This window comes from Exiguobacterium acetylicum (genome assembly GCF_022170825.1).
In the GTDB taxonomy this organism is placed as follows: Bacteria; Bacillota; Bacilli; order Exiguobacteriales; family Exiguobacteriaceae; genus Exiguobacterium_A; species Exiguobacterium_A acetylicum_B.
Genome location: NZ_CP081878.1, coordinates 37,501 through 95,171, shown reverse-complemented (window position 1 = coordinate 95,171; position 57,671 = coordinate 37,501). Strand labels below are relative to the sequence as shown.

Here is a 57,671-nt window from a genome sequence, read left to right as displayed (position 1 = left end):
AGCGTCGTAGCTCCGATACACTGTAGCTCGCCTCGTGCGAGTGATGGTTTAAGGATGTTCGATGCATCGATCGCACCTTCTGCTCCACCTGCTCCAATCAATGTATGCAACTCATCGATGAAGAGAATGATGTTACCAGCTTGACGAATCTCATCCATGACCTTTTTCAAACGATCTTCGAACTCACCACGGTATTTCGTACCAGCGACGAGTGTCCCCATGTCGAGTACCATGACGCGTTTATTACGTAACGTCTCCGGTACTTCATTGTTGATGATTTGTTGAGCAAGACCTTCAACGACAGCCGTTTTACCGACCCCTGGTTCCCCGATCAAGACTGGATTATTTTTCGTCCGGCGGCTCAAGACTTCGATGACGCGTTGAATCTCTTTCGCACGACCAATGACTGGGTCAAGACGTGTTTCACGCGCCTGTTGCGTCAAATCACGAGCAAGACCATCAAGTGTTGGTGTTGCGACACCTGAACCTGCTTGCGATGCGTTTGCTGTTGTTTCGCTGTTCCCAAGCAGCTGGAGTACTTGCTGACGAGCTTTTGAAAGACTGATGCCTAAGTTATTCAAGACACGAGCAGCAACGCCTTCTCCTTCTCGAATCAAACCGAGTAAGAGGTGTTCTGTCCCGACGTAAGAGTGACCAAGTTTACGTGCCTCATCCATTGATAGCTCAATGACTTTTTTCGCACGTGGTGTATAGTGAATCGTCGTCGCACCATCTTGTCCTCGACCGATCAATGCTTCGACTTCCATCTGAATTTTATCTGAACTGAGACCGAGTGCTGTTAATGCTTTCGCAGCGATTCCGTCCCCTTCACGTACAAGTCCGAGTAAAATGTGTTCTGTTCCGATATTATGGTGCCCCAACCGTACTGCCTCTTCTTGAGCAAGTGCCAATACACGTTGTGCACGTTCTGTGAATCGTCCAAACATCATTATGCAAAACCTCCTTGTGTGTGATCCCTGTTTGTCTGTTCGGTTAACATCGTTCGGATCCGTTTCGCCCGTTCGATGTCCCGTTCTCTAGATGTTAATTGTTTCCCGAAATGCTTTTGTAGAAAACCTGTTTGTAACGAAACGAGCAGTTGATGAAAAAGATTTGGAGGAAGATTGACCTCTAGTCCCAGACTATCTGCTAAGCGAACATCCGATAGTCGTTCCGTCGCTTCTCGAGCTGTAATCAATCGAGCTGAGGTCAGGATACCGTAGGAACGATATAGTCTGTCCTCTAGTTCTTCTTGATACATCTCCAATAATCCTTTTCTTGCTGCTTGTTCTGCTTCAATTAATGCTTCGACCGCAAATTGATAGTCCGTGATCAGCATATCCTCACTTGCCCCAAGCGTCCGTTGGTTCGAAAGCTGGAACATGCGACCAGAAGCATCACTTCCCTCGCCGTAGCGCCCACGAATCGCGAATCCAAGTTGCCGTAAGTGTTTGATGTAGCCTTGAATCTGATTCGTCAGGACGAGTCCTGGTAAGTGCAACATTACGGAAGCACGGAGACCTGTTCCAACATTACTCGGACATGTCGTTAAATAACCAAGCGTATCATCAAAAGCAATCTTAAAGCGTTCGCTAATCAAACGATCGACTTGTTTTGCGATGCGAAATGCTTCTTCAAGCTGTAGCCCTGGCGAGAGCGTCTGAATGCGGAAATGATCCTCCTCATTCACCATGACACTAATCTGCTCATCTTCACTAATGAAAAGACCTGTTCGCGGATGACTCGCTAACGCTGGACTGATCAGATGCTTTTCTACTAAAGCGGTTCGCGTCAGTACATCCGCTTGATCAACACGACCAAACCGGAAGCCTTTCATTCCGTTGAGTTGGCGTTCTGTCTCTTCAATTAATGCATTTGCCTGTTGCTCTGACAACATCGTTGAGAACGGATAACGTGTCGTATTACGTGCTAATCGGATACGTGTCGAAACGACGATGTCGTCAAAGGGAGAAGATTGGTTCATCGATTCGCTTAAAGGGTGTTGGAGCAACTCTTCAAACATGACGCAAATCCTCCTCGACACTCTCAATCTGTTGTTTTATGACTTCTGCTTCTTCATAGTCTTCTGCTAAGATCTTGCGATTTAATTGTTCTTTAAGCCGACTGAGCTGCTGATTCAATCGTTTTTCAACGGATTCCTCATCAGGTCGTGAGCCATAATGTTGCGTATGACCGTGTTGGAATTGACGAACCATGCCGTCGACTTCGTCTTTAAAAAATGAATAACAAGTCGGGCAACCGACTTTACGAAGATGAAGCAATTGTTGACGGGTCATACCGCAAGACGGACATGCCGTCCCTTGATATTCACGTGCTAACTCCCGCACACAAACCGAGCATAAGAACTTCTCATCGGTTTCCGATTCTTGTGGAAGTTTGACACGGACGATTGCTTCTCGTTCGCCACATCGTTGACAACGCATAGTGCATTCCTCCAATGTCCGACGACTAGAGTCGCTTCATGGTTTGAAGAAGCGTCCGCATCAAGTGGGCACGCATCCGGTGTTGATCTTCGACCGCCATTGGCAAACTCTCTTTTTGCAACAGCGATTGAATCAAAATAGCTTCCCGCCGCGTCAGTAATTGTTCGTTCATCAAACGAATCAAATAATCTTCTGCAGCTTGTTCCGTCAAATGATCACCAATCCATGAACTGACTTCATCCAATAGATCGTGACTATCGAGCACAACGATTTTTTGGATCCGAATGTATCCACCGCCACCCCGTTTACTTTCAACAAAATAACCCTTTTCGACCGTAAAACGAGTATTAATGACATAGTTGATTTGTGATGGAACACAGTCAAAACGCTGTGCAATTTCTTGACGTTTGATTTCAATCGTCTTTTCGTCGTGTAAAATTTGCTTTAAATAGGCTTCGATGATATCTGTGATGTTTTGCATTGGCACCACCTCTCTGACCATCTTTGACTATTGTTTGATTTAATAGTAATCATCTAAAAAAAGAAATGCAACTGATAAGGCTTTTTAGAAAACACAAAAAGACCGACCTGCAATCTGCAGATCGGTCAAGTGCCTGGCAACGTCCTATCCTCACAGGGGGAAGCCCCCAACTACTTTCGGCGTTCAAGTGCTTAACTTCCGTGTTCGGCATGGGAACGGGTGTGACCACTTGGCTATCGTCACCAGACGATCGGGCTCGCGCCCTCAAAACTGAAGTCATCAACAAGCATCTGCTAGAACAAGGCCTCGACCGATTAGTATCACTCAGCTCCACATGTCGCCATGCTTCCACCCGTGACCTATCTACCTCATCGTCTCTGAGGGGTCTTTCTTGATTACTCAAAGGGAAATCTCATCTTGGAGGGGGCTTCATGCTTAGATGCTTTCAGCATTTATCCCGTCCGCACGTAGCTACCCAGCGATGCTCCTGGCGGAACAACTGGTACACCAGCGGTGCGTCCATCCCGGTCCTCTCGTACTAAGGACAGCTCTCCTCAAATTTCCTGCGCCCACGACGGATAGGGACCGAACTGTCTCACGACGTTCTGAACCCAGCTCGCGTACCGCTTTAATGGGCGAACAGCCCAACCCTTGGGACCTACTCCAGCCCCAGGATGCGATGAGCCGACATCGAGGTGCCAAACCTCCCCGTCGATGTGGACTCTTGGGGGAGATCAGCCTGTTATCCCCAGGGTAGCTTTTATCCGTTGAGCGATGGCCCTTCCATGCGGAACCACCGGATCACTAAGCCCGACTTTCGTCCCTGCTCGACTTGTAGGTCTCGCAGTCAAGCTCCCTTCTGCCTTTGCGCTCTACGAATGATTTCCAACCATTCTGAGGGAACCTTTGGGCGCCTCCGTTACTGTTTAGGAGGCGACCGCCCCAGTCAAACTACCCGCCTGACACGGTCCTCCAGCCGGATTACGGCTGCGAGTTAGAGACTCTATGCATGAAGGGCGGTATCCCAAGGGTGACTCCTCCGAAGCTGGCGCTCCGGGCTCGACGTCTCCCGCCTATCCTGTACATCATGCACAAAGCCTCAATATCAGGCTGTAGTAAAGCTCCATGGGGTCTTTCCGTCCTGTCGCGGGTAACCTGCATCTTCACAGGTACTATGATTTCACCGGGTCTCTCGTTGAGACAGTGCCCAAATCGTTACGCCTTTCGTGCGGGTCGGAACTTACCCGACAAGGAATTTCGCTACCTTAGGACCGTTATAGTTACGGCCGCCGTTTACTGGGGCTTCGGTTCAAAGCTTCGCTTGCGCTAACCCATCCCCTTAACCTTCCAGCACCGGGCAGGCGTCAGCCCCTATACGTCATCTTGCGATTTAGCAGAGACCTGTGTTTTTGCTAAACAGTCGTTTGGGCCTATTCACTGCGGCTCTACTCATGTAGAGCGTCCCTTCTCCCGAAGTTACGGGACCATTTTGCCGAGTTCCTTAACGAGAGTTATCCCGCGCGTCTTAGAATTCTCATCTCGCCTACCTGTGTCGGTTTACGGTACTGGCGCCTTCCCCCTCACTAGAGGCTTTTCTTGGCAGTGTGAAATCGTGACCTACGTCCCTACGGGACTCCGCATCGTTCCTTGACTTTGATGCCTGACGGATTTGCCAATCAGACGGTCTTGAAACTTGCACATGCACTTCCATCCGCATGCGTCACTATCCTCCTGCGTCCCCCCATTGTTCAAACGGTGGATCGGCGGTACAGGAATATCAACCTGTTATCCATCGCCTACGCCTTTCGGCCTCGGCTTAGGTCCAGACTAACCCTGAGCGGACGAGCCTTCCTCAGGAAACCTTGGGCTTTCGACGGAGGGGATTCTCACCCCTCTTTTCGCTACTCACACCGGCATTCTCACTTCCAAACGCTCCACTGCTCCTTCCGGTACAGCTTCACAGCGGTTTGGAACGCTCCCCTACCATTCCTTACGGAATCCGCAGCTTCGGTGGTATGTTTAGCCCCGTTACATTTTCGGCGCGGCGCCACTCGACTAGTGAGCTATTACGCACTCTTTGAATGGTGGCTGCTTCTAAGCCAACATCCTAGCTGTCTAGGCAGCGCCACATCCTTTTCCACTTAACATACACTTTGGGACCTTAGCTGGCGGTCTGGGCTGTTTCCCTCTTGACTACGGATCTTATCACTCGCAGTCTGACTCCCGAGTATAAGTTGCTGGCATTCGGAGTTTAACTGAATTCGGTAACCCTGTGGGGGCCCCTAGTCCAATCAGTGCTCTACCTCCAGAACTCTCAACCTCGAGGCTAGCCCTAAAGCTATTTCGGGGAGAACCAGCTATCTCCAGGTTCGATTGGCATTTCACCGCTACCCACACCTCATCCCCGCACTTTTCAACGTGCGTGGGTTCGGACCTCCAGTCAGTGTTACCTGACCTTCATCCTGGACATGGGTAGATCACCTGGTTTCGGGTCTACGACAACGCACTGAACGCCCTGTTCAGACTCGCTTTCGCTACGGCTCCGCCTCATCGGCTTAACCTCGCGCGTTATCGTAACTCGCCGGTTCATTCTACAAAAGGCACGCCATCACCCGTTAACGGGCTCTGACTACTTGTAGGCATACGGTTTCAGGATCTATTTCACTCCCCTTCCGGGGTGCTTTTCACCTTTCCCTCACGGTACTGGTTCACTATCGGTCACTAGGGAGTATTTAGCCTTGGGAGATGGTCCTCCCGGATTCCGACGGGGTTTCACGTGTCCCGCCGTACTCAGGATCCACTCTGGAGGGAAAACAGTTTCAGCTACAGGGCTGTCACCTTCTTCGGCCGACCTTTCCAGGTCCTTCACCTACTGTCTTCCTTTTTGACTCCGTATAGAGTGTCCTACAACCCCGAAGAGCATGCTCTTCGGTTTGGGCTGTTCCCGTTTCGCTCGCCGCTACTCAGGGAATCGCATTTGCTTTCTCTTCCTCCGGGTACTTAGATGTTTCAGTTCCCCGGGTCTGCCTCACGCTACGCTATGTATTCACGTAACATGTCCCATCCCATTACAGATGGTGGGTTCCCCCATTCGGAAATCTTCGGATCAAAGCATACTTACTGCTCCCCGAAGCATATCGCTGTTCGTCGCGTCCTTCATCGGCTCCTAGTGCCAAGGCATCCACCGTACGCCCTTCATACCTTGATCTAGCGTTGGTATTCTAAGAACACACGTCTAATGACATGGTTATAAAAAGTTTGATGTCTTGTTGATGTCTTCAGTTTTCAAGGTGCGAGTGTCTCTTTCGAGACGTGAGAGACGAGCTCTCAAAACTGAACGATGGGCATGTCCCGTAAGGGACGTTTTCCTTAGAAAGGAGGTGATCCAGCCGCACCTTCCGATACGGCTACCTTGTTACGACTTCACCCCAATCATCTACCCCACCTTCGACGGCTGGCTCCTTGCGGTTACCTCACCGGCTTCGGGTGTTGCAAACTCTCGTGGTGTGACGGGCGGTGTGTACAAGACCCGGGAACGTATTCACCGCAGTATGCTGACCTGCGATTACTAGCGATTCCGACTTCATGCAGGCGAGTTGCAGCCTGCAATCCGAACTGGGAACGGCTTTATGGGATTGGCTCCACCTCGCGGTCTCGCTGCCCTTTGTACCGTCCATTGTAGCACGTGTGTAGCCCAACTCATAAGGGGCATGATGATTTGACGTCATCCCCACCTTCCTCCGGTTTGTCACCGGCAGTCTCCCTAGAGTGCCCAACTAAATGCTGGCAACTAAGGATAGGGGTTGCGCTCGTTGCGGGACTTAACCCAACATCTCACGACACGAGCTGACGACAACCATGCACCACCTGTCACCATTGTCCCCGAAGGGAAAACTTGATCTCTCAAGCGGTCAATGGGATGTCAAGAGTTGGTAAGGTTCTTCGCGTTGCTTCGAATTAAACCACATGCTCCACCGCTTGTGCGGGTCCCCGTCAATTCCTTTGAGTTTCAGCCTTGCGGCCGTACTCCCCAGGCGGAGTGCTTAATGCGTTAGCTTCAGCACTGAGGGGCGGAAACCCCCCAACACCTAGCACTCATCGTTTACGGCGTGGACTACCAGGGTATCTAATCCTGTTTGCTCCCCACGCTTTCGCGCCTCAGCGTCAGTTACAGACCAAAGAGTCGCCTTCGCCACTGGTGTTCCTCCACATCTCTACGCATTTCACCGCTACACGTGGAATTCCACTCTTCTCTTCTGTACTCAAGCCTTCCAGTTTCCAATGGCCCTCCCCGGTTGAGCCGGGGGCTTTCACATCAGACTTAAAAGGCCGCCTGCGCGCGCTTTACGCCCAATAATTCCGGACAACGCTTGCCACCTACGTATTACCGCGGCTGCTGGCACGTAGTTAGCCGTGGCTTTCTCGTAAGGTACCGTCAAGGTACGAGCATTACCTCTCGTACGTGTTCTTCCCTTACAACAGAGTTTTACGATCCGAAAACCTTCATCACTCACGCGGCGTTGCTCCATCAGACTTTCGTCCATTGTGGAAGATTCCCTACTGCTGCCTCCCGTAGGAGTCTGGGCCGTGTCTCAGTCCCAGTGTGGCCGATCACCCTCTCAGGTCGGCTATGCATCGTCGCCTTGGTGGGCCGTTACCCCACCAACTAGCTAATGCACCGCAAGGCCATCTCAAGGTGACGCCGGAGCGCCTTTCATCAGCGGACCATGCGGTCCGTTGAACTATCCGGTATTAGCTCCGATTTCTCGGAGTTATCCCAATCCTTGAGGCAGGTTCCTTACGTGTTACTCACCCGTCCGCCGCTCATTCCACTGCCTTCCCTCCGAAGAGTTCCGTCAGCTTCCTGCGCTCGACTTGCATGTATTAGGCACGCCGCCAGCGTTCGTCCTGAGCCAGGATCAAACTCTCCATAAAGTGTTTGACTTGCTCGTTGTTGTGACCGAAGTCACGATTGACGAAGCTTGCGCTTCATTCGTTTTTGTATTCCGTAGAATACGATTTTTGCCTCATCGTTCAGTTTTCAAAGTTCGTCATAAAAATGGTGGAGCCTAGCGGGATCGAACCGCTGACCTCCTGCGTGCAAGGCAGGCGCTCTCCCAGCTGAGCTAAGGCCCCATTAAAGGGATGAAATTGAAGATGGTCGGGAAGACAGGATTCGAACCTGCGACCCCTTGGTCCCAAACCAAGTGCTCTACCAAGCTGAGCTACTTCCCGAAAATGCACCCTGAGAGATTCGAACTCCCGACCCCTTGATTCGTAGTCAAGTACTCTATCCAGCTGAGCTAAGGGTGCGGAATATAAGGATCAAACAGCAAACATCAAAATGAAAATGGTACCGAGGGCCGGAATCGAACCGGCACGGGGAAACCCCCGCAGGATTTTAAGTCCTGTGCGTCTACCAGTTCCGCCACCCCGGCAGGGATATAAAAGGTAGAACCTTCATTCATAATTGAATTCTGGTGATCATTGAAGATAAAGATGGTGCCGGCAACAGGAGTCGAACCCGCGACCTACTGATTACAAGTCAGTTGCTCTACCAGCTGAGCTACACCGGCAAGTGTAATAAAAATGGTGGAGGATGACGGGATCGAACCGCCGACCCCCTGCTTGTAAGGCAGGTGCTCTCCCAGCTGAGCTAATCCTCCATATGTACGCCTGGCAGCGTCCTATCCTCACAGGGGGAAGCCCCCAACTACTTTCGGCGTTCAAGTGCTTAACTTCCGTGTTCGGCATGGGAACGGGTGTGACCACTTGGCTATCGCCACCAGACATTTATTATCTTAACATTATGTTCGCATAACGTCAAGACTTTTTTTCGTTTTTTTGAAAGGCTCGCGCCCTCAAAACTGAAGTCATCAACAAGCATCTGCTAGAACAAGGCCTCGACCGATTAGTATCACTCAGCTCCACATGTCGCCATGCTTCCACCCGTGACCTATCTACCTCATCGTCTCTGAGGGGTCTTTCTTGATTACTCAAAGGGAAATCTCATCTTGGAGGGGGCTTCATGCTTAGATGCTTTCAGCATTTATCCCGTCCGCACGTAGCTACCCAGCGATGCTCCTGGCGGAACAACTGGTACACCAGCGGTGCGTCCATCCCGGTCCTCTCGTACTAAGGACAGCTCTCCTCAAATTTCCTGCGCCCACGACGGATAGGGACCGAACTGTCTCACGACGTTCTGAACCCAGCTCGCGTACCGCTTTAATGGGCGAACAGCCCAACCCTTGGGACCTACTCCAGCCCCAGGATGCGATGAGCCGACATCGAGGTGCCAAACCTCCCCGTCGATGTGGACTCTTGGGGGAGATCAGCCTGTTATCCCCAGGGTAGCTTTTATCCGTTGAGCGATGGCCCTTCCATGCGGAACCACCGGATCACTAAGCCCGACTTTCGTCCCTGCTCGACTTGTAGGTCTCGCAGTCAAGCTCCCTTCTGCCTTTGCGCTCTACGAATGATTTCCAACCATTCTGAGGGAACCTTTGGGCGCCTCCGTTACTGTTTAGGAGGCGACCGCCCCAGTCAAACTACCCGCCTGACACGGTCCTCCAGCCGGATTACGGCTGCGAGTTAGAGACTCTATGCATGAAGGGCGGTATCCCAAGGGTGACTCCTCCGAAGCTGGCGCTCCGGGCTCGACGTCTCCCGCCTATCCTGTACATCATGCACAAAGCCTCAATATCAGGCTGTAGTAAAGCTCCATGGGGTCTTTCCGTCCTGTCGCGGGTAACCTGCATCTTCACAGGTACTATGATTTCACCGGGTCTCTCGTTGAGACAGTGCCCAAATCGTTACGCCTTTCGTGCGGGTCGGAACTTACCCGACAAGGAATTTCGCTACCTTAGGACCGTTATAGTTACGGCCGCCGTTTACTGGGGCTTCGGTTCAAAGCTTCGCTTGCGCTAACCCATCCCCTTAACCTTCCAGCACCGGGCAGGCGTCAGCCCCTATACGTCATCTTGCGATTTAGCAGAGACCTGTGTTTTTGCTAAACAGTCGTTTGGGCCTATTCACTGCGGCTCTACTCATGTAGAGCGTCCCTTCTCCCGAAGTTACGGGACCATTTTGCCGAGTTCCTTAACGAGAGTTATCCCGCGCGTCTTAGAATTCTCATCTCGCCTACCTGTGTCGGTTTACGGTACTGGCGCCTTCCCCCTCACTAGAGGCTTTTCTTGGCAGTGTGAAATCGTGACCTACGTCCCTACGGGACTCCGCATCGTTCCTTGACTTTGATGCCTGACGGATTTGCCAATCAGACGGTCTTGAAACTTGCACATGCACTTCCATCCGCATGCGTCACTATCCTCCTGCGTCCCCCCATTGTTCAAACGGTGGATCGGCGGTACAGGAATATCAACCTGTTATCCATCGCCTACGCCTTTCGGCCTCGGCTTAGGTCCAGACTAACCCTGAGCGGACGAGCCTTCCTCAGGAAACCTTGGGCTTTCGACGGAGGGGATTCTCACCCCTCTTTTCGCTACTCACACCGGCATTCTCACTTCCAAACGCTCCACTGCTCCTTCCGGTACAGCTTCACAGCGGTTTGGAACGCTCCCCTACCATTCCTTACGGAATCCGCAGCTTCGGTGGTATGTTTAGCCCCGTTACATTTTCGGCGCGGCGCCACTCGACTAGTGAGCTATTACGCACTCTTTGAATGGTGGCTGCTTCTAAGCCAACATCCTAGCTGTCTAGGCAGCGCCACATCCTTTTCCACTTAACATACACTTTGGGACCTTAGCTGGCGGTCTGGGCTGTTTCCCTCTTGACTACGGATCTTATCACTCGCAGTCTGACTCCCGAGTATAAGTTGCTGGCATTCGGAGTTTAACTGAATTCGGTAACCCTGTGGGGGCCCCTAGTCCAATCAGTGCTCTACCTCCAGAACTCTCAACCTCGAGGCTAGCCCTAAAGCTATTTCGGGGAGAACCAGCTATCTCCAGGTTCGATTGGCATTTCACCGCTACCCACACCTCATCCCCGCACTTTTCAACGTGCGTGGGTTCGGACCTCCAGTCAGTGTTACCTGACCTTCATCCTGGACATGGGTAGATCACCTGGTTTCGGGTCTACGACAACGCACTGAACGCCCTGTTCAGACTCGCTTTCGCTACGGCTCCGCCTCATCGGCTTAACCTCGCGCGTTATCGTAACTCGCCGGTTCATTCTACAAAAGGCACGCCATCACCCGTTAACGGGCTCTGACTACTTGTAGGCATACGGTTTCAGGATCTATTTCACTCCCCTTCCGGGGTGCTTTTCACCTTTCCCTCACGGTACTGGTTCACTATCGGTCACTAGGGAGTATTTAGCCTTGGGAGATGGTCCTCCCGGATTCCGACGGGGTTTCACGTGTCCCGCCGTACTCAGGATCCACTCTGGAGGGAAAACAGTTTCAGCTACAGGGCTGTCACCTTCTTCGGCGGACCTTTCCAGGTCCTTCACCTACTGTCTTCCTTTTTGACTCCGTATAGAGTGTCCTACAACCCCGAAGAGCATGCTCTCCGGTTTGGGCTGTTCCCGTTTCGCTCGCCGCTACTCAGGGAATCGCATTTGCTTTCTCTTCCTCCGGGTACTTAGATGTTTCAGTTCCCCGGGTCTGCCTCACGCTACGCTATGTATTCACGTAACATGTCCCATCCCATTACAGATGGTGGGTTCCCCCATTCGGAAATCTTCGGATCAAAGCATACTTACTGCTCCCCGAAGCATATCGCTGTTCGTCGCGTCCTTCATCGGCTCCTAGTGCCAAGGCATCCACCGTACGCCCTTCATACCTTGATCTAGCGTTGGTATTCTAAGAACACACGTCTTAAATGACATGGTTAATTAAAAGTTTGATGTCTTGTTGATGTCTTCAGTTTTCAAGGTGCGAGTGTCTCTTTCGAGACGTGAGAGACGAGCTCTCAAAACTGAACGATGGGCATGTCCCGTAAGGGACGTTTTCCTTAGAAAGGAGGTGATCCAGCCGCACCTTCCGATACGGCTACCTTGTTACGACTTCACCCCAATCATCTACCCCACCTTCGACGGCTGGCTCCTTGCGGTTACCTCACCGGCTTCGGGTGTTGCAAACTCTCGTGGTGTGACGGGCGGTGTGTACAAGACCCGGGAACGTATTCACCGCAGTATGCTGACCTGCGATTACTAGCGATTCCGACTTCATGCAGGCGAGTTGCAGCCTGCAATCCGAACTGGGAACGGCTTTATGGGATTGGCTCCACCTCGCGGTCTCGCTGCCCTTTGTACCGTCCATTGTAGCACGTGTGTAGCCCAACTCATAAGGGGCATGATGATTTGACGTCATCCCCACCTTCCTCCGGTTTGTCACCGGCAGTCTCCCTAGAGTGCCCAACTAAATGCTGGCAACTAAGGATAGGGGTTGCGCTCGTTGCGGGACTTAACCCAACATCTCACGACACGAGCTGACGACAACCATGCACCACCTGTCACCATTGTCCCCGAAGGGAAAACTTGATCTCTCAAGCGGTCAATGGGATGTCAAGAGTTGGTAAGGTTCTTCGCGTTGCTTCGAATTAAACCACATGCTCCACCGCTTGTGCGGGTCCCCGTCAATTCCTTTGAGTTTCAGCCTTGCGGCCGTACTCCCCAGGCGGAGTGCTTAATGCGTTAGCTTCAGCACTGAGGGGCGGAAACCCCCCAACACCTAGCACTCATCGTTTACGGCGTGGACTACCAGGGTATCTAATCCTGTTTGCTCCCCACGCTTTCGCGCCTCAGCGTCAGTTACAGACCAAAGAGTCGCCTTCGCCACTGGTGTTCCTCCACATCTCTACGCATTTCACCGCTACACGTGGAATTCCACTCTTCTCTTCTGTACTCAAGCCTTCCAGTTTCCAATGGCCCTCCCCGGTTGAGCCGGGGGCTTTCACATCAGACTTAAAAGGCCGCCTGCGCGCGCTTTACGCCCAATAATTCCGGACAACGCTTGCCACCTACGTATTACCGCGGCTGCTGGCACGTAGTTAGCCGTGGCTTTCTCGTAAGGTACCGTCAAGGTACGAGCATTACCTCTCGTACGTGTTCTTCCCTTACAACAGAGTTTTACGATCCGAAAACCTTCATCACTCACGCGGCGTTGCTCCATCAGACTTTCGTCCATTGTGGAAGATTCCCTACTGCTGCCTCCCGTAGGAGTCTGGGCCGTGTCTCAGTCCCAGTGTGGCCGATCACCCTCTCAGGTCGGCTATGCATCGTCGCCTTGGTGGGCCGTTACCCCACCAACTAGCTAATGCACCGCAAGGCCATCTCAAGGTGACGCCGGAGCGCCTTTCATCAGCGGACCATGCGGTCCGTTGAACTATCCGGTATTAGCTCCGATTTCTCGGAGTTATCCCAATCCTTGAGGCAGGTTCCTTACGTGTTACTCACCCGTCCGCCGCTCATTCCACTGCCTTCCCTCCGAAGAGTTCCGTCAGTTTCCTGCGCTCGACTTGCATGTATTAGGCACGCCGCCAGCGTTCGTCCTGAGCCAGGATCAAACTCTCCATGAAGTGTTTGACTTGCTCGTTGTGTGACCGAAGTCACGATTGACGAAGCTTGCGCTTCATTCGTTTTTGTATTCCGTAGAATACGATTTTTGCCTCATCGTTCAGTTTTCAAAGTTCGTCGTGTCGTTTTCAGCGACTTTAATATCTTACCAAGTTATCAACTCGATTGTCAACAACTTTTTTGATATTTATTTTTGTGTGTCACGACCATTCGCGGCACAAGAAGTAATATACCATGGCTTTTCGAATCGTACAAGCGTTTTATTAGAAAAACATTTAAAAACTTTTATTTACCCGTTTTTCAACTTGATTATGCTTACGTTCTCTTCAAAAAGAACGCCCCGTTCCTTCTATACAGTATAGAAAGAACGGAGCTTCATTCATTAATTTTGTTGGTGACGCATCGTTGGGAAGAGTAACACATCACGAATCGATGGTGCGTTCGTCAATAACATGACGAGACGATCGATCCCGATTCCAAGACCACCTGTTGGCGGCATACCATATTCGAGTGCTTCAATGAAGTCTGTATCCATTTCATGCGCTTCATCGTTACCGGCTTCTTTCTCGACAAGTTGCGCTTCGAACCGTTCACGTTGATCGATTGGATCGTTCAACTCCGTGAAGGCATTCGCATGTTCACGACGGACGATGAATAATTCAAAGCGATCCGTAAAGCGTGGATCTTCAGGATTTTTCTTCGCTAATGGTGATACTTCAACAGGATGACCATAGACGAATGTTGGTTGAACTAATGTTTCTTCTACTTTTTGCTCGAAGAATTCATTTAGAATGTGTCCTGTCGTCATATGCGACTGGACCTCAACACCATGCTCACGCGCGAGTTCAAGAGCACGTTCATTTGAAATCTGTTCAAAGAAGTCGACACCTGTTGCTTCTTTAACGAGATCAACCATGTGCGCACGTTTCCAACCCACAGATAGATCAATGATGTCTTCTCCATAAGTGACTTGAGTCGTACCGAGTACTTCTTGCGCAACATGAGCAATCAGGTTCTCTGTTAAATTCATGATGTCTTTATAGTCCGCATACGCTTCATAGAGTTCGATCATCGTAAATTCTGGGTTATGACGCGTTGAGATTCCTTCATTACGGAACACGCGACCGATTTCGTAGACTTTCTCAAGTCCACCGACGATCAAACGTTTCAAATGGAGTTCAATCGCAATCCGCATGTAAAGCGTCATGTCGAGTGCATTATGATGCGTGATGAACGGACGAGCCGACGCTCCACCCGCGATCGTATGCAACATTGGTGTTTCGACTTCCAAGTATCCTAAGTTATCAAGATATTGACGAATACCGCGAATGACTTTACTACGTGCGATGAATGTCTCACGTGATTCTTGGTTTGTAATGAGGTCGAGGTAACGCTGACGATAACGTTGTTCGATATCTTTTAATCCGTGATATTTATCTGGAAGTGGACGTAGTGCTTTTGTTAATAACGTAAATGCTGTGACGTGAACAGAGAGTTCACCAACATTTGTCTTAAACACGTATCCTTGAATTCCGACGATGTCACCTAAGTCACATGTCTTATAAATTTCATAGGCATCTTCCCCAACATCATCTTTACGGACATACAACTGAATTTGACCTTGAACATCCTGAACGTTCGTAAAGCCAACCTTCCCTTTACGACGCGTCGTCATGACACGACCTGCGATCGCTACTTCCGGTTTCAGTTCAGCCAATTCTTCTTTTGTATGTTCACCAAATGATGCACGAATGCTCGCGGTATCCGTCGAACGTTCAAAACGTGCGCCGAATGGATCGAGACCTTGTTCACGCATGGCGTTCATCTTACCGAGACGCACCTGCATTTGATCGTTCATTTCCATATCCTGACTCACTGTCTTCACTCCTTTTAATAATGGTTCACGACGATTCCCTCGAATAAAAAGCTGCCGGAATGACCGACAGCCCTTTAGAAAACCGATACGCTCATCTTCAATGCAACTAGCGTACCACAAAACAACTCTGTCCGACTATACTTTACCTGTTAGGCATATGCTACGTCTTCTTCGAGCGTTTGTAAGTACTGCTGTAAGAGTTCAACGAGTCCGTCGTGCGTCTCGATATTGAATAACGCGTTGCGCACACGACCGTTTCCTTTCATCCCTTTCAAGTACCACGCGACATGTGTCCGCATTTCGCGTACTGCGAGTTCTTCTCCTTTTAAAGCGACTAAACGCGTAGCATGTAAAAGACAAATATCAATCTTCTCGCGTGCTGTTGGTTCTGGCGGAAGCGTTCCTGATTCAAGGTACTGGATTGTCTGATACAGCATCCATGGATTACCGAGTGCTGCCCGTCCGATCATAACACCGTCGACACCAATCTCATCAATCATTCGTTTGGCATCTTGTGGGGTTTGAACATCCCCGTTTCCGATGATTGGAATATTGACCGCTTTTTTTGCTTCACCGATGATGTTCCAGTCTGCGACACCTTCATATTTTTGCGAACGTGTCCGTCCGTGAATGGCAACTGCCTTCGCGCCACCTGCTTCTGCTGCTTTGACGTTATCCACACAATAGATGTGATGACTGTCCCACCCGGTCCGCATCTTGACTGTTACTGGTTTATCGATTGCTTGCGTCACCGCATGGACCATCTCATAGACCTTACCTGGATCAAGTAGCCATTTTGCTCCGGCATCACTCTTCGTGACTTTCGGGACCGGACATCCCATATTGATATCAATGATATCGGCATTCGTGTTCGCCTCGACATATTGCGCGGCTTGAACAAGCGTCTCTTTTGAACCACCATAGATTTGAAGACTGAGTGGTTTTTCGCGTTCATCGACATAGAGCATCTGAAGCGTCCGTTCGTTCTCGTACAAGATTCCCTTATCGCTGACCATCTCGGCACAGACAAGTCCTGCACCGAATTCTTTTGCGATCAAACGAAACGCCGGATTACAGACGCCTGCCATCGGTGCCAAGATGACCTGATTTTTTAATTTGATATCACCAATGTTCCATTCCATTACTGTTCCTCCGCTTCTAAAAGACCACCTAACCGTCGCACACCGTTTCGTTCCGACTCTGGTAACTGCTCATACAGCTGCTCGACACTTTGTCCAAGACCAGGAACGATTTGTTCTGCAGCAAGTTCACGTAATGGCGCGAGGACGAACGCCCGCTCTTGCATCCGTGGATGCGGAACGGTTAATCCTTCTAAATCAATTTGTTCTTCCGCATACAGCAAAATATCTAAGTCGAGCGTCCGCGGTCCATTTTTAAATAGGCGCTTGCGTCCTTCAAGCTGTTCGATTTCCTGCAATCGTCCGAGCAATACATCGGCATCGTCCGTCGTTTGAATCGCGACGACCATGTTATAGAATAAATCCTGATCGAGATAACCGACCGGTACTGTTTCATAAATCGATGAAGCTTGAACATCGTGCACAGACGGTAATGCTCTCAGATGCGCAACCGCCGCTCTTAAATGAGCCGCTTTATCACCAATGTTTGAACCAAGTGCAATATACGCGTACTTCATACATAATCCTCCCGGAGTCGATTGATCTCGACCGCCACATGTTCATAGTGCCCGGCAATCGGTGGATCCGGTTTGATGACTTTAATTGATGCTTCTTCAATCCGTTCGTCTAATGCAAAGACGGCTTTAGCAATACGATCCGCCAAGGCTTCGACGAGTTGGAGCGGTTCTCCTTCGACGACACGTTTCGTCGCTTCATACAATTCAGCGTAATTGACGCTTTTCGTCAAATCATCTGTTCGACCGGCTTCTGCCAATGCAAGTCCGATCGATAAGTCGACATTAAAGCGTTGACCCAGTTTTGTCTCTTCTGCGAATACACCGTGGTATCCATAAAAACGCATCCCGGTGACATGAATTCGATCCATCGTTATTCCCCCTTCGTCGCTGCCAACATGATGTCCATCATCTGCGCTGCCCGTTTGACTTCTTTCACGTCATGCACACGCATCCAGTCGCATCCTTGTTGAATGCCATAACAGACCGTCGCGATCGTTCCTTCTAGTCGTTCTTCCGTCGGTAGTCCAAGTGCAAGTCCGATCATCGATTTACGGGATGTGCCGAGTAAAACCGGATAACCAAAGTCCGTTACGATCGACAGGTGACGCATCAAATACAAGTTCTCTTCGTGCGTCTTCATGAAACCAATTCCCGGATCGAGCCAAATATGTTCTTCCGCGACATTTGCCTGTTTCGCCAATCGGATCGACTCCTCAAGGTCAGCTCGGACTTCCGCGAGCATATCCGGTCCATGCGCCGTCTCCCGGTTATGCATCAAAATGATTGGAACACGATGTCGCGCTGCCACGTCGACCATCGAACGATCACCCCACTTCGAGCCCCAGACATCATTGATGATATCTGCTCCTGCTTCAATAGCGGCTTCCGCGACGACGGGTTTATACGTATCAATCGAAACGAGCACATTCAATTCCCGTTTGATGCGCTTGATCACTGGTATGACACGTGCGAGTTCTTCTTCGACCGATACGAACGCCGCACCCGGACGCGTCGATTCTCCACCGACATCGATCGCATCCGCTCCATCCGCGACTAACTGGCGTGCTTGGCGCACCGCTTGCTCGACGTCAACATATTGTCCACCATCAGAGAAGGAGTCCGGTGTTACATTTAAAATACCCATGATGTAGGTCATTGTTGTTTCCTCCTTGTTGTCACATGTTCAACGGATTGATCAAACAGTTCCATGATCTGCGCATATCCTGTTCCATTTATTCCGGGGAAGGGGCGCCCATCGAGTGACGAGATCGCGACCGCTTCCTGAACAGAGTTCGTATAGATGATCTCATCTGCTTCTTCGAGTTGCGGTAAATAAGCTAGACGTTCCTCGACCGGTAGATGTTGCATCAAAAACTGACGCGTAATCCCGTTCAGTGCTCCGGTCTCAAGCGGTGACGTATACCATGTGCTCCCGTAACGCCAAAAGATATTGGATGTAATCCCCTCGCACACATGACCTTCTTTCGTTAAGAACAGCCCTTCCGCTTCTGGATTGAACAGTTGACGTTTCGCTACTAAATTATTCATGTAATGATGTGACTTCAGACGATATGTCGTCTCCGGCGTACTCCGTGGCAAACGAATCGTTTCGAGTGCACGTTCTGCCCGCTTTCGTGGAGCGATCGGTTTTGCATAGATTAAGACAGTCGGCGTGTCGTAAGGATCAATTGATAACCCAATCTCACGCGGACCAGCCGAGACGTTCAAGCGAATGTATAAATCGTTCGCATCATATGCTTCATATAAATCTTGGATCGCTTGCCGCAACGCTTCCCGGTCATATGCTAGTTGGATCCCGAGCGCAATACAACTCATCCGTAAGCGTTCGATATGATCATCGAATAAAAACGGATGTCCGCTATAGGTCCGAAACGTCTCAAATACACCCATCCCGTAGACGTATCCGTGATCGAGTGGTGAGATTCTTACCTCTTCTTCTCGTTTAATGGTTCCGTCATGCCAGAGATACATAATGCGTCAACTCCAAGAAATTTTTTAACATCTGTTTGCCGTCTCGCGTCAAAATCGCTTCTGGATGGAACTGCACACCGTGAATCGGTAACGTCCGGTGACGAAGTGCCATGATCTCTCCACCTGCTACTGCTGTTACTTCGAGCACTTCCGGAAACGTCTCGCGTTCAATGACGAGTGAATGATAACGTGTCACCGGTGTTGCTTGCGGGATTTGTTCAAACATCCCTTGTCCGTCATGCGTAAGCGATGAGACTTTCCCGTGCATTAATTCCTTCGCTCGAATGACTTTCCCACCAAATACTTGTCCGATCGCTTGATGACCTAAGCAGACTCCTAAAATCGGTACCTTCCCAGCAAAGTAAGCAATCGCTTCTAAACTAATCCCTGCTTCATTCGGTGTACACGGACCGGGCGAGATGACGAGGTGATCCGGACGTAACGCTTCGATTTCTTCAAGTGTAATCGCGTCGTTGCGAAACACACGAATGTCTTGTCCGAGTTCACCGAAATACTGGACTAAGTTATACGTAAATGAATCATAGTTATCAATCAGTACAATCATCGTGTTCCCTCCGCCGTTTCTTTTGTTACCCATAATGCTTTTGCTTTACTAAGTGACTCCTCGTATTCACGTGCCGCATCGGAATCCGTGACGACTCCAGCACCTGCTTGGACATATGCCATCCCGTCTTTTGCAACGAGTGTCCGAATCAAGATGTTGAAGATGACATCATCTGCCCAGCTGATGAAGCCAAGCGATCCAGTATAGATGCCGCGTCGGACCGGTTCTAGTTCCTCGATGATTTCCATCGTCCGAATTTTTGGTGCTCCGGTGATCGTTCCACCTGGGAACATTGCAGCGAGCACTTGACTTCCGGAATGTTCCGGCGCCACTTGTCCTCTGACGTTCGATACGATGTGCTGAACATGGGAGTATTTCTCGATCACCATTAGCTCATCGACATGAACTGTACCATAACGACTGACACGCCCTAAATCGTTCCGCTCTAAATCAACGAGCATGACATGCTCCGCTCGTTCTTTTTCGTTATCGAGTAAAGTTTTCGCAAGCCGTAAGTCCTCTGCTTCATCCTTCCCTCGCGGACGTGTTCCCGCAATCGGACGCGTCGACAGATCGTCACCGATTTTTTCGACAAGCAATTCTGGCGATGCCGACACGAGTGTTAAATCCTCGTCAGCAAAGTAACCCATATAGGGTGAAGGATTGACCTGTCGTAATACATCATACAGATGTTCCGGCGTCGTCCCGAGCGGTTCTTGTTGACGGACGGACAAATTGACTTGGAAGACGTCACCGTCCTCAATATACGATTTAATTCGGTGCGCTGCTGTCATGAACGCTTCCTGTCCGAAAGCTCGTTCTCGCTCACCGGATGAACCGGTCGCTGTAAACTGAGGCGTCGCTGTCTCGATACACCAACGCGCGATTTCTGTTTCAAGGACACGCGCCGCTTCTTCTGCTGTGTCACGTGTCACGGCAATGAACAATTGCTTTGTCTCCTCATCAAACACAGCGACTTCATCGTACCAGTAGAATGATAAATCCGGCGTCTGAAGATCGTCTACTGCCTGAACAGGTAACTTCTCTAAATAACGGACGGCATCATAACTGACGTATCCGGCAAATCCACCAAAGAACGGTGGCATGCCGACAGGTCGAACAGATTCACGTTCGACTCGGAGCTGTTCGAGGACATCAAATGGATTCGCAGTCGATGTTTCGACTTTTCCCTCTGTCTCGATCGTCGTTATCCCGTCCTTCGTACGAATATATCCGACAGGACGGATGGCGGCCATCGTATAGCGTCCGATCCGACCACTTTCAAGCCAAACGTGCCCGGTTGCTCCGGTCGTCTGCTCCACGTAGCGATTATAGAATTGCTCTTTTGTCCATGGTACTGCTTTATATTTCGTCTGTCGCATGCGCGTCCCCCACTTCACACTATTCTGCTCTCATTATACGCAAAAAAGTACACGGAAGCCGAATGACTTCCGTGTACGTGCTGTTGATTATTTTGATTGATCTGCTTCTTCCTCGACTTGATACAGTGGTGTACTTAAGTACCGCTCACCGTTCGAAGGAATGATCGCGAGGACATTTTTTCCTTTTCCAAGGCGTTTTGCTGTCTTGAGCGCTGCCGCAATCGCAGCACCTGACGAGATACCACCTAAGATACCGTTCGTCTTCGCTGCTCGACGTGCGTGATCGAATGCTTCTTCCGTCGTGATTTGCTCGACACCATCATAAATGTCTGTATCGAGAATCGACGGTACGAACCCAGCACCGATTCCCTGCAATTTATGCGGTCCTGGTTTACCACCAGATAAGACTGGTGAATCCGTTGGTTCGACGGCAATGATTTCGATTCCTTTGAAAGCATCGCGTAACACTTTCCCAGCACCCGTGATTGTTCCACCTGTTCCAATACCTGCGATGAATGCATCAAGTTGCATGCCTTCGAACGCTTCGACGATTTCAGGACCTGTCGTTTTTTCGTGGACGACTGGATTGGCACCGTTATTGAACTGTTGTGGCATGAAGTAACCGTGCTCTTCCGCTTCCGCTGTCGCGCGAGCAATCGCACCCTTCATTCCTTCAGGACCTGGTGTCAGAATCAATTCTGCACCATAGGCGCGAAGCAACGTCCGCCGCTCCATGCTCATCGTTTCAGGCATAACGAGGATGGCGCGATATCCTTTCGCCGAAGCAACCATCGCAAGCCCAATTCCTGTGTTACCACTCGTCGGCTCGATGATCGTGTCGCCTTCTTTGAGTTGACCCGCTTCTTCCGCTGCCTCGATCATTGATAAGGCAATCCGGTCTTTTACGCTTGACCCAGGATTCATGTACTCCAGTTTCAGATAAACATCTGCATCCTCAGAACCCGTTAGATGATGTAACTTGACGATCGGCGTTCGACCGACTAAATCTAGTACTGAATTCGCAATACGCATGACCATTCCTCCTCATTAGTGAACCGCTTGAATTCCAAGTAATCCGATAGACTAATTATCAGCGGATTGGATGAAATCTGTCAATCAAAGCGTTTGACTTCCGGCTTTTTTCCATCTTTCGTCTGGCGTTCGACCGCTTCTTGAATCAACCGATCAATCGTCTGCTTCTCCTGCTCCGTCCGCATCGTCTGATAAACCATCGCTCGCGTGATCTTTTCATCACCGACTTCAGCAACGACATCCTCAAGCGGACCACCGATACTATCCTGAACGATTTTAGGAGAATCGACTTTCGGGAGCTCACCCATGAAGGCGTAAGCACCGGTCATGAAATTCGTCAACATTAAGATGAAGATCAACATCCACAAGTACTTAGGTTGTACATTCCCCATATCAGATCCCTCTTATGCTCTTTCGAGTGATTTTTCGCGAAGTTCCTCTAATTCTGGAACATCATAGTGATAATGCTCTGAACAGAAGTGACAAACAGCTTCCGCGCCGCCATCTTCATCAATCATTGCTTGGATCTCATCTGGACCGAGTGCGATGATTGCTGTCGCTAACTTTTCACGGTCACACGTACATTCGAATGAGACCGGGATCGTGTCGAGGTGCTCATAGTCACCGAGAACGAGTTCGAGCATCTCTTCTGGTGTTTTTTCTTCACCAACGAGAATCGAGATTGGTTTAAGCGCTGCAACACGTTTTTCAAGCGCTGAAATCGTCTCTTCCGATGCACCTGGCATCAACTGAACGATCAATCCGCCTGCTGCGATGACCGATTCGTCTTCCGGATAAACTAGTACACCTGCGCCGACGACTGATGGGCTTTGTTCCGATACTGCGAAGTAATACGTGAAGTCTTCACTGATCTCACCTGTTTGAATCGGTGACTGACCACCGACGAAGTCACGTAGTCCGAGGTCTTTAATGACAGAGATGTTTCCGCGACCGACTGCTTCACCGACTTTTAATTTCGTCAGACCGTCTGCATTGACGTACGTATCCATCTCGACACGTGGACGACTGACGTATCCACGAACGACACCTTTTGCGTCCGCATCGACGATGATTTTCCCGATTGGTCCATCACCTTCCACTTTCAGCGTGACACGTGTATCTCCTTTTTGCATCGTTCCCATCATCGCACCGATCGTCAGTGTGCGACCGAGTGCTGCTGTGACGACAGGTGTCGTTTGGTGGCGGAGTTGTGCTTCATAGACCGTTTTTGTCGAACGGATTGCAAACGCACGGACTTCACCGTTGAAGCCTAACGCCCGTACTAAATAGTCATCTTTTAATTGTGCTAATAATTCTTCACGTTTCATCTTGATTCCCTCACTTATTTCGTTCGTAGATAATCCGTAATCCATCTAACGTCAAGAATGGATCGACGACTTCAATCATCGTGGATTCCTCGCTAATTAATCGGGCTAAGCCGCCGGTCGCAATGACCTTCGCTTCACCCATTTCGTCTTTCATCCGGTGGACGAGTCCGTCTACCTGCGCCACGTATCCGAAATACGTTCCCGACTGCATCGCATGGATCGTATTCCGTCCAATCGCTGACTGTGGCTTCGCAATTTCGATTCGTGGTAATTTTGCTGCCTTATTATAGAGTGCCTCGGTCGCAACCATCACACCTGGTGAGATGATGCCACCGTAATACCGTTTTTGTGCATCGATGTAACAATACGTCGTTGCTGTTCCAAAATCGACGATGATCATCGGTCCCTCGTATTTCGCCGTCGCCGCTACTGCATTAACGATTCGATCGGCTCCCACTTCACGTGGATTGTCGACTTTTAAATCAAGTCCTGTCTTAATTCCTGGTCCAATCAAGAATGGACGACGTTTGAAGTAACGCACACACATGTTTTCGAGTGGAAACACGACGGGGGGTACGACAGATGATAACACGATTCCCTCAACTTCTTCCACGTTTAGCTCTGCGTCGCGGAACAACGCCTTGACGAGCATACCGTATTCGTCCGTCGTACGTGTCCGGTCTGTCGCAATCCGCCAATGCTCAATCAACTCTTGTCCTTGATAGACACCTAAGACGATATTCGTATTTCCGACATCGATGACTAAAATCATTTGCTTATTTCCCCGCTTCTTCTCGATTTTCATTCTTCTCTTCATTCCAATTCTGCACGATAGGAATGATATACGTTGTGATTATACCATGCTCGTATAGACACACCTACAGATGTGTATTCGCTCGTTCTGCAACAAAAAAGAACGGATTCGATAATCATCGAATCCGTTCTCTTCGGCTTACACTTGATCGTCGCGGCGCGGCGTATCTGGTGTGTCCGTATCTACATTTTTTCCTTCGTCAACGACTGAACCCATTTGCGTTGGAGACTCTGTCGGTTGATCAACAGTTACATCTGTTGATTCCGGTGCTTTCTCTTCTGCTTTTGGAGTCGTTGCTTCTGGTTCATGTTTTTTGTATTCGCCTGTCTCTAAAAGATGGTGAATTTGTTTTTGATCGAGTGTTTCAACTTCAAGCAACGTCGTTGCAATCAAGTCGAGCTGATCGCGTTTCTCAGTCAGGATATCTTTCGCTTTTTGGTAACAGCGGTTGATGATCGCTTGGATTTCCGTATCGATCTCGTGTGCAATCGCATCCGAGTAGTTCTGTTCGTTTTGGAAATCACGACCGAGGAAGACGTTACCGCTTTGACCAGATCCGAATTGAAGTGGTCCGAGTTTTTCACTCATCCCGAACTCCATGACCATTTTCCGTGCAAGACCTGTTGCACGCTGGAAGTCATTGCTTGCCCCAGTCGAGACTTCTCCGAAGACGATGTCCTCTGCAACACGACCACCGAGCAATCCAGTAATCTTGTCTTCGAGTTCCGGCTTCGTCATGAAGTAACGATCTTCTTTTGGCAACATGACGACATATCCACCTGCGTTACCGCGAGGAACGATTGTTACTTTGTGTACTTCATCCGCATCGTCGAGCGTGACACCGATAATCGTATGTCCTGCTTCGTGCCATGCGACAATCTTTTTCTCTTTCGGCGAGATAATCCGGCTCTTCTTCGCTGGTCCAGCGATAACACGGTCAATCGCTTCTTCGAGATCAACGATCGAAACTTTATCACGGTCTGATCGAGCCGCAACAAGTGCTGCTTCGTTCAGAAGGTTTTCAAGATCCGCACCTGAGAATCCAGGTGTTCGTTGCGCGATGGCTTTCAAATCAACTGTCGAATCAAGCGGTTTGTTCCGTGCGTGAACTTTCAAGACTGCTTCACGACCGACAACATCTGGACGGTCAACCGTGATTTGACGGTCAAAACGACCTGGACGGAGTAACGCAGGGTCGAGAATATCAGCACGGTTCGTTGCTGCGATCATGATGATACCTTCGTTTTCACTGAATCCATCCATCTCAACGAGAAGTTGGTTCAATGTCTGCTCACGCTCATCGTGTCCACCACCGAGACCTGCGCCCCGTTGACGACCGACAGCATCGATTTCATCGATGAAGATGATACATGGTGCATTTTTCTTCGCGTTTTCGAACAAGTCACGGACACGTGATGCCCCGACACCGACGAACATCTCAACGAAGTCAGAACCTGAAATCGAGAAGAATGGTACGCCAGCTTCACCAGCTGCGGCACGTGCGAGCAACGTTTTACCTGTACCTGGAGGACCTACGAGGAGGACCCCTTTTGGAATACGGGCGCCGAGCTTCGCGAATTTACGTGGATCTTTTAAGAATTCGACGACTTCGACGAGTTCTTGTTTCTCTTCGTCTGCACCGGCTACATCGTCAAACGTAATCTTTTTCTTCTCTGTATCATAGAGGCGTGCCTTCGATTTACCGAAGTTCATGACGCGACCGCCACCACCGCCACCTTGCGCTTGATTAATCAAGAAGAAGAAGAGGATGAAGATGATGATGAATGGAACGATCGTCGTTAGCAACGCGATCCAACCACCATTCGTTTCTGCTGCCTTAAAGTCCATTTTGACTCCTTGGCTTCTGAGTTGCGTGTAGAGATCCGTCAATTCCGTATCAACAGCCGGTACGACCGTCTCATACGTCGAATCTTTTTCACGCAAATCTCCTGTCACATTATACGTCTGCCCTTCATATTGGAAGGTAGCCGTCTTGATTTCACCTTTTTCAACAGACTCGACAAACTGTGTGTAATTGATTTCTTTGCTTTTGTTCACTGGACTCTGCAAGTATTGCAGAAACAAGATCAAAGCTAGAAAAATGACCCCAAACACGAGGGTATTCTTCACTGCTCGGTTCATCTTATGCCTCCTCTCCGCATCCATCTCGTTTTTCTAGTGGATGAATACGAATCCTGGCGCGACAGGGCGCGCTTTGTAATTGGTTTCATCTTATCATGGGACAGACGAGATTAAAAATAATTAGCCGCCGTAGACTGCAGGTTTCAAGACACCTACGTACGGAAGGTTACGGTACTTCTCTTCGTAATCGAGACCATAGCCGACAACGAATTCGTGTGGAATAACGAAGCCGCTGTAATCTGCTTGCAAGTCATTCTTCCGTCCCGTCGGTTTGTCGAGCAATGTCACGATTTTAACGGACTTCGCTTTCCGGTACTTGAAGAGGTCTACGAGGTAACCAAGCGTCAATCCGCTGTCAATGATATCTTCGACAATCAAGATGTCGCGTCCTTCTACCGATGTGTTCAAATCTTTTTCAATCTTGACTTCACCTGTTGATGTTGTCCCACCGTGATACGTTGAAACGTCCATGAAGTCCATTTCAAGGTGCATATCCATCTTTTTGACAAGGTCGGACATGAAAGGCATGGCGCCTTTTAAGACACACACAAGCAACGGAAAACGATCGTGATAATCCGCTGTCAGTTCGCCGGCGAGTTCGCCCACTTTATTTTGGATCTCTTCTTCTGAAATCAGTACTTTTTCCATATCGTTCATCAAGGTCATGCTAGGTATTCCTCCTCCATAATAAACACTACATTACCATTCTATCATTAAATAAGATTTTGCGAGGAGTTCAAATGACCCGAATATTGCAATTCGATGTCCAATGACGGCTAAAATCACTCCATTTGCATCGACGACGACCGGCACCTGTTCCCGGAGATAACGTGGAACCTTCGCATCAATTAGAATTCGACTGACTTTTTTCGAACCAACAGCAAGCTGAATCCGATCTCCCGGACATGGCGGACGTACCGTCAACGGAAACGCAATCGCGTCCAGTGGGATACCGTGTGTTCCAATTGAGAAGCGAACCATTTGTTCACCATAATGATACGTTCCCAAATTCTCCCCTACTTGAAACGGTAAATCGTCATTCATTGACCGCATCACACGATCTTGCATCAAAAAGCCATATGCACGTCGCATCCTCCAGTTTCCATAATACACTTCGTCCGAGCCCTTATCCACCCGAAGCCATGTAACAAAGTGACGAATCGTTTCGGAAGAAAAGGTTTCACCCGTTAACGTCGGCAAGACGAGCCGTTGTAAATCCGTCGGCAATTCTAAAATACGTGCGATGGGAATTCCGTTCTCCTCTTTGCATCGATCGAGATAGGTGGCGACGAATGTCGCCTGCTCACGCATGATGTGCTGACGCGCATGTGCCGCAGCAGCTGTTGCCTGTTCAAAACCTGGACGAATGTCTTTTAACGGGGGAAGAATCGTATGTCGGATTTGATTTCGTAGATAGGTCGTTTCTGCATTTGATGCATCCTCTCGCCACGGTACCTCATGTTGCCATGCATAATCGAGTAATGCTTGCTTCGATTCATGTAGTAACGGTCGGTGTAACCAGCCGTTACCAAACGGACGGATGACAGGAATGCCATCAACTTGCGCTTCTCCTCGAACGAGCTGAATCAGTAGCGTTTCGATTTGATCATCCTGATGATGCGCGAGAACAAGACGCGAGCGTCCTGTTTCTTCCATGATGCGTTCAAAAAACGAATACCGTGCTTCTCGACAAGCTGCCTGCGAGCTCGTTCGTCCTGTCCAGTCTAAGCGCGTCATGAAAAACGAAATCTTGCGAGTAGTTGCCCAGTCTTTGATAAAACGTGCTTCTTCGTCGGAAGCTTTTCGTAATCCATGATGCACATGCGCAATTGCAATGTCATACCCTTCTCGGTACAACCGATCCACGAGTACCATTGAGTCACATCCCCCAGACACTCCGACTAGGAGCGGTTCGAACGGTACATTTTCCATGACGACTTCACCCCTTTCTATTAAAACCTAAAAAAAGCTATCTCTATATAATAGAGATAGCTTTTTGAGAATGACCCGTACGGGATTCGAACCCGTGTTACCGCCGTGAAAGGGCGGTGTCTTAACCGCTTGACCAACGGGCCAAAAAAATATGGTAGCGGCGGAGGGAGTCGAACCCACGACCTCACGGGTATGAACCGTACGCTCTAGCCAGCTGAGCTACACCGCCATATTTTTAACTCGTGCGTCTTAAGCACATTTTCTATAATACGGGCAGGTCAAATGAAAGTCAACGCTTTTTATAAAAATAATTTCAAAAAAATAAAAGATGGAATGAACAGCGTCATTCCATCTCTATTCTTATAAAGAACAGGTCAGCAAGTTATTGACGTTTTGCGCCGCGCCCGCCACGTTTTGAATCCGTTTGACGTTTCAATGTAGCAAGACGATCTTCACTATCTTTCAGGAAACTAGACATCAACGTATCGAACGATTGTTCTTTGCGCGGTGGTGGTGTGTTACGGCCACCTTTGTTGAAGCCTCCACGATTACCGCCTCCACGTGGTCCTTTGTTATCGAACGAACGTGGTCCGCGATCTTGTCCCGCTGGACGTGGTCCACGATCGAACTGACGTGCTGGACGTGGGCGTTCACCTTCTGGACGATCGACGGCTTTTTTGATGGAAAGACCAATCTTACCATCGTTTTCAACACTTAAGACTTTAACGGTGATTTCTTGACCAACCGTTAACACATCATTGATGTCCTTAACATAAGAATCTGCCACTTCACTGATGTGAACAAGACCAGTTTTCCCTGTTGGTAACTCAACGAACGCTCCGAAATTCGTGATGCCTGTTACTTTCCCTTGCACTTTGCTGCCTACTTCAATCGACATAAATTGTATTGCTCCTTTTTAGTTGATTCGTTTCTTATTATACGAGTGATTCATTCTTTTTTCAATCAATCGGCAACCTTCAATTAGTCTTCAGGTGAAAAGTAGAAAATCGTTTCCCCTTTTTTCGAATAGAGCAACTCGCTCCGAGCTAAGTTCGCCACGTATTCTTTATCATTGAGACGACTGATTTCTTCTTTTAGACGAGCCGTCTCTTTTTTTGCTTTTGCCTGCTCCTGTTCGGCTACTTGGAACGATTGTTTTTGTTCTGCGATCAATTGCCGTTTTTCCATGTATGACCACCCCATGAGGGAAAAGATGAGCAAAAAGACGGTCAGACACAGGAAAAAGCGATTTTTGAGACGTCGACGGTTTTCGATGGCATTCTGACTCAACTGCTTCTTACGGTCATTGAGCGGCTTGATCTTTGGCGTTTGACGCCCTGATTCGAGCGGTGTTGGCATATCATCCCTCCTCTTTCTGAGTGGTCATCCCTGACACTCTTTAGTATACTTCCTTTTTCCGGTAAATTACATCGATTCTTCGGAATTCACCTTTTCTTCACGGACAATCTCATACATATCAGACGCTTCTTCTTTTTTCGCATGTTCTTTAATGCTTGATATCGCAACTGTGACGATCTTATTTCCGAACCGAATCGTCATCTCGTCCCCTGCTGCTACGGTGCTACTTGCTTTCGCTACATTACCGTTGATCGTAATACGACCTTGATCGGCTACTTCTTTAGCAAGCGTCCGTCGTTTGATCAGACGCGATACTTTTAAAAATTTATCAAGTCTCATGACTGTTCCTCCTGCTTCGCTTGATGCCAGAGTAAATCTTGCTCTTCAAGCGTCATCTCAACGAGCGGTCGATCCGCTAGTTGTTCCATTCGTGTAAAACGGCGAATGAATTTATCATTCGTTCGTTGTAATCCCTCTTCTGCCGATAGACCGAGGTATTTTCCGACGAGTGTCATTGAAAATAGGACGTCTCCGAATTCCCCAAGTCGTTCTTCTGGTGTTGCTTCTTTCAATTCACGTAACTCTTCGATCACTTTTTCAAGTGCCCCCTCGACGTCTTCCCATTCAAAACCGACTTTCGCCACTTTCTTTTGAATATCTTCCGCCCGCATCAAGGCAGGTGTTCCTTTTGTCACACCATCGAGCAAGGAAGTTCGCTCTGGTTTTTCTTGCGCTTTGATGTCCTGCCAATTTGAGACGACGTCTGCTGATGAATCGACCGTCGTTTCCCCGAAAACATGCGGATGCCGACGAATCATCTTATCACTGACGCTCCCGATGACGTCTCGAATATCGAAATAGCCTTCATCGAGACCAATTTGCGCATGGAGCATGACCTGCAAGAGGACGTCTCCTAGCTCTTCTATCATTAAGTTATCGTCCTGAAGGTCGATGGCTTCCAGTAATTCGTAAGATTCTTCGATTAAATGTCGTTTTAAGGACTCATGTGTCTGCTCTTGATCCCACGGACAACCGCCTTCACCACGTAAACGAGCAATAATCTCTTTTAATGTCGCAAAGTCACGATTTAACGTCTGCTCGTTCGTAACGGGTGGGACATAGACTGTCGTTAAGTTACTGAGCGTCGTCACATGATCGAGTTCATACAACGGTACGGTTTGAACGGTTTGTTGACTCGTACCTGCTGCCGTGACAAGCCTGACCAGATGTTCATCCGGATACCGTTCCATCAGCTGGACCTTTAAATCACCTGCGACGAGCGCATCATAGACTTGTCCAATCAGTAGATGTTGACGAATCTGTGCTTCATCGACGGCAAACGCCGTTGCATCAAGTAACTGGAATCCTTCAATCGGATCCACACCAAGTGCTGCGAACATTGGATCGAGAAAACTTTGTCCCCCTACGACATCGACATTATCCGTCCGTTGCAACAACTGTTGTACGGTACTCTCAGCGACTAATGGATGACCTGGAACGGCATAGATGATGTCTGTTGTTTCAGAAAGACGAAGCAATTCCTCGACGATTTCTGTGTATACGTCTTCAAACCGGCTATGTCGTTCGTAAACCGAGTCAAATGATGTAAAGTTCATTCCCTCTGCTGCAAGTTCTGAAACGACTGGATGGTCCATCGTCCGCAAATAGACGGGTTGTGTCGTATTTTTTAATAATCGATAGATGCCGAATGGCAATTGTTCGAGTTCGCCGACGCCAAGGCCGACGATCGTAATTCGGTGTGTCATATACTCCTCCTACGTTGGTACATCTGATATAACTTATCTCCTAAAGGCAATAATGCCCACTCTTGTTCTGATAAGGCACGGACGCGTAAAGCCATGCTGCCATAAATGATGGCACCACCGACGACAAGGACGCCGACTTCGAGTGCCGCACCGATTCGTGTCTCAAGCTCAAACAGCTGAAAGAACGTTTCGATCAGGTAAAGAAACACGCCCATGGCGAGCACAGGTAAGACCAGTCGTCGATAAAATGCGTTTCCTGCTGATACGCGACCGAACTTCCGGTTCAATAAAATCCACTGCGCTGCCGCCATGACGGCAAAACCGCCAAATGTCGCCATACCCGCCCCGATCATACCATATCGGGGAATGAAATAGAGATTCAGAGCAAGCTTCGCCCCTAATCCGACAAGAACACCAACGAGCGCATATTTCTCGGCATCGACTGACTGTAAACAGGAGACGATCATCATCGCAATCGAAGCTGCAAACGCTGTCGCCGCGAGCCAAATCAACCCTACTGTTCCTTCATCATTTTGATATAACGCAATATTGAGCGGACGCATCACACCCATTAATCCGATCGTTGCTGCAGCGGCGATCAATAGACCTGAACGGAGCAACGTCTCTAGTTGTTGACGCATCATCTGCTGTTCATGTTTCCGGTATGCAGTTGACAACGACGGCACACTCGCAAGACTCATCGACGTCGCAAACAAAATCGCGAATTGGAGTAACGGATAGCCGCGGTCGAGTATTCCTTTTTCGATTTTTGTTTCCGTCGTATTACCGAGTAGATTGACGAACGTCAACCCATCAATCAATTGCATCAGCAATAAAGCCAGTGACGCGATACTAACTGCTACGCCACTTGTCACGAGTACCTTTCCGACACGTCTTATATGAATGCTCGAAAATACCGGACGACCGATTTTCCCTTTCGCAAACCGTAGCAAAACGACTAACGAAACCACACTGCCACCGATCGCCGTTAAATGAGCGCTCGCACCAATCCAGTACGGATCCGCCTGCATCGAGACCCCGATATAGGTCACGAGCAACAACAGTCCGACGCGAACGGCATTTTCGGATACTTGAGATACGGCCGTCGGTCGCATCTCAAGATCTGCTTGAAACATTCCTCTTAGGACGGCAATGACCGGTAGTAAATAAAACGTACACGTGACGGCACGCAAGGGAACGACGAGTTTGTCGTCCCCAAACCAACCGGCAAGTGTCGGGGCGATCCACCACCCGAGCAAACCGAAGAAAACCGTCATCGCAAGTAAGACATAAAAAATCGACCAAAGGACTTCTCGTTTCTCATCTGGATGGTGAAGCGTCAACTTCGCCACGATGACGGGCAGCGCATAAATGCCGAGCGCTGCCGCAATCGCAAATAACGGATAGACGGTCTGATAGACATACAATCCAAAGTCACCGGCGAGATTCTGATACGGAATCCGGTAAAAGAAGCTGAGTAGTTTTGAGATATAACTAGAGATCGCAAGTAATGCTGCGCCTTGCGCAATCGTCCGTTTATTCATCGCGCGACAAGCCGGCGATCAAGTTCCGCCAATAATTGTTCTGCCTGCATCGTCATCTGTTGCGTCGACTGTTTGTTGCGGTTCAGGGTTAAGACGAGTTTCTGCTCTTGTTGTCCCATCCCAAGACCACGTCCTAGTGGAACGGTCCATTTGACAAAGTCCGCCACATCGAGTTGTTGTGTCGATTGGAGCGACAAGATGATCTCGATTTTCGGATCAGTTTGTTTAACACGCTCGACACGTGCCCGTTCAGCGAAAATGCGCATCCGTGTCAACTGGATCAAACGAGCGACTTCATCTGGGAACTCACCGAAACGTTCGAGCATTTCTGTTTCGAGTTGTTCGAGACTATCGACGGTATCGACATATTTCAAACGTTTATAAAACTCGATTTTTAGCTCGGAGTCCGTCATATAGTGTGATGGAATATAGGCATCGAGACTGAACGTGAACTCAGGAACGAATTTCTGAACGCGTTTTTTGCCTTTCATCCGTTCTTTCCGCTCCTCGACTGCTTCTGCGAGCATCTGTGAATAGAGATCGAAACCGACGGAATCGATGAAGCCAGATTGTTGCGAACCGAGTAAGTTCCCGGCACCACGAATCGACAAGTCACGCATTGCGATTTTAAAACCGCTACCGAGCTCCGTGAACTCCTTGATTGCTTGCAGACGACTCTCTGCCACTTCCGTCAATCGTTTTTGCGGACGGTACGTAAAGTACGAGTAGGCGACGCGACTTGACCGACCGACACGACCACGTAATTGATAAAGCTGCGATAAGCCCATTTGATCGGCGTCATGAACGATCAACGTATTGACGTTCGGGATATCAATCCCTGTCTCAATGATCGTCGTACTGACAAGGACGTCGGCATCTCCTTCGAAGAAAGCGATCAGCTGACTTTCGAGTTCGGTTTCCGTCATTCGCCCGTGCGCCGTGACAATCCGCGCTTCCGGTACGAGTGCGCGAATCTCTTCTGCCTTTCGCTCGATGCCTTCGACACGGTTATACAAGAAGAATGCTTGTCCACCACGTCCGAGTTCCCGTTCGAGTGCTTCGCGCATGACGATTCCGTCGTATTCCATGACATACGTCTGGACTGGGTAACGGTTTTCAGGCGGCGTCTCAAGGACCGAAAGATCGCGAATCCCGATCATCGACATGTGCAATGTCCGCGGAATCGGCGTCGCTGTCAACGTCAAGACGTCGACGTTCGTCTTCAACTGCTTCAGACGTTCCTTGTGTTTAACACCGAATCGTTGCTCTTCATCAATGATCAACAATCCGATATCAGCGAACTGGACATCTTTCGAAAGCACACGGTGTGTTCCGACGACGACATCGATTGTTCCCTCTTTTAATCCTTGTTTCGTTGCCTTCAACTCTGCCGGTGAACGGAACCGACTCATGACCGAGACTCGAATCGGCCATTCGCTGAATCGCTCAAGCATCGTTTCGTAGTGCTGTTGTGCAAGAACGGTCGTCGGTACGAGCAACGCGACTTGTTTTCCAGCCATGACTGCTTTGAACGCCGCTCGAATCGCCACTTCTGTTTTTCCGTACCCGACGTCACCACACAACAGACGATCCATCGGACGCGGCCGTTCCATGTCTTTCTTGATCTCGGCAATCGATCGCAATTGATCGACCGTCTCCTCGTACGGGAACGAGGCTTCAAAGGCTTGCATGTTATCGTCATCTTCCGGGAAAGCAAAACCGACAGCTGCTTCACGAGCGGCATAGAGTTTGATCAACTCATCGGCGATATCTTCGACCGATTTTTGGACCTTCGCTTTGACCTTTTTCCATTCCGTCCCACCGAGTTTATAGATTTTTGGTTCTTTTCCTTCAGCCCCGACATACTTTTGAATCAAGTCGATTTGATCGACAGGCACGTACAACGAATCCTCGCCTGCATACACCAGATGAAGATAATCCTGATGATTACCAGCTACATCAATCGTCTTGATGCCATGGTACCGACCAATCCCGTGATGGATATGGACGACGTAATCACCTGTCTTTAACTCTTGATAACTCTTGATTCGTTCAGCATTCGTCAACTTCGTCGTCTGCTTTCGACGACGCGCCGGTTGTTTGAAGACTTCCTCTTCCGTGATGACGACGAGACGTGCATTCGTCATTTCAAATCCACCATGAATCCCACCGATCAAAATCGCTGGTTGACCACGGGTGATACCCTCTTTCGTTACGATCGAGGCTTCAACCCCATAATCAGATAACGTTTGGCGCATCCGCTCAGCACGTTCCCGGTTACTCGCTAAGAAGACCATCCACATGTCGGCACGGCGATACCGTTCGACTTCTTGCTTCAGTCGTTCCATCTGACCATGAAACGGCGCAATCGGTTTGATGCTGAAATGGATCGCTGCACTTTCCGGCACCCCGCTCCGGCGTGTCGGTAGCAGCGAGAGGTACAACAACGGTTGTCCTTCAAAGACGTGTGCCATTGGAACGGACAGGATGTAATCACTGACGCTTTGACCGCGTTCAATGAGCGATGCCATCCATTCCGCTTCTTCTGCATCCTGGACTTCTGCCGCTTCTTCAACCCGTGCGACTTCATCGACGATTAAGACACTGCCCGTCACGTCTTGACGTAACGTCGACGTGTAGAGGATCGGTGCATATTTCGCGAACTGTTTCGGTTGATCGCCGTTTTCTAACAACTCAACGTCGTAAGCGATTCCTTCTTCGAGTGCTGCGAGGACTTCCGTACTTTGGACGCGCTCTTTCGTCGCCTCATAAAGACGGCGGACTTTTTCACCCGCTTCCTTTAACTGATCCTTCGTTGCGAAGTGTTCGGCTGCTGGCATCAAACACGCTTCTGCGACGACACCGAGCGAGCGTTGGGTCTCCGCATCGAATGTATAGATCGAGTCGACTTCCTCATCAAATAGATCGAGCCGGTACGGACGTTCGACCGTGAGCGGATAGATATCAATGATACTTCCGCGAACAGCAAATTCACCGGGTGTCGTCACGGTTGCGGTCCGCTCGTACCCCGCATCGACTAAGTCCTGGACGAAGTCTGGAATCGACAAGATATCGCCCGGTTTGACTTGTTTGACGTGTGATAGGAACGTCTGTGCATCCGGAACGTATCGGCGTAAACCAACGAGCGGAATGATCAGAATTCCATCGTCCGTCGTTAGTAAACGATGACGTGTCTCGATCCGCGTTGCCCGCAATTCCGGACTTGCCCCGTAAGAGAGTTCCGCCGCTAACGTCTCGTCGACCGGATAGAGCATGACGTCTTCTTCCGGTACGAGTTCAATCAAATCATCGTACAGTTTTTGCGCTTGGAACATATTATGTGTCACGAGTACGAATCGACGTTTCGTCTCCTGATAAATACCGGCGACGAACAGGGCTTTTCCGCTATTCATCAAACCGGTGATCAACTGTGCATTGACACCATCTCGGAAGCGTTCCCGAACCGTCTTGATTTCAGGAATTGCTAGTAAGAGTTCTTGTAATTGTTTCATCTTCTTCCTCCTAAAACACGACAGCAAAAACGCTTTGGAACCCCAAAGCGTTGCGTTCAGTTATACCGATTCATCAAAGCGAGAAACGGTGTGTCTATGAAGTCCGTCGCTACATCGACAGACGCATTGAGTACATGTTGCAAGCTTCCTTGTTCCGCTTTCGAAAAATTCATCAACACCCAGTCAATGACTTGGATCGGTGCCGGTGGTCGGCCGACGCCGAGCTTAAGACGCTTGATTTCCTGCGTGCCGAGGTGCTGGATCAATGATTTCACACCGTTATGACCGCCTGCACTCCCTTTTGAACGTAAGCGCAGTTTCTCAAGCGGTAGATCTAAATCATCATAAATGACGAGCACATCTTCGACCGCAATTTTATAAAAATCAAGCAACGGTCGAACCGCTTCACCTGATAAGTTCATATACGTCAATGGCTTCACGAGTACGACACGCTCTCCGTTTATCATTCCCGTTCCGAAGAGGGCTTTAAACTTCGATTCTGAGAGCTTGATCCCGTGCTTCTCCGCTAACGCATCAATCGCTAGAAAGCCGATATTGTGGCGCGTATTTGCATACTTTGCCCCAGGATTCCCTAATCCGACGATACATTTCATATCGATTCCTCATTTCTTTTTGAAAAAATAAACGAACAAGGGTCCGATTTCAATAAATCGGACCACGTCGTTCGTATGCATCAAGCAATCAGCTGAAGAGCGGGCTGATTGATTTCTGTTCGTGTACACGGATGATTGCTTCTGCAAGCAAGCGTGCCACAGAGATTTGTTTGATTTTGCTTGCACATTCGCGTTGTGTTAAATCGATCGTGTTCAAGACAACGAGTTCCTCGATCGCCGAGTTCTCGATCCGTTCCATTGCTGGACCTGAAAGAACAGGGTGTGTACAACATGCATAGACTTGTTTCGCTCCGTTTTCGATCAAAGCGTTTGCTGCAAGTGTGATCGTACCTGCTGTATCGATGATGTCATCGATGATGATGGCAATCTTACCGTCGACTTGACCAACGATGTTCATGACTTCAGCGACGTTCGGTTTCGGACGGCGTTTGTCGATGATCGCGATTGGTGCTTTTAATTGTTCTGCTAATTTACGTGCCCGTGTGACACCGCCATGGTCTGGAGAAACGATGACGAGTTCGTTTGGATCGATGTTCTTTTTCTCGAAGTATGAAGCGAGAAGCGGTACACCCATCAACTGATCTACTGGAATATCGAAGAACCCTTGGATTTGTGCTGCATGGAGATCCATCGTCACGACGCGTGTCGCTCCTGCTACTTCAAGCAAGTTCGCAACGAGTTTCGCCGTGATTGGCTCACGTGAACGTGCTTTGCGGTCTTGGCGCGCATAACCGTAATACGGGATGACGACGTTGATTGTCCGTGCAGACGCCCGTTTCAGTGCATCGATCATGATGAGAAGTTCCATCAGGTTTTCGTTGACTGGTTGGCTTGTCGATTGAATGATGTAAATATCATCCCCTCGGACACTTTCTTCGATGTTCATCGAAATTTCGCCATCACTGAAGTGTTTGACTGAACTTTCGCTCACCGGAATTCCGATGACTTTAGCGATTTCCTCTGCCAGTGGTTTGTTCGAGTTGAGTGCGAAAATACGAATTTCATGTTCTAAGACAGTAGACATGTGTAGGTGGCCTCCATTTGTTTGGGTTTAGACGAGTAGAGCGACAAGTAATGAATTAACGATAATCAGGTTTCGTCGTTTGACGTTCCCGTGCGATCGCGAGACCGTTTTCCGGCACATCATCTGTGACGGTTGATCCGGCAGCGACAAGGGCGTTCTTGCCGACCGTGACCGGTGCGATCAAGTTGACGTTACAGCCGATGAATGCATCGTCCTCAATGATCGTCTGGAATTTATTTTCCCCATCGTAATTGACCGTGATTGATCCGCAACCGAGATTGACGTTGTCGCCGATCGTTGCATCTCCGACATAGCTCAAGTGCGCTGATTTGCTACCTTCGCCAAATGTCGATTTCTTGATCTCAACGAAGTTTCCAACGCGTGTGTTCGCACCAAGTACTGCTTGTTGACGTAAATGCGCGAATGGACCGACTTGCGCCGCTGGACCAATCTTACTGTCCGTGACGACCGATTGACGAACGATCGCGCCATCTGCCACTTCACTATTGCGAATATCCGAGTTCGGACCAATCGTACATTCTGAACCGATGACGGTGTGACCGAGCAACTGCGTACCAGGATAGAGAACAGTATCTGAACCAATCGTAACGTCAGGTCCGATATACGTCGAAGATGGATCGACGAATGTGACTCCTTGACGCATCCAGTACTCATTCGTCCGCTTACGCATCGACGTTTCCGCTTGTGCCAGTGCGACGCGATCGTTAACACCAATTGTCTCTTCGAACGTAGGTGCCGCATACGCTGCGATCGTTTCGCCTGCTGCTTTTGCAAGTTCAATCACGTCTGGTAAGTAATACTCACCTTGCGCATTGTCGTTCTTGACCTGTTTCAGCGTCGCGAACAGCATTTCGTTATCGAACACATACGTACCTGTATTGATTTCCCGAAGTGCGAGTTCTTCTGCATTCGCATCCTTATGCTCGACGATTTTCGAGACGTTTCCGTCTTCGCCACGAACGATTCGTCCGTAACCTGTCGGATCGTCAGCAAGTGCCGTCAAGACAGTCACTTTTGCGTTTGTATCCGTATGATGTTGAAGCAATGAAGCCAGTGTCTCACTCGTCAAGAGTGGTGTATCGCCACAGACGACGAGCGTTGCTCCTTGTTCGTTCCCGAGTACGGGTTCTGCCATTTGAACAGCATGACCTGTGCCAAGCTGCTCACTTTGAAGTGCGTATTCCACCGATGTGCCAAGCACTTCTTTGACGGATTCCGCACCGTGACCGACGATGACGACCTGTCGCTTGACGCCGAGCGTCGCTAATTGATCGACGACGTGCTGTACCATAGGTTTCCCAGCGACTGGGTGAAGTACTTTGTAAAGCTTCGATTTCATCCGAGTTCCTTTACCCGCTGCTAGAATTACCGCGAAATGATTCATCCTTGTCGCTCCTCCACGTAAATTAGTGTTGATTTCGTTCTGAAATAGTACACTCGTTCCAACTATAACGAAAATGGCATCGTTATTCAATGATGGGACGAAGCGGAATTGAGGAAAACACGTGAAAAAAGACAGGTTTTCCCAAGAAGAGAAAACCTGTCTTTTTTCTTATGCTTGATCTGTCGTTTGGACAGAAGAGACTTCGTAACCGACGCCTTCTTCTTGATCCTCACGTGCCGCATAGGCTTCAAGTACTGAATCTTCGACCTTTTTTCGCATTAATGCATTGATTGGATGAGCGACATCCCGGAAGATACCTTCTTGCGTTCGTTTGCTTGGCATGGCGACGAAGAGACCGCTGTTCCCTTCGATGACACGCAAATCATGTACCACGAATTCGTGGTCGAGCGTAATAGAGGCAAGTGCTTTCATTCGACCCTCTGCCACGACGCGACGAATTTTAACGTCCGTAACGTTCATTTTGTCCGCACCCCTTTAACCGTTGTCACAACTCTTCGTTGTCTACTTCTACTTACGGCTTAAAACAAACAAAGGTTTAGTCTTTCCCAATCTTTTTACGCATAATTTCCAAAAGTTTGATAATTACAGTATAGTTACAATCCATGCGACTGTCAATTTCAGGTAGTCTCAGTTTCTGAGAAGTAGTGGTCGACGTTGCCTCGTTTGACTTGGATTTGTCCAAGATCAACATCGACGTCTGCTAGTTTCATTAAGCTGACGTATTCGTTGACCATCTTTTTCTCAGCACCTTCTGCCTCGATCAAGACACCAACGCCTGCGACTTTTGCTTCGAACTCGCTTAAGAGACTCATCATCCCACGAATTGTTCCACCGGCTTTCATGAAATCATCAATCAATAAGACGTTCGCTCCGCGAGGTAAGCTTCGACGCGCCAGTGCCATCGTCCGGATTGCTTTTGAAGAACCTGAGACATAATTGATACTGACCGTTGAACCTTCCGTGACGCGACTATCCGAGCGGACGATGACGAACGGCACACCGAGTTGTTCTGCGACTGCATAAGCAAGCGGAATCCCTTTCGTTGCAATCGTCATGACGACATCGACTTTCTTTTGACTGAAGACAGACGCAAATACTTGCCCCATTTGTTTGACCATCTTCGGGTCCCCGAGTAAGTCTGTCAAATAGAGATATCCCCCCGGTAACAGTCGATCGGGACGTGCGACACGTTCACATAGATCGTCAATGAACGGTAACGCCTTTTTACTGCTCCACGTTGGGATGAACATGACGCCACCTGCAGCACCCGGTACCGTGACGAGACGCCCCGTTCCCTCATGTTCTAACATCTCGCTGACGATATCTAAATCTTCACTAATTGAGGATTTCGCCGATTTATAGCGCTCTGCAAAAATCGTCAATGAGACGAGATGATGGGGATGGTCAAGCAAGTACCGCGTCATATCGACCAACCGTCCACTTCTCCGAATTTTCATTTGTATTGTTCCACCTCTCCGTAATTCCGAATATTCAATAGTGAATATATCATTTTCATACGGATATTATCAATGGTTTTCGCCCAAAAGACGAACGACATAGACTTCATTACAAAAGCCACGTAATCCATTATAGAGACGTTGTGCCCGATTTTCGTGTTCTGTTAAAGCAAAGACGGTCGGACCACTGCCGCTCATCAATACACCCTCTGCACCGCAACTTGCCATAAACTCCTTAATTTGTTCGACTTCCGGGTGCATCGGTAACGTAACCGACTCTAGGACGTTGCCAAGTGATTGGCAGATCGCTTGGAAATCTTGCTCTTTCACGGCATCGATCATCGCTTCGACGTTCGGACGTTTTGCCGTGTTCAGGTCAAGCGCCCCGTAGACATCAGCTGTCGAGACACCGATTGTCGGTTTTGCGAGAACGACCCAGCACGGTGGTGGTGAGACAAGTTTCTCGAGTTTTTCACCACGACCGGTTGCGATCGCCGTTCCACCCATGACACAAAACGGTACATCAGAGCCAACCGCTGCACCAACCTCCGCCAACTCTTCAAGCGTCAAGCCGAGTTTCCACAAATCGTTTAAGCCGCGTAGCGTTGCTGCTGCATCACTTGATCCACCAGCAAGTCCTGCTGCGACCGGGATATGTTTCTCTAAGAAAATCTCGACCCCTGTTTTGACGTCATACTTTTCTTTTAAAATCGCCGCTGCTTTATAAGCAAGATTGCGTTCATCATTCGGGACATAGGCGTGTTGGGCGTTCATCCGAATTTCTCCTGACGGAAGCTCCGTCAACTCGAGACGGTCTGCCAAATCGACTGTCGTCATCACCATATGTACATCATGATAGCCGTCCGGGCGCTTTGCCGTCGCATCCAGGACTAGGTTGATTTTGGCCGGAGCCTTTACAATAATCGTCATCGTGCCGTTCCTCCTCTAGTTCGTTTCCTGTAGGAATTGTATCAACCTTTCCACAAAAAAAGAAGCGAACATTTTGTCCGCTTCGGAAGGTAAGTTTACGAATTCGCAAATTCGATTTGTACGGAGTCTGTTAGCACGTCGGCGTAGCTATAAGAAACTCGCTCGACATTGTGGCGCTCTGCGTCTAGCTTGACTACAAACACCGAAGGATACGTCTCAACGAGCGTTCCGATTCGGGTTACGACCTTTTTACGACCGCCGCTTGCTTTTAGCGTCAGTCTTTCACCAACATGTGTTTCGAAAACATGTCTGATTTCGTTCAACGTCTTTGGCATACGCTTCACCTCACTAATATTTATTATAGCATATTAAATAAATATTAGAAAGGGGAAATATTATATCTGTTCTAATCGTATCCGTCAACGTTTTTTAATTGGCAAAAGTGCATCCGCTAACTGTGCGAATTCCTGCAGGCTGAGCGTTTCTCCGCGACGACGTGGTTCAATTCCAGCTTCTAGTAATGCTGCTTCGACAGCCGCTTTTTCCGTCTTCCCGAAGTGCGTCGTCAAATTGTTCAAAATCGTTTTCCGACGTTGTGCAAAACTTGCTCGGACGATCTCAAAGAAGAGAGCCTCATCTTGTGTCTGTACCGCTGGCTCTTTTCGAATGTTCAAACGGATGACAGCCGAGTCGACATTTGGTGCTGGAATGAAGACTTGTTTTGGAACCGTAAAGCAGACTTCAGCTTCCGCATAATACTGGATGGCAATCGATAACGAACCGTATGCTTTCGTTCCAGGTTTTGCCCCAATCCGTTCAGCGACTTCCTTTTGAATCATCATGACGAGCGTCCGAAACGGTGCTTTCGCTTCAAGAATCCGCATAATGATTGGTGTCGTAACGTAGTATGGAAGGTTAGCGACAACTGCAATGTCTGTAATCCCTTCTTGCGTGAACTCTTCAGCAACGATCGTCGAAAGATCGAGTTCAAGTGCATCACCATGAATGACCTTCGTATGGGGATACGGTGAAAGCGTATCGTCGAGAATCGGTAGCAACCGCTGATCGATTTCAAGAGCGACGACTTTTTTCGCCTGTTTCGCCGATTGCTCCGTCAAAGAGCCAATTCCCGGTCCGATTTCGAGTACGCCGCTATCAGGTGTTAATCCAGCTGCCCCAACAATATTTCCTAATACATTTAAATCGATTAAAAAGTTTTGACCTAACGATTTTTTAAACGAAAAGCCATGTTTCGCTAAAATTTCCTTGGTCCGGTGCAATGTAGCAATGTCTTTCAAACTTCTTCCTCCTCTAGTTGTTTCAACGCTGCTTCCCATTCTGCGCGCGTAATCCGGATTGATGCGACGCGCTTCACGAGTTGTTTCGCATTCGGTTCACCAATTGCAAGAATCTGACCGAGACGACGACGACGGATCGACGCTGCTGGTCCACCAATCAAGTCAGCTGCTAAGATCATCTCACGTGTCACTTCTGCAATTGGTGCTTCTTCCGTCTCATAGACAGCGGCAAGTGCCTCTTCGATTGCTACAGGTGAGGCATGTTCAACACCGATTTTCCCTCTTTTATCCTTTGCTTGGGCACGAGGGAGATAGGCATGCTTACAGCCAGGAACCCGTTCATTGATCCGTGCACGAATTCGGTCCCCAGGAAAATCAGGATCCGTAAAGATGATGACACCACGTCGTTCGAGCGCCTTCTCAATTCGTTGCATCGTCTGTTCATTAACGGCTGAGCCGTTCGTTTCAATTGTATCGACATCGAAGACTTCTTGTAATCGTGTCGTATCATCTCGTCCTTCGACGACGATGACTTCTTTTAAGCGTTTCCGCATGATCTCTCCACCTTCTTCAAACACTCTCGTAATTGTACCTGTTTCCACGAAAAAAACAAGGAAGCGTCACGTGTCCGCTTCCGTTGCACTAGGAATGACCCAGACTTGTAGTTGTTTTCGACCAAACGTCTTCGCTGTTTGTTCGCCATCGACTAAGACATCAATCTTATTGCCTTTGATGGCGCCACCGGTATCAAGGGCAATCGCGAGTCCCACTCCTTCGACGTAGACCTTCGTTCCAAGCGGAATGACTTTCGGATCAACCGCGATGATCGGCATTCCTTGATACGTAATCGTATCCGTCACGTCATAACCAGTCGCCGTCAACGCCCGACCATCGTATAAACGACTACCGTTTGAAGCCGGGTCGTTCGTATACGCCGTCGCTTCAACCATCAAACTCTTTGCACTTGAAAAATCAAGGTCCGCATCCGCTTTTGGTGTTTCAGTTAGTGGGTTCGTCGCCTGCTCTTCGTTAAAGACAGGTGCTTCGACAGGCGTTTCGACCGGTTTTGTCCCCACTTTGACGACTTGTTTGACGGGTGTCTGCGTCACTTGATCACCAATCAGTTTTTTCTCTTTGCTGAGACCGTCAGCGAGCGTCAACTGATATTTTTTCGTTCGGACACCTGGACGACCTGATGTCGTCACTAGTTGCTCGCCTTCCGGTAAAGTCGGATCCTCCACCTCTTCAATTTCAAACGGGACAAGCTGATCCTGAGTCAATGTCGCACGTCGGGTCGTATTGACTGTGATCATCGTTCCTTCTGTTACACGAGTGTCCGGATCCGGTGCAACTCGGTCTTCTTTCTCGAGTCGAACGCCTTCCCGTGCTAATAATTCCCGGACTGACGTCTCATACGTGTAGATTTGTCGTGCTTTTCCACCGACGACGAGATCAACGGGAAACGCTTCCCGGTACCGAACTGTCATTCCGTTCGTCAAGACAGCGTCAGATGACGGATAGATATCATCGGTATCTGCTTTCTTGATGCCTCGTTCTGCAAGCAAATCCTTCACTTGGCGTGCTTGCGTCCGAACGCGACGTGATTCACCGTATCCCATAATCAGTGTGATTTCTTTTGCCCGCTGAATGACGATCAGTCGTTTTTCTGGCAAATCGGCACTAAGCGCCGGTTCAATCACATCATTGTCCCGCGTCGTAATGCCAGCTTCTTCGAGTGCTCCATAGACGGAATCGGCTGTCGTTTCAATTTGCTGTTCTCGCCCATCAATCAAGACAGTCACGGTTTGCGGATGATCCATCATACCATAGACGAGTGCAGCAGCAAGTAACAAGCTACATCCAATCGTAATGAACGTCAGAGAACGCATCATGGCAGACGGAAGACTCGTTTTGCGTTTTCAGTCGTTGCTGCTTCGACGTCGGCGTACATCATGCCGCGTAGTTGGGCAATCTCTTCAGCGACGAACCGGACGTAAGCCGGTTCGTTGCGTTTTCCGCGGTGCGGTGTCGGTGTCAGATACGGACAATCCGTCTCAACGAGTAGACGCTCGAGTGGGACTTCCTGCGCAACACGTTTCGGCATCTTCGCATTCTTGAACGTAACGGGACCTCCGAGTGAAATGTAGAAGTTCATCGCTAGACAACGCGGTAATAATTCAGCACTCATGCTATAGCTATGCAAGATTCCCCCGACTTCTTTTGCATCTTCTTCTTCAAGAATCCGTAGCGTATCTTCTGTCGCTTCTCGGTTATGGATGACGATCGGCTTCTTTTTCTGCTTCGCCAGACGAATTTGCTTCCGGAAAGCTTCTTGCTGTACATCCTTCGGCGACGTATCCCAGTGATAATCGAGACCGATTTCTCCAAGCGCGACGACTTTTTCATGGTCCATCAACCGTTCGACCTTTTGATAGGCTTCCTCATCAAAGTCAATCGAATCGACGGGATGCCAACCGATGACTGCATAAAGATCGTCATACGCTTCGACGAGTTCCATCGCACGATCAATCGTCTTATGGTCGAATCCGACGACGATCATCGGTGAAACACCGTTCGCGCGTGCTCGCTCGATTGTCTCATGGACATCATCTGCAAATTGGTCTGCATTTAAATGAGTGTGTGTATCGATTAACATAGCTGTTCGACTCCTTCTTTAAAAAAATGCCTGTGACATGAAGTCCACAGGCATCGGTTTTATTTTACGCTTGCGCCGTTTGCCATCGTTGATGGAACCGTCGCCAGTTCAAGTTTTCCTGCCTTTTCAGCAGCAAGGACCATTCCTTGTGAGAGTTCGCCACGTAATGTGACCGGTTTTAAGTTTGCCACGACGATGACCTTACGTCCGACTAAATCTTCCGGCTCATACCACTGCGCGATACCTGAGACGATTTGGCGTGTTTCTTTACCCATATCGACTTGTAACTTCAATAGTTTTTTTGCCTTCTTGATTTTTTCAGCCGTCACGACTTCACCGACGCGTAATTCGATTTGGTCGAAGACATCGATCGTCGTTTCCGGACGAACGTCTTCATCCGCCTCTTCGACTTCCTCTTCCTCGACACGCGCAGCAGAAGCTTGACGCATCATATCGACGATCGCTTCAACTTCTTCTTTGACGTCAAGACGCGGGAAAATCGGTGTAGCTGTACCGACTTTTGTTCCCGGTGTAATATCTGCGAACTTCTCGAGAGCTGCCCAGTCCATTGCTTGCCCTGAGAGACCGAGTTGCGTAAAGATCTCTTTTGGCGAACGCGTCATGAACGGTTGCAACATGATTGCGACGTGACGTAAGACGCCGACGAGATGCACCATGACCGAACCGAGTTCGACCGTTTTTGTTTCGTCTTTTGCAAGAACCCACGGTTGTGTCTCATCGATATATTTGTTTGCTCGGCTGATTAATTGCCAAATGTTCGACAGAACGACAGAGAATTCCATATGTTCCATCGATGCTTCGACTTTCGTGACCGTTTCTTTCGCAAGATCCGAGAGCGTCGCATCAAACGGTGTCACGTTGCCTGTATAAGCGGGGATCTCACCGTCAAAGTATTTCGTGACCATCGCGATTGTCCGATTGAGTAAGTTCCCAAGATCGTTCGCTAAATCGTAGTTCATCCGCTCAACGAAGGCTTCTGGTGTGAACATACCGTCCGAACCAAATGGCACTTCCCGTAACAGGTAATAACGAAGCGCATCAAGACCATAACGATCCGTCAATGGAATCGGATCGACGACGTTCCCTTTTGATTTCGACATTTTTCCATCTTTCATTAACAACCAACCGTGCGCGAAGACTTTCTTCGGTAACGGGAGGTCAAGCGCCATCAAGAGTGCCGGCCAGATGATCGTGTGGAAACGAACGATTTCTTTTCCGACGAGATGAACATCTGCTGGCCAGTACTTATCGAAGTTACCGTGATCATCCGTCCCGTAACCAAGTGAAGAGATGTAGTTCGTCAACGCATCGATCCAGACGTAGACGACGTGTTTTGGATTCGACGGGACTTGTACACCCCAGTTGAATGTCGTCCGTGAGACTGCTAAGTCTTGCAGACCTGGTTTAATGAAGTTATTGATCATTTCGTGTTTACGTGATTCCGGTAAGATGAACGACGGATTCGCTTCGAAGTACTCAAGCAAACGGTCCGCGTATTTACTGATCCGGAAGAAGTAACATTCTTCGCGAACGAGTTCGACCGGGTGTCCACTGTCAGGGCTCTTTCCGTCGACGAGTTGTGATTCCGTATAGTACGTCTCATCCGGAATCGAGTACCAACCTTCGTATTCACCGAGATAGATATCGCCTGATTCAAGGAGTGTCTCAAAGACTTTTTCGACGACTTTCTTGTGGCGTGGTTCTGTCGTGCGGATATAATCATCGTACGAGATGTCGAGACGATCCCATAAGACTTTAATCTGCTCAACGACACCATCGACGAATGCCTGTTCCGAGATGCCCGCTTCCGCTGCTTTTTCCTGGATTTTTTGACCGTGCTCATCGCTACCTGTCAAATATCGGACGTCAAATCCTTGAAGTCGTTTGTACCGTGCCATCGCATCTCCAGCCACCGTCGTGTACGCGTGACCGATATGTAGTTTTGCACTTGGATAATAAATCGGGGTCGTGATGTAAAATGTCTTTGCCATGTTATTCCTCCGTTCTCTGATTTCCATCTTCATTATAGGCTATTATACGCTGTTACGGGACTGATGTCGAAACTCGTATTTTGTCGAATCAAAACATTTTTTGACATCAGACATCAAATTACAGAAAAACACACTCTATAGTTTCATTTCCTTTAAAAAGGGAAAATGTATTAATAAATCGTTTCAAATATGGTGTTTTTGAGAAATAAATGACATTTTGATTTCAAGCTATTCAGATTGGTTGACTACTTTTGGAAAGTCTAGTATTCTACATTCTATAGAAACGATGTCGAATTTTGACGATTTTTCAAAAGAAAAAGAGATCCATGACATCAAAGGAGGAACAACAAAATGAAATCAACAGGTATTGTACGTAAAGTAGACGAGCTCGGTCGTGTCGTAATTCCAATCGAATTGCGCCGTACACTTCAAATCGCAGAAAAGGATGCTCTCGAGATCTATGTCGATAACGAACAAATCATCCTTAAAAAATATAAACCAAACATGACTTGCCAAGTTACAGGTGAAGTATCAGAAGATAACTTCAAATTGGCTGATGGTAAATTGATTCTTTCACCAGATGGCGCACAACGCGTTCTCGTTGAATTAAAAGATTTCCTCGATCGTCACTACGCAAGCAACGAATAAACAACGAAGGAAGCTCCTGACGGGGCTTCCTTTTTTTAATCTGCTTCGTGAAACGCGAGGTACAATTCCTGACGATCCAGTCCGCGTTCCTTCGCCACACGCTTCAACGCCGCATTCGGCTTTTCGCCTTCTTCGATATATCGGCGGATTTGCTCGAGTGGATCACTCTCTTGGATGACCGCATCCGGTCGATCTTCGTTTGATCCTTCAACGAGAACGACGAACTCGCCCCGAACGTCTTCTGCTGCCCAAGTGCGTAATTCACTCACACTTCCACGAATGTATTCTTCGTACCGTTTCGTTAATTCCCGAGCCAATGTCACGTGGCGATCACCAAGCACTTCTTCGATTCCTTGCAACATCTCTTTCAATCGATGCGGTGCTTCATAAAAGACGAGTGTTCCTTTCTCGTATTTCACTTGCTCCAACTCTTCACGCCGCTCTTTTTTCTTCCGTGGTAAAAAGCCGTAATACAAAAAGCGTTCTGTCGATAGACCCGACGCAACAAGCGCTGTTAACGCAGCGTTTGCACCCGGCAGAACGATGACAGGAATGTCAGCTGCAATCGCTTGACGAATCAAATCACTTCCCGGGTCCGAGATACCGGGCATGCCGGCGTCTGAAACGAGGGCGATTTGTTTTCCTGACTGCAAGTCAGCAAGCAGTCGTTCGCCGCTCGTTTGTTTATTATGTTCATGGTAACTAACGAGTTTCGTCTCAATTGAAAAATGCCGAAATAGTTTCATCGTCTGGCGTGTATCTTCTGCTGCGACGATATCCGATTCCTGCAAGATTCGGACGGCCCGGTACGTCATGTCTTCTAAATTACCGATTGGTGTCGGGACGATATAGAGTCCTGTTCCTTGCTGTTGATAGCTGCTCGTCGCTTTCATGAGCTTCCTCCTTGAATCAGCCGTTCTTTTTGTGAACGCGTTAATTGTTTAATCGCATATTCCCGCTTCATTGCCTCTGACTTCGTCGCGAATGCCTCCTGATGAACGAGGACGACCGGCAGACGGGCACGCGTATATTTTGCACCCTTGCCTGCGTTATGCGTCGCAACTCGCTGCGTGACGTCCACTGCGTAACCTGTATAGTACGTATCATCTCGGCAACGGACGATATAGACCGCATGCTCAGACATCGAACAGTTCCTTCATCTGTGCCGCATACGAATTATCCGCTTCATAGACGATGAAGGGTGGGAGGACCTTCAGCCCAGGCTTTGCATCCTTGATTCCTTCGATCAACAACATGTTCGCTTCCTTACCTGCTTTTGGATAAATCAATTGCATCCGCTTCGGTTCAAGACGATACGTCCGCATCAAGGTAACGATATCGAGCAATCGTTCCGGACGATGAACGAACGCTGCTTTCCCGCCTTGCTTCAATAGATCAGCAGCACCACGAATACAGTCTTCGAGTGTACATAAGACTTCGTGCCTTGCAATCGTATAATGTTCACTCTGATTTTGGTTCGATGTCTCATTTGCTAAAAAATAAGGCGGGTTGCAAGTGACCGCGTCATAGATGCCATATCCAAGACGCGCTCCAGCTTCTTTCACGTCGCCTTCGATCATCTCGATCTGGTCGTTCAGTTCATTCAAGTGGATGCTACGACGTGCCATCTCCGCTAGTCGCGGTTGAATCTCAAGACCTGTGATCTGTCCTTTCGTCCGGTAAGACAAAAAGAGTGGGATCGCACCGTTTCCAGAACAGAGATCAGCAATCCGTCCCTGTTGAATGGGAACCCATGCAAACCGTGCAAGCAGTGCCGCATCGAGTGAATAGGAAAAGACGGATGGACTTTGAATGATTTTTCCCTCTTGCCCTAAGAGATAATCGAGTCGTTCGTCTGGTAATAGTTCAAACATGTAATGCCTTCCTTTCCGAAAAAAAGACTGACTCATGTAGAAGTCAGCCTCTCAATGTTTCGTTAGCATGGATAAGCAGAAGAGGCAATCGCCGTCTTTTCGTACTTGTCCATAATGCAAGTTACAGATGTGGAATCCTTCCTGATACAAGCGTCCGAGATTATCGTAGCCTGCGCCGACGCCGGCTTCCGCTTCTTCGGCTTCCGTGACCGGCTGTTGTTCATCACGTTCGACTTTTTCCCGAAGATGATGATTCTCCAGATACAGGTGTTGGTTTTCTTCCATCATGTAAGCTAGCTGATCTTTTAACACGCTCAGATGCTCAGTCAGCAAATGAATCTGTTGCTCAATCGCATCGACACGCGTAATGATTTCTTTTTTATCGACTCTCTCCACGCGTATGCACCCCGTTATTCTTTTGGTCGTTTTGGTTTTACGGCACCGACGGACAATAGTTCTTCCATCGAATACGTTAAGACGCGGGAACGATCTTTCAGCTCGATTTGAACGACTTGATCGAGAATGTTCAATCCAACGACGCGTCCTTCGCCTTCTGGTACCGTCAAACGTTTTCCGTAATCCGGCAAGTCACGGCGCATCTCTTCATACGTATCGTTCTCGTATTTCAGACAGCACATCAAACGTCCACATACACCTGAAATCTTCGTCGGATTCAATGAGAGATTTTGATCTTTTGCCATCTTGATCGAGACCGGTTCGAACTCACCGAGGAAAGACGAACAACATAAGACACGACCACATGGACCAATGCCTCCAAGTAACTTCGCTTCATCCCGAACACCGATTTGACGGAGTTCGATGCGTGTCCGGAAGACAGCCGCTAAATCTTTGACAAGCTCACGGAAGTCAACACGTCCTTCTGCCGTGAAGTAGAAGATGACCTTATTGCGGTCAAAGGTGTACTCGACATCGACCAATTTCATATCGAGTTTATGTTCGCGGATTTTTTCGACACATACCGCATGCGCATCAAGCGCTGCGACTTTATTTTCGCGGACGATCATTGCATCTTTATCGTCAGCAATTCGAAGAATGGATTTCAGTGGCAACACCACATCTTCTTCGTCCATTTGTTTATCGGCGATAACCACTTCGCCATATTCAATGCCCCGTACCGTCTCAACGATGACTGCTTGTCCTCGTGATAATGACTCTTGTCCAGGTGCAAAATAATAAATTTTGCCCGCTTCTTTAAAGCGAACGCCTACTACTTCTAGCATGTCGCTCTACCCTTTCTGTAAGTCAAACATGAGACGCTCAACTGTTAATTGGGGATTAACATTCGCTTCGACCCGTCGGACTGCAGCAAGCACCGCTTGCAACCAGCGGGTGATCGTCGTCTGGCTCTTGGATCCCATCTGTTCAAGTTGGGATTTACTATTCGTATAGGTCATACCTTCCCACGCCGGATTCAGTTTCAGACGTAAGACATCCTCGAAGAAACAAGTGACGAGTTCAAGACCAATTCGGACATCCTGACGGTTCTTGAATTGTCCCATCCATTTCTCTTGTACGAACAGCGGTAAATCAGCCGGACGATTCGCTAATTCCTCCATCAATTGTAACACTGACGCTCGCGCATTTACAAACCAGTCTTCAAGCAATGCTTCTTCCGCATCCTCGACTTTTGGATAGACACGAGCCGCCAGTTGCGTCAACTCGTGGTCCCGTCCCGTTTTCTCAGATAAAACAGCTCCAATCATTTGACGATCCGCTGGGCGAAAACTTAATAACTGTCCCCGCGATCGAATCGTCGGCAACAGGAGTTGAGGTTGGTTCGTCAACAATAAAGCCACTTTCCCTTCGCCTGGCTCCTCAAAGAACTTCAGCAAGCTGTTCGCTGCCTGAGGTGTCATCTTATGCGATTGGGTAATGACATAAATCTGACGATCGCCTTCAAGTCCTCGGAGTGAGAGATCATGCATCAATTGTTGAATTTGTTCTTTTTTGATGGTCGCGCCATCTGGTTCGATTTCATAATAATCGACCAAGTTGCCGCTTTCCATCCGCCGACAGCTACGACAGACACCGCACGGTTCTACATCGACCGGTGCTTCACAAAAAAGACTCTTTGCGAACAAGTGAGCCGCTTCGAGTAGAAGCGGCTCATAGTCTCCGGTGAAGATATAAGCGTGATTGATTCGATCGTTACGTAACGAATTTTGAAGAATCGTCGAAATGACCGATTGTGTCTGTTCCAGTTCATGAAACGTCTGCATCAGAATTGATGAAACCCTTCGATTGGTAAGACGAAGACTGTCGCCCCACCGACTTGGACTTCAACAGGGTACGGGATATAAGAATCCGCATGCCCACCCATTGGTGAAATCGGGGATACCATCTGTTCACGACTCGAACAATTCTTTTTAATCAATCGTAAGAGATCATCAAGGCGCTCACTTTGAACACCAATCATGAACGTCGTATTCCCTTCTTTCAGGAAACCACCTGTCGTCGCCAGTTTTGTCGCTCGGAAATCATGCTCGACAAGTGCTTCCGCCAAACGTAGGCTATCTTTATCTTGAACAATCGTAATGACCATTTTCATGAGAATCTCTCCCTTTCTTTTAAATACGTCATGACATCTTCCACTAATTCCAGATGAATCGCTTCAATCGATCGATTGGCTTGTACGATTTGTACCCGTTCCGAGTCAGTCGCAGCAATCTGTTGAAAGCCTTCATAGACACGGGCACGAAACGCATCGTCTCGTTGCTCGATTCGATCAAGTGCTCCTCGGTCCATCATTCGTTTTTTAGAATCCGAGACAGTTAAATCAAATAGATAGGTCCGGTCTGGCGCTAATCCGCCAGTTGCAGAAGCATTGATTTGACGGACAAGATCAATCGGGTGCCCAAGACCATATCCTTGATACGCAAGTGATGCATCCACGAATCGATCGCATAAGACAATCGTTCCGGCTTCTAACGCTGGTCGAATCAGTTCTTCGACATGTTGAGCGCGAGACGCTGCATACAATAGAATTTCTGTCATCTCTGTCATCTCTTCAAAAACAGGGTTCAGAATCAACGAACGAATTTCGTTCCCAACACGTGTGCCACCTGGTTCTCGTGTTGTCATGACGTTATATCCTTTTTCCTTTAACACATCACTAAGCAATTGCAGTTGTGTCGTTTTACCAGCACCATCCGGTCCTTCGACAGTAATGAACGTACCTTTCATCCTTCAAACCCTTCCTCTATGACGCGTAACGCTCCGTGTTGCAATTGTTCGCCCCCTTGCAAATGAACGGCTACGGTTTGATAATGTCGTAAACGTAATACCTGTTCCGCCGTGATGCACTCTCCTCTGACGATCAACGGGATGCCTGGCGGGTACGGAATAATCGTCTCTAGTGAAACGTGACCGATACACTCATCCAGATGACGAAACGTACCTGTTGCTTGTTCTAACTTTTCATAAGAACACGCTAAAGCAGATACCTGTATTTTACCCATAATTGATTGCTCGATATACCTTTTCGAGGGAATTCCTTCTAATTTCATATTTTGAATAGCTCGTTCGACGCGATTTATCCAGTCATCCTGCTCAGACTTCGATAAAAGACGAAGTGGTAAAATACAGACGACATGATCTCCTAGGGCAAACTCTGCATCGAGCTGGACCGTTCGTAACGCTTGTAACAAAGCGTCTCCTGAATATCCCTCATACGTTAATGTCATCCGCGACCAGTCGTCAAAGCGAGTGACTGTCAAATGATCGAAGCGTTGAAGTTCCTGTACAAACGCATCGTGGCTACTCCGGATATCTGACATGATTTCAACTGTCCACTGTTCTCGATAAAAACGTGCGTAATCTAATGAGGCAAGTAGTAAATAAGAAGGACTCGATGTTTGAAACGCTTGTAGCGCGCGCTTTAACCTTCTTCTCATGTCTTCCGTAAATCGTTCGTGCATCCATGCTCCCATTGTCAGTGCAGGAAGTGTTTTATGGGCAGACTGAACGACGGCAGTTGCGCCTAGTTCAAAAGCAGAGCGAACACCAAATGCATTCCCAAAATGAGCGCCGTGTGCTTCATCCACTAATAATGGAATTCCAAATGACGTCGCTAACTCGACCAGCGACGTGATATCAGCCACTTCTCCGTAATACGTCGGTGAAGTGATAAACACGCCGACTCCTCCTGGATAGTTCGTAAACGCTTCCTTTAATGTTTCACGTGAAACATGCCCACTGATTCCTGTTTCTTCATGAATATCAGGTTCAAGAAATATTGGTTCAATACCGAGCCACTCCAACGCATTAAAAACAGATTTGTGCGAATTACGCTGTACATAAACGCGCTCTCCTCTTGCTGCTGTAGCGGCAAGCATTGCCCAGTTCCCAACAGTCGAGCCATTTACGAGGAAATGACTTGCTTGTGCATTATAAATCTGTCGCAATAAGGCAATCGCATCAGCAATGGCTTCTTCTGGGTGATGAAAATCATCTAGACCCGGTAATTCTGTAACATCCCATTTAAAAAAGTCTGGAAGAGATGTCAGTGTCCCATTCTTATGGCCAGGAACATGCCATGAGATCGGCGTTCGATCTAAGTGACGCTGAAGCGCATGTACAATAGGAAGTTCGTGTTTCATGAAAACACTCCTCTTTCATCTAAAATGATTACACAAAAAGACCGACCTGCAATTTGCAGATCGGTCAAGTGCCTGGCAACGTCCTATCCTCACAGGGGGAAGCCCCCAACTACTTTCGGCGTTCAAGTGCTTAACTTCCGTGTTCGGCATGGGAACGGGTGTGACCACTTGGCTATCGTCACCAGACGATCGGGCTCGCGCCCTCAAAACTGAAGTCATCAACAAGCATCTGCTAGAACAAGGCCTCGACCGATTAGTATCACTCAGCTCCACATGTCGCCATGCTTCCACCCGTGACCTATCTACCTCATCGTCTCTGAGGGGTCTTTCTTGATTACTCAAAGGGAAATCTCATCTTGGAGGGGGCTTCATGCTTAGATGCTTTCAGCATTTATCCCGTCCGCACGTAGCTACCCAGCGATGCTCCTGGCGGAACAACTGGTACACCAGCGGTGCGTCCATCCCGGTCCTCTCGTACTAAGGACAGCTCTCCTCAAATTTCCTGCGCCCACGACGGATAGGGACCGAACTGTCTCACGACGTTCTGAACCCAGCTCGCGTACCGCTTTAATGGGCGAACAGCCCAACCCTTGGGACCTACTCCAGCCCCAGGATGCGATGAGCCGACATCGAGGTGCCAAACCTCCCCGTCGATGTGGACTCTTGGGGGAGATCAGCCTGTTATCCCCAGGGTAGCTTTTATCCGTTGAGCGATGGCCCTTCCATGCGGAACCACCGGATCACTAAGCCCGACTTTCGTCCCTGCTCGACTTGTAGGTCTCGCAGTCAAGCTCCCTTCTGCCTTTGCGCTCTACGAATGATTTCCAACCATTCTGAGGGAACCTTTGGGCGCCTCCGTTACTGTTTAGGAGGCGACCGCCCCAGTCAAACTACCCGCCTGACACGGTCCTCCAGCCGGATTACGGCTGCGAGTTAGAGACTCTATGCATGAAGGGCGGTATCCCAAGGGTGACTCCTCCGAAGCTGGCGCTCCGGGCTCGACGTCTCCCGCCTATCCTGTACATCATGCACAAAGCCTCAATATCAGGCTGTAGTAAAGCTCCATGGGGTCTTTCCGTCCTGTCGCGGGTAACCTGCATCTTCACAGGTACTATGATTTCACCGGGTCTCTCGTTGAGACAGTGCCCAAATCGTTACGCCTTTCGTGCGGGTCGGAACTTACCCGACAAGGAATTTCGCTACCTTAGGACCGTTATAGTTACGGCCGCCGTTTACTGGGGCTTCGGTTCAAAGCTTCGCTTGCGCTAACCCATCCCCTTAACCTTCCAGCACCGGGCAGGCGTCAGCCCCTATACGTCATCTTGCGATTTAGCAGAGACCTGTGTTTTTGCTAAACAGTCGTTTGGGCCTATTCACTGCGGCTCTACTCATGTAGAGCGTCCCTTCTCCCGAAGTTACGGGACCATTTTGCCGAGTTCCTTAACGAGAGTTATCCCGCGCGTCTTAGAATTCTCATCTCGCCTACCTGTGTCGGTTTACGGTACTGGCGCCTTCCCCCTCACTAGAGGCTTTTCTTGGCAGTGTGAAATCGTGACCTACGTCCCTACGGGACTCCGCATCGTTCCTTGACTTTGATGCCTGACGGATTTGCCAATCAGACGGTCTTGAAACTTGCACATGCACTTCCATCCGCATGCGTCACTATCCTCCTGCGTCCCCCCATTGTTCAAACGGTGGATCGGCGGTACAGGAATATCAACCTGTTATCCATCGCCTACGCCTTTCGGCCTCGGCTTAGGTCCAGACTAACCCTGAGCGGACGAGCCTTCCTCAGGAAACCTTGGGCTTTCGACGGAGGGGATTCTCACCCCTCTTTTCGCTACTCACACCGGCATTCTCACTTCCAAACGCTCCACTGCTCCTTCCGGTACAGCTTCACAGCGGTTTGGAACGCTCCCCTACCATTCCTTACGGAATCCGCAGCTTCGGTGGTATGTTTAGCCCCGTTACATTTTCGGCGCGGCGCCACTCGACTAGTGAGCTATTACGCACTCTTTGAATGGTGGCTGCTTCTAAGCCAACATCCTAGCTGTCTAGGCAGCGCCACATCCTTTTCCACTTAACATACACTTTGGGACCTTAGCTGGCGGTCTGGGCTGTTTCCCTCTTGACTACGGATCTTATCACTCGCAGTCTGACTCCCGAGTATAAGTTGCTGGCATTCGGAGTTTAACTGAATTCGGTAACCCTGTGGGGGCCCCTAGTCCAATCAGTGCTCTACCTCCAGAACTCTCAACCTCGAGGCTAGCCCTAAAGCTATTTCGGGGAGAACCAGCTATCTCCAGGTTCGATTGGCATTTCACCGCTACCCACACCTCATCCCCGCACTTTTCAACGTGCGTGGGTTCGGACCTCCAGTCAGTGTTACCTGACCTTCATCCTGGACATGGGTAGATCACCTGGTTTCGGGTCTACGACAACGCACTGAACGCCCTGTTCAGACTCGCTTTCGCTACGGCTCCGCCTCATCGGCTTAACCTCGCGCGTTATCGTAACTCGCCGGTTCATTCTACAAAAGGCACGCCATCACCCGTTAACGGGCTCTGACTACTTGTAGGCATACGGTTTCAGGATCTATTTCACTCCCCTTCCGGGGTGCTTTTCACCTTTCCCTCACGGTACTGGTTCACTATCGGTCACTAGGGAGTATTTAGCCTTGGGAGATGGTCCTCCCGGATTCCGACGGGGTTTCACGTGTCCCGCCGTACTCAG

Annotated in this window: 47 protein-coding genes, 8 tRNA genes and 8 rRNA genes (2 of these 63 only partly in view); 1 reads left to right on the top strand and 62 read right to left on the bottom strand. The window is 49.0% G+C overall.

All coding sequences use genetic code 11. The features are described 5' to 3' along the window. The 51 genes from clpC to metG form a co-directional block, all read right to left on the bottom strand. Positions 1–950 carry the beginning of an ATP-dependent protease ATP-binding subunit ClpC gene (gene clpC, locus K6T22_RS00540; protein WP_035413120.1) on the bottom strand. The gene continues 1,498 nt to the left of window position 1, outside the view, so 950 of the gene's 2,448 nt are visible here — the first part of the coding sequence; its start codon is at positions 948–950; its stop codon lies off the left edge, out of view. Further along, a complete protein-coding gene (locus K6T22_RS00535) occupies positions 950–2,023 on the bottom strand; it encodes a protein arginine kinase (RefSeq protein WP_238238388.1) in 1,074 nt (357 codons plus the stop codon). The genes clpC and K6T22_RS00535 overlap by 1 nt, the downstream gene beginning before the upstream one ends. Continuing rightward, positions 2,016–2,444: a hypothetical protein gene (locus tag K6T22_RS00530; protein ID WP_023466580.1), complete on the bottom strand. Its 429-nt coding sequence runs from the start codon at positions 2,442–2,444 to the stop codon at positions 2,016–2,018. The genes K6T22_RS00535 and K6T22_RS00530 overlap by 8 nt, the downstream gene beginning before the upstream one ends. 25 nt (positions 2,445–2,469) lie before the next feature. Then, positions 2,470–2,925 (bottom strand): CtsR family transcriptional regulator, encoded by a 456-nt coding sequence (locus K6T22_RS00525; RefSeq protein WP_023466578.1) that lies wholly within the window; start codon positions 2,923–2,925, stop codon positions 2,470–2,472. 131 nt (positions 2,926–3,056) lie between these two features. Then, positions 3,057–3,172 (bottom strand): 5S ribosomal RNA (rrf, locus tag K6T22_RS00520). Between the two features lie 47 nt (positions 3,173–3,219). After that, positions 3,220–6,133 (bottom strand): 23S ribosomal RNA (locus K6T22_RS00515). A gap of 165 nt (positions 6,134–6,298) precedes the next feature. Next, positions 6,299–7,860, bottom strand: a 16S ribosomal RNA gene (locus K6T22_RS00510). A gap of 125 nt (positions 7,861–7,985) precedes the next feature. Beyond that, positions 7,986–8,061 (bottom strand) — tRNA-Ala (locus K6T22_RS00505). 22 nt (positions 8,062–8,083) lie between these two features. Beyond that, positions 8,084–8,160, bottom strand: a tRNA-Pro gene (locus tag K6T22_RS00500). A gap of 4 nt (positions 8,161–8,164) precedes the next feature. Beyond that, positions 8,165–8,238: transfer RNA gene (locus K6T22_RS00495), tRNA-Arg, on the bottom strand. A 38-nt stretch (positions 8,239–8,276) separates the two neighbouring features. Continuing rightward, positions 8,277–8,363: transfer RNA gene (locus K6T22_RS00490), tRNA-Leu, on the bottom strand. Between the two features lie 62 nt (positions 8,364–8,425). Further along, positions 8,426–8,501 (bottom strand) — tRNA-Thr (locus K6T22_RS00485). Positions 8,502–8,515: 14 nt separating this feature from the next. After that, positions 8,516–8,591: transfer RNA gene (locus K6T22_RS00480), tRNA-Val, on the bottom strand. 8 nt (positions 8,592–8,599) lie between these two features. Beyond that, a 5S ribosomal RNA gene (gene rrf, locus K6T22_RS00475) occupies positions 8,600–8,715 on the bottom strand. A gap of 101 nt (positions 8,716–8,816) precedes the next feature. Continuing rightward, a 23S ribosomal RNA gene (locus tag K6T22_RS00470) occupies positions 8,817–11,730 on the bottom strand. A gap of 168 nt (positions 11,731–11,898) precedes the next feature. Further along, positions 11,899–13,460, bottom strand: a 16S ribosomal RNA gene (locus K6T22_RS00465). Together the 16S, 23S and 5S rRNA genes with 6 tRNA genes alongside form the textbook arrangement of a ribosomal RNA operon. A gap of 380 nt (positions 13,461–13,840) precedes the next feature. Beyond that, on the bottom strand, positions 13,841–15,322 hold the full coding sequence (gene lysS, locus K6T22_RS00460) for a lysine--tRNA ligase (RefSeq protein ID WP_238239989.1): 1,482 nt from the start codon (positions 15,320–15,322) through the stop codon (positions 13,841–13,843). 161 nt (positions 15,323–15,483) lie between these two features. Then, positions 15,484–16,476 (bottom strand): tRNA dihydrouridine synthase DusB, encoded by a 993-nt coding sequence (gene dusB, locus K6T22_RS00455; protein ID WP_238238386.1) that lies wholly within the window; start codon positions 16,474–16,476, stop codon positions 15,484–15,486. Then, positions 16,476–16,991, bottom strand: a complete 516-nt coding sequence (folK, locus tag K6T22_RS00450; protein WP_238238384.1) for a 2-amino-4-hydroxy-6-hydroxymethyldihydropteridine diphosphokinase — start codon at positions 16,989–16,991, stop codon at positions 16,476–16,478. The genes dusB and folK overlap by 1 nt, the downstream gene beginning before the upstream one ends. Further along, a complete protein-coding gene (gene folB / locus K6T22_RS00445; protein WP_238238383.1) occupies positions 16,988–17,359 on the bottom strand; it encodes a dihydroneopterin aldolase in 372 nt (123 codons plus the stop codon). Before folB ends, folK begins: the two co-directional genes overlap by 4 nt. A gap of 2 nt (positions 17,360–17,361) precedes the next feature. Next, entirely contained in the window at positions 17,362–18,147 is a 786-nt protein-coding gene (folP, locus tag K6T22_RS00440) for a dihydropteroate synthase (RefSeq protein ID WP_238238381.1), read from the bottom strand. Next, entirely contained in the window at positions 18,144–18,983 is an 840-nt protein-coding gene (locus K6T22_RS00435; protein ID WP_238238379.1) for an aminotransferase class IV, read from the bottom strand. The genes folP and K6T22_RS00435 overlap by 4 nt, the downstream gene beginning before the upstream one ends. After that, positions 18,967–19,548, bottom strand: coding sequence for an anthranilate synthase component II (locus K6T22_RS00430; protein WP_238238377.1), 582 nt, complete (start codon positions 19,546–19,548; stop codon positions 18,967–18,969). Before K6T22_RS00430 ends, K6T22_RS00435 begins: the two co-directional genes overlap by 17 nt. Beyond that, entirely contained in the window at positions 19,545–20,930 is a 1,386-nt protein-coding gene (locus K6T22_RS00425; RefSeq protein WP_238238376.1) for an anthranilate synthase component I family protein, read from the bottom strand. The genes K6T22_RS00430 and K6T22_RS00425 overlap by 4 nt, the downstream gene beginning before the upstream one ends. An 87-nt stretch (positions 20,931–21,017) precedes the next feature. After that, positions 21,018–21,962, bottom strand: coding sequence for a cysteine synthase A (cysK, locus tag K6T22_RS00420; protein WP_238238374.1), 945 nt, complete (start codon positions 21,960–21,962; stop codon positions 21,018–21,020). 80 nt (positions 21,963–22,042) lie between these two features. Then, positions 22,043–22,354 (bottom strand): SurA N-terminal domain-containing protein, encoded by a 312-nt coding sequence (locus K6T22_RS00415; protein WP_023466564.1) that lies wholly within the window; start codon positions 22,352–22,354, stop codon positions 22,043–22,045. Positions 22,355–22,366: 12 nt separating this feature from the next. Then, positions 22,367–23,290 carry an Hsp33 family molecular chaperone HslO gene (hslO, locus tag K6T22_RS00410; RefSeq protein WP_053454595.1) on the bottom strand — a complete coding sequence of 308 codons (924 nt, stop codon included), beginning with the start codon at positions 23,288–23,290 and terminating at the stop codon, positions 22,367–22,369. Between the two features lie 10 nt (positions 23,291–23,300). Beyond that, entirely contained in the window at positions 23,301–24,062 is a 762-nt protein-coding gene (locus K6T22_RS00405) for a type III pantothenate kinase (protein ID WP_053454605.1), read from the bottom strand. Positions 24,063–24,242: 180 nt separating this feature from the next. Next, complete coding sequence (gene ftsH / locus K6T22_RS00400) at positions 24,243–26,246, bottom strand: ATP-dependent zinc metalloprotease FtsH (protein WP_238238373.1); 2,004 nt, start codon at positions 26,244–26,246, stop codon at positions 24,243–24,245. Between the two features lie 120 nt (positions 26,247–26,366). Continuing rightward, positions 26,367–26,912, bottom strand: a complete 546-nt coding sequence (gene hpt, locus K6T22_RS00395; RefSeq protein ID WP_238238371.1) for a hypoxanthine phosphoribosyltransferase — start codon at positions 26,910–26,912, stop codon at positions 26,367–26,369. Positions 26,913–26,945: 33 nt separating this feature from the next. Beyond that, the gene (gene tilS / locus K6T22_RS00390; RefSeq protein ID WP_238238370.1) at positions 26,946–28,178 is read right to left on the bottom strand and encodes a tRNA lysidine(34) synthetase TilS; all 1,233 of its coding nucleotides are present in this window, start codon (positions 28,176–28,178) and stop codon (positions 26,946–26,948) included. A 71-nt stretch (positions 28,179–28,249) separates the two neighbouring features. Next, positions 28,250–28,321 (bottom strand) — tRNA-Glu (locus tag K6T22_RS00385). A 9-nt stretch (positions 28,322–28,330) separates the two neighbouring features. Continuing rightward, a tRNA-Met gene (locus K6T22_RS00380) sits at positions 28,331–28,407 on the bottom strand. A 153-nt stretch (positions 28,408–28,560) separates the two neighbouring features. Next, positions 28,561–29,076, bottom strand: a complete 516-nt coding sequence (locus K6T22_RS00375; protein WP_035413250.1) for a S1 domain-containing RNA-binding protein — start codon at positions 29,074–29,076, stop codon at positions 28,561–28,563. Between the two features lie 83 nt (positions 29,077–29,159). Further along, positions 29,160–29,537 carry an FtsB family cell division protein gene (locus K6T22_RS00370; RefSeq protein WP_238238369.1) on the bottom strand — a complete coding sequence of 126 codons (378 nt, stop codon included), beginning with the start codon at positions 29,535–29,537 and terminating at the stop codon, positions 29,160–29,162. Positions 29,538–29,603: 66 nt separating this feature from the next. Then, positions 29,604–29,876 (bottom strand): RNA-binding S4 domain-containing protein, encoded by a 273-nt coding sequence (locus K6T22_RS00365; RefSeq protein ID WP_238238367.1) that lies wholly within the window; start codon positions 29,874–29,876, stop codon positions 29,604–29,606. Next, a complete protein-coding gene (gene mazG / locus K6T22_RS00360; RefSeq protein ID WP_238238366.1) occupies positions 29,873–31,303 on the bottom strand; it encodes a bifunctional methyltransferase/pyrophosphohydrolase YabN in 1,431 nt (476 codons plus the stop codon). The genes K6T22_RS00365 and mazG overlap by 4 nt, the downstream gene beginning before the upstream one ends. Beyond that, entirely contained in the window at positions 31,300–32,847 is a 1,548-nt protein-coding gene (locus tag K6T22_RS00355) for a putative polysaccharide biosynthesis protein (RefSeq protein ID WP_238238365.1), read from the bottom strand. The genes mazG and K6T22_RS00355 overlap by 4 nt, the downstream gene beginning before the upstream one ends. Further along, on the bottom strand, positions 32,844–36,359 hold the full coding sequence (gene mfd / locus K6T22_RS00350; protein WP_238238364.1) for a transcription-repair coupling factor: 3,516 nt from the start codon (positions 36,357–36,359) through the stop codon (positions 32,844–32,846). The genes K6T22_RS00355 and mfd overlap by 4 nt, the downstream gene beginning before the upstream one ends. A 56-nt stretch (positions 36,360–36,415) precedes the next feature. Further along, positions 36,416–36,973, bottom strand: a complete 558-nt coding sequence (pth, locus tag K6T22_RS00345) for an aminoacyl-tRNA hydrolase (RefSeq protein WP_023466549.1) — start codon at positions 36,971–36,973, stop codon at positions 36,416–36,418. Between the two features lie 88 nt (positions 36,974–37,061). After that, positions 37,062–38,018: a ribose-phosphate diphosphokinase gene (locus K6T22_RS00340; protein ID WP_012368955.1), complete on the bottom strand. Its 957-nt coding sequence runs from the start codon at positions 38,016–38,018 to the stop codon at positions 37,062–37,064. 55 nt (positions 38,019–38,073) lie between these two features. Next, a complete protein-coding gene (glmU, locus tag K6T22_RS00335; protein WP_238238363.1) occupies positions 38,074–39,423 on the bottom strand; it encodes a bifunctional UDP-N-acetylglucosamine diphosphorylase/glucosamine-1-phosphate N-acetyltransferase GlmU in 1,350 nt (449 codons plus the stop codon). A 168-nt stretch (positions 39,424–39,591) separates the two neighbouring features. Next, positions 39,592–39,903, bottom strand: coding sequence for a septation regulator SpoVG (gene spoVG, locus K6T22_RS00330; protein ID WP_238238362.1), 312 nt, complete (start codon positions 39,901–39,903; stop codon positions 39,592–39,594). 158 nt (positions 39,904–40,061) lie between these two features. Continuing rightward, the gene (purR, locus tag K6T22_RS00325) at positions 40,062–40,901 is read right to left on the bottom strand and encodes a pur operon repressor (RefSeq protein WP_238238361.1); all 840 of its coding nucleotides are present in this window, start codon (positions 40,899–40,901) and stop codon (positions 40,062–40,064) included. A gap of 69 nt (positions 40,902–40,970) precedes the next feature. Continuing rightward, on the bottom strand, positions 40,971–41,831 hold the full coding sequence (gene ispE / locus K6T22_RS00320; RefSeq protein WP_238238360.1) for a 4-(cytidine 5'-diphospho)-2-C-methyl-D-erythritol kinase: 861 nt from the start codon (positions 41,829–41,831) through the stop codon (positions 40,971–40,973). Positions 41,832–41,926: 95 nt separating this feature from the next. After that, positions 41,927–42,166: a Veg family protein gene (locus K6T22_RS00315; protein ID WP_012368950.1), complete on the bottom strand. Its 240-nt coding sequence runs from the start codon at positions 42,164–42,166 to the stop codon at positions 41,927–41,929. An 84-nt stretch (positions 42,167–42,250) separates the two neighbouring features. After that, positions 42,251–43,129 carry a 16S rRNA (adenine(1518)-N(6)/adenine(1519)-N(6))-dimethyltransferase RsmA gene (gene rsmA, locus K6T22_RS00310; RefSeq protein WP_238238359.1) on the bottom strand — a complete coding sequence of 293 codons (879 nt, stop codon included), beginning with the start codon at positions 43,127–43,129 and terminating at the stop codon, positions 42,251–42,253. Next, positions 43,126–43,683: a ribonuclease M5 gene (gene rnmV, locus K6T22_RS00305; protein ID WP_238238358.1), complete on the bottom strand. Its 558-nt coding sequence runs from the start codon at positions 43,681–43,683 to the stop codon at positions 43,126–43,128. Before rnmV ends, rsmA begins: the two co-directional genes overlap by 4 nt. A 66-nt stretch (positions 43,684–43,749) precedes the next feature. After that, positions 43,750–45,021, bottom strand: a complete 1,272-nt coding sequence (locus K6T22_RS17280; protein WP_283205693.1) for a 3D domain-containing protein — start codon at positions 45,019–45,021, stop codon at positions 43,750–43,752. Then, complete coding sequence (locus K6T22_RS00290; protein WP_238238356.1) at positions 45,018–45,785, bottom strand: TatD family hydrolase; 768 nt, start codon at positions 45,783–45,785, stop codon at positions 45,018–45,020. Before K6T22_RS00290 ends, K6T22_RS17280 begins: the two co-directional genes overlap by 4 nt. Positions 45,786–45,844: 59 nt before the next feature. Continuing rightward, entirely contained in the window at positions 45,845–47,824 is a 1,980-nt protein-coding gene (gene metG, locus K6T22_RS00285) for a methionine--tRNA ligase (protein WP_283205692.1), read from the bottom strand. A gap of 324 nt (positions 47,825–48,148) precedes the next feature. Between metG and K6T22_RS00280 the strand changes: the two genes are divergently transcribed. Further along, the gene (locus K6T22_RS00280; RefSeq protein ID WP_023466531.1) at positions 48,149–48,445 is read left to right on the top strand and encodes a transition state genes transcriptional regulator AbrB; all 297 of its coding nucleotides are present in this window, start codon (positions 48,149–48,151) and stop codon (positions 48,443–48,445) included. A 35-nt stretch (positions 48,446–48,480) separates the two neighbouring features. Here the strand turns inward: K6T22_RS00280 and rsmI are convergent, their stop codons facing one another. The 11 genes from rsmI to K6T22_RS00225 form a co-directional block, all read right to left on the bottom strand. After that, positions 48,481–49,338, bottom strand: coding sequence for a 16S rRNA (cytidine(1402)-2'-O)-methyltransferase (gene rsmI / locus K6T22_RS00275; RefSeq protein WP_238238354.1), 858 nt, complete (start codon positions 49,336–49,338; stop codon positions 48,481–48,483). Then, complete coding sequence (locus K6T22_RS00270) at positions 49,335–49,589, bottom strand: GIY-YIG nuclease family protein (protein WP_238238353.1); 255 nt, start codon at positions 49,587–49,589, stop codon at positions 49,335–49,337. Before K6T22_RS00270 ends, rsmI begins: the two co-directional genes overlap by 4 nt. Next, positions 49,582–50,319 carry a tRNA1(Val) (adenine(37)-N6)-methyltransferase gene (locus K6T22_RS00265; protein ID WP_053454579.1) on the bottom strand — a complete coding sequence of 246 codons (738 nt, stop codon included), beginning with the start codon at positions 50,317–50,319 and terminating at the stop codon, positions 49,582–49,584. The genes K6T22_RS00270 and K6T22_RS00265 overlap by 8 nt, the downstream gene beginning before the upstream one ends. 51 nt (positions 50,320–50,370) lie before the next feature. Beyond that, on the bottom strand, positions 50,371–50,721 hold the full coding sequence (gene yabA / locus K6T22_RS00260) for a DNA replication initiation control protein YabA (RefSeq protein ID WP_119182633.1): 351 nt from the start codon (positions 50,719–50,721) through the stop codon (positions 50,371–50,373). Between the two features lie 8 nt (positions 50,722–50,729). Beyond that, entirely contained in the window at positions 50,730–51,560 is an 831-nt protein-coding gene (locus K6T22_RS00255; protein ID WP_029343044.1) for a PSP1 domain-containing protein, read from the bottom strand. Positions 51,561–51,566: 6 nt separating this feature from the next. After that, positions 51,567–52,559 carry a DNA polymerase III subunit delta' gene (locus K6T22_RS00250; protein ID WP_238238352.1) on the bottom strand — a complete coding sequence of 331 codons (993 nt, stop codon included), beginning with the start codon at positions 52,557–52,559 and terminating at the stop codon, positions 51,567–51,569. Further along, complete coding sequence (locus K6T22_RS00245) at positions 52,559–52,888, bottom strand: cyclic di-AMP receptor DarA (RefSeq protein WP_023466519.1); 330 nt, start codon at positions 52,886–52,888, stop codon at positions 52,559–52,561. The genes K6T22_RS00250 and K6T22_RS00245 overlap by 1 nt, the downstream gene beginning before the upstream one ends. Then, positions 52,885–53,523: a dTMP kinase gene (gene tmk / locus K6T22_RS00240; RefSeq protein ID WP_238238350.1), complete on the bottom strand. Its 639-nt coding sequence runs from the start codon at positions 53,521–53,523 to the stop codon at positions 52,885–52,887. Before tmk ends, K6T22_RS00245 begins: the two co-directional genes overlap by 4 nt. Next, positions 53,520–54,938: an aminotransferase class I/II-fold pyridoxal phosphate-dependent enzyme gene (locus K6T22_RS00235; protein ID WP_238238349.1), complete on the bottom strand. Its 1,419-nt coding sequence runs from the start codon at positions 54,936–54,938 to the stop codon at positions 53,520–53,522. Before K6T22_RS00235 ends, tmk begins: the two co-directional genes overlap by 4 nt. Before the next feature lie 70 nt (positions 54,939–55,008). Further along, positions 55,009–55,124: ribosomal RNA gene (rrf, locus tag K6T22_RS00230) — 5S ribosomal RNA — on the bottom strand. A gap of 47 nt (positions 55,125–55,171) precedes the next feature. After that, a 23S ribosomal RNA gene (locus K6T22_RS00225) occupies positions 55,172–57,671 on the bottom strand; it runs 414 nt beyond the window's last position.

Coding starts and splice junctions, on each gene's coding strand:
- K6T22_RS00405 (WP_053454605.1), bottom strand. CDS start 24,062: ATGATTTTAGTCATCGATGTCGGAAATACGAATATCGTCTTAGGTGTC.
- spoVG (WP_238238362.1), bottom strand. CDS start 39,903: ATGAACGTTACGGACGTTAAAATTCGTCGCGTCGTGGCAGAGGGTCGA.
- dusB (WP_238238386.1), bottom strand. CDS start 16,476: ATGGAATGGAACATTGGTGATATCAAATTAAAAAATCAGGTCATCTTG.
- ftsH (WP_238238373.1), bottom strand. CDS start 26,246: ATGAACCGAGCAGTGAAGAATACCCTCGTGTTTGGGGTCATTTTTCTA.
- hpt (WP_238238371.1), bottom strand. CDS start 26,912: ATGACCTTGATGAACGATATGGAAAAAGTACTGATTTCAGAAGAAGAG.
- K6T22_RS00415 (WP_023466564.1), bottom strand. CDS start 22,354: ATGGGGAATGTACAACCTAAGTACTTGTGGATGTTGATCTTCATCTTA.
- pth (WP_023466549.1), bottom strand. CDS start 36,973: ATGAAATGTATCGTCGGATTAGGGAATCCTGGGGCAAAGTATGCAAAT.
- cysK (WP_238238374.1), bottom strand. CDS start 21,962: ATGCGTATTGCGAATTCAGTACTAGATTTAGTCGGTCGAACGCCGATC.
- rsmI (WP_238238354.1), bottom strand. CDS start 49,338: ATGAAAGCGACGAGCAGCTATCAACAGCAAGGAACAGGACTCTATATC.
- K6T22_RS00235 (WP_238238349.1), bottom strand. CDS start 54,938: ATGAAACACGAACTTCCTATTGTACATGCGCTTCAGCGTCACTTAGAT.
- K6T22_RS00525 (WP_023466578.1), bottom strand. CDS start 2,925: ATGCAAAACATCACAGATATCATCGAAGCCTATTTAAAGCAAATTTTA.
- K6T22_RS00530 (WP_023466580.1), bottom strand. CDS start 2,444: ATGCGTTGTCAACGATGTGGCGAACGAGAAGCAATCGTCCGTGTCAAA.
- K6T22_RS00430 (WP_238238377.1), bottom strand. CDS start 19,548: ATGATTGTACTGATTGATAACTATGATTCATTTACGTATAACTTAGTC.
- mfd (WP_238238364.1), bottom strand. CDS start 36,359: ATGAAACAATTACAAGAACTCTTACTAGCAATTCCTGAAATCAAGACG.
- K6T22_RS00365 (WP_238238367.1), bottom strand. CDS start 29,876: ATGAGACTTGATAAATTTTTAAAAGTATCGCGTCTGATCAAACGACGG.
- folP (WP_238238381.1), bottom strand. CDS start 18,147: ATGACCTACATCATGGGTATTTTAAATGTAACACCGGACTCCTTCTCT.
- K6T22_RS00255 (WP_029343044.1), bottom strand. CDS start 51,560: ATGCTAGAAGTAGTAGGCGTTCGCTTTAAAGAAGCGGGCAAAATTTAT.
- K6T22_RS00355 (WP_238238365.1), bottom strand. CDS start 32,847: ATGAATAAACGGACGATTGCGCAAGGCGCAGCATTACTTGCGATCTCT.
- K6T22_RS00435 (WP_238238379.1), bottom strand. CDS start 18,983: ATGTATCTCTGGCATGACGGAACCATTAAACGAGAAGAAGAGGTAAGA.
- tilS (WP_238238370.1), bottom strand. CDS start 28,178: ATGGAAAATGTACCGTTCGAACCGCTCCTAGTCGGAGTGTCTGGGGGA.
- K6T22_RS00280 (WP_023466531.1), top strand. CDS start 48,149: ATGAAATCAACAGGTATTGTACGTAAAGTAGACGAGCTCGGTCGTGTC.
- K6T22_RS00535 (WP_238238388.1), bottom strand. CDS start 2,023: ATGTTTGAAGAGTTGCTCCAACACCCTTTAAGCGAATCGATGAACCAA.
- lysS (WP_238239989.1), bottom strand. CDS start 15,322: ATGGAAATGAACGATCAAATGCAGGTGCGTCTCGGTAAGATGAACGCC.
- hslO (WP_053454595.1), bottom strand. CDS start 23,290: ATGAAACGTGAAGAATTATTAGCACAATTAAAAGATGACTATTTAGTA.
- tmk (WP_238238350.1), bottom strand. CDS start 53,523: ATGAAAGGTACGTTCATTACTGTCGAAGGACCGGATGGTGCTGGTAAA.
- folK (WP_238238384.1), bottom strand. CDS start 16,991: ATGAAGTACGCGTATATTGCACTTGGTTCAAACATTGGTGATAAAGCG.
- K6T22_RS00245 (WP_023466519.1), bottom strand. CDS start 52,888: ATGAAAATGGTCATTACGATTGTTCAAGATAAAGATAGCCTACGTTTG.
- K6T22_RS17280 (WP_283205693.1), bottom strand. CDS start 45,021: ATGATGCGTTCTCTGACGTTCATTACGATTGGATGTAGCTTGTTACTT.
- K6T22_RS00315 (WP_012368950.1), bottom strand. CDS start 42,166: ATGCCAAAGACGTTGAACGAAATCAGACATGTTTTCGAAACACATGTT.
- K6T22_RS00265 (WP_053454579.1), bottom strand. CDS start 50,319: ATGTTTGAACTATTACCAGACGAACGACTCGATTATCTCTTAGGGCAA.
- K6T22_RS00270 (WP_238238353.1), bottom strand. CDS start 49,589: ATGTCTGAGCATGCGGTCTATATCGTCCGTTGCCGAGATGATACGTAC.
- rnmV (WP_238238358.1), bottom strand. CDS start 43,683: ATGCGGAAACGCTTAAAAGAAGTCATCGTCGTCGAAGGACGAGATGAT.
- ispE (WP_238238360.1), bottom strand. CDS start 41,831: ATGACGATTATTGTAAAGGCTCCGGCCAAAATCAACCTAGTCCTGGAT.
- glmU (WP_238238363.1), bottom strand. CDS start 39,423: ATGAATCATTTCGCGGTAATTCTAGCAGCGGGTAAAGGAACTCGGATG.
- K6T22_RS00250 (WP_238238352.1), bottom strand. CDS start 52,559: ATGCAGACGTTTCATGAACTGGAACAGACACAATCGGTCATTTCGACG.
- K6T22_RS00340 (WP_012368955.1), bottom strand. CDS start 38,018: ATGTCTACTGTCTTAGAACATGAAATTCGTATTTTCGCACTCAACTCG.
- purR (WP_238238361.1), bottom strand. CDS start 40,901: ATGAAAATTCGGAGAAGTGGACGGTTGGTCGATATGACGCGGTACTTG.
- K6T22_RS00425 (WP_238238376.1), bottom strand. CDS start 20,930: ATGCGACAGACGAAATATAAAGCAGTACCATGGACAAAAGAGCAATTC.
- metG (WP_283205692.1), bottom strand. CDS start 47,824: ATGGAAATCAGAGAACGGAGGAATAACATGGCAAAGACATTTTACATC.
- K6T22_RS00375 (WP_035413250.1), bottom strand. CDS start 29,076: ATGTCGATTGAAGTAGGCAGCAAAGTGCAAGGGAAAGTAACAGGCATC.
- K6T22_RS00290 (WP_238238356.1), bottom strand. CDS start 45,785: ATGTTAATCGATACACACACTCATTTAAATGCAGACCAATTTGCAGAT.
- K6T22_RS00370 (WP_238238369.1), bottom strand. CDS start 29,537: ATGCCAACACCGCTCGAATCAGGGCGTCAAACGCCAAAGATCAAGCCG.
- mazG (WP_238238366.1), bottom strand. CDS start 31,303: ATGACACACCGAATTACGATCGTCGGCCTTGGCGTCGGCGAACTCGAA.
- folB (WP_238238383.1), bottom strand. CDS start 17,359: ATGGATCGAATTCATGTCACCGGGATGCGTTTTTATGGATACCACGGT.